The organism is Microbacterium sp. HA-8 (genome assembly GCF_046111165.1).
Taxonomy (GTDB): domain Bacteria; phylum Actinomycetota; class Actinomycetes; order Actinomycetales; family Microbacteriaceae; genus Microbacterium.
In genome coordinates, this window is record NZ_CP162025.1 from 2906667 (window position 1) to 2964101 (window position 57435).

General features: G+C 69.3%; 53 protein-coding genes and 2 tRNA genes (2 of these 55 running past the window's edge). 28 read left to right on the top strand and 27 right to left on the bottom strand.

What is annotated here, in order from left to right; translation table 11 throughout:
• On the top strand, positions 1 to 196 hold the 3' end of the coding sequence (locus AB2L57_RS13825; RefSeq protein ID WP_409047358.1) for a DUF222 domain-containing protein. 1193 nt of this gene lie to the left of the window's left edge; the window shows 196 of its 1389 coding nt (coding positions 1194-1389); the start codon falls outside the window, past its left edge; it ends in the stop codon at positions 194 to 196.
• Positions 197 to 207: 11 nt separating this feature from the next.
• Here the strand turns inward: AB2L57_RS13825 and AB2L57_RS13830 are convergent, their stop codons facing one another.
• Positions 208 to 1593, bottom strand: coding sequence for an aminomethyl transferase family protein (locus AB2L57_RS13830; protein WP_409047359.1), 1386 nt, complete (start codon positions 1591 to 1593; stop codon positions 208 to 210).
• Positions 1594 to 1839: 246 nt separating this feature from the next.
• On the opposite strand from AB2L57_RS13830, the gene AB2L57_RS13835 reads away from it, so the two are divergent.
• Genes AB2L57_RS13835 through AB2L57_RS13855 form a run of 5 tightly spaced genes read left to right on the top strand, consistent with a single transcriptional unit; the run spans position 1840 to position 6529 of the window.
• A complete protein-coding gene (locus AB2L57_RS13835; protein ID WP_409047360.1) occupies positions 1840 to 2622 on the top strand; it encodes an ABC transporter ATP-binding protein in 783 nt (260 codons plus the stop codon).
• Complete coding sequence (locus AB2L57_RS13840; protein WP_409047361.1) at positions 2609 to 3319, top strand: ABC transporter ATP-binding protein; 711 nt, start codon at positions 2609 to 2611, stop codon at positions 3317 to 3319. Before AB2L57_RS13835 ends, AB2L57_RS13840 begins: the two co-directional genes overlap by 14 nt.
• Before the next feature lie 2 nt (positions 3320 to 3321).
• Positions 3322 to 4203, top strand: coding sequence for a branched-chain amino acid ABC transporter permease (locus AB2L57_RS13845; protein ID WP_409047362.1), 882 nt, complete (start codon positions 3322 to 3324; stop codon positions 4201 to 4203).
• Complete coding sequence (locus AB2L57_RS13850) at positions 4203 to 5267, top strand: branched-chain amino acid ABC transporter permease (protein ID WP_409047363.1); 1065 nt, start codon at positions 4203 to 4205, stop codon at positions 5265 to 5267. The genes AB2L57_RS13845 and AB2L57_RS13850 overlap by 1 nt, the downstream gene beginning before the upstream one ends.
• Positions 5264 to 6529, top strand: a complete 1266-nt coding sequence (locus AB2L57_RS13855) for an ABC transporter substrate-binding protein (RefSeq protein ID WP_409047364.1) — start codon at positions 5264 to 5266, stop codon at positions 6527 to 6529. The genes AB2L57_RS13850 and AB2L57_RS13855 overlap by 4 nt, the downstream gene beginning before the upstream one ends.
• Positions 6530 to 6583: 54 nt before the next feature.
• On the opposite strand, the gene AB2L57_RS13860 is transcribed toward AB2L57_RS13855, so the two are convergent.
• Positions 6584 to 7243 (bottom strand): GntR family transcriptional regulator, encoded by a 660-nt coding sequence (locus tag AB2L57_RS13860; protein WP_409047365.1) that lies wholly within the window; start codon positions 7241 to 7243, stop codon positions 6584 to 6586.
• A 184-nt stretch (positions 7244 to 7427) separates the two neighbouring features.
• On the opposite strand from AB2L57_RS13860, the gene AB2L57_RS13865 reads away from it, so the two are divergent.
• Entirely contained in the window at positions 7428 to 9341 is a 1914-nt protein-coding gene (locus AB2L57_RS13865) for an ABC transporter ATP-binding protein (protein ID WP_409048632.1), read from the top strand.
• A 9-nt stretch (positions 9342 to 9350) separates the two neighbouring features.
• Here AB2L57_RS13865 and AB2L57_RS13870 read toward each other — a convergent pair whose 3' ends face one another.
• Complete coding sequence (locus AB2L57_RS13870) at positions 9351 to 11228, bottom strand: phosphoenolpyruvate carboxykinase (GTP) (protein ID WP_409047366.1); 1878 nt, start codon at positions 11226 to 11228, stop codon at positions 9351 to 9353.
• A 104-nt stretch (positions 11229 to 11332) separates the two neighbouring features.
• Between AB2L57_RS13870 and AB2L57_RS13875 the strand changes: the two genes are divergently transcribed.
• Entirely contained in the window at positions 11333 to 12775 is a 1443-nt protein-coding gene (locus AB2L57_RS13875) for a helix-turn-helix transcriptional regulator (protein WP_292815135.1), read from the top strand.
• A gap of 44 nt (positions 12776 to 12819) precedes the next feature.
• Here AB2L57_RS13875 and AB2L57_RS13880 read toward each other — a convergent pair whose 3' ends face one another.
• The 5 genes from AB2L57_RS13880 to AB2L57_RS13900 are packed head-to-tail and all read right to left on the bottom strand — an operon-like array spanning position 12820 to position 16518.
• A complete protein-coding gene (locus AB2L57_RS13880; RefSeq protein ID WP_292815133.1) occupies positions 12820 to 13386 on the bottom strand; it encodes an isochorismatase family protein in 567 nt (188 codons plus the stop codon).
• Positions 13383 to 15662, bottom strand: a complete 2280-nt coding sequence (locus tag AB2L57_RS13885) for an MMPL family transporter (RefSeq protein WP_409047367.1) — start codon at positions 15660 to 15662, stop codon at positions 13383 to 13385. Before AB2L57_RS13885 ends, AB2L57_RS13880 begins: the two co-directional genes overlap by 4 nt.
• Positions 15663 to 15719: 57 nt before the next feature.
• Complete coding sequence (locus AB2L57_RS13890) at positions 15720 to 16115, bottom strand: hypothetical protein (RefSeq protein WP_292815131.1); 396 nt, start codon at positions 16113 to 16115, stop codon at positions 15720 to 15722.
• Positions 16116 to 16118: 3 nt separating this feature from the next.
• On the bottom strand, positions 16119 to 16304 hold the full coding sequence (locus AB2L57_RS13895) for a hypothetical protein (RefSeq protein ID WP_409047368.1): 186 nt from the start codon (positions 16302 to 16304) through the stop codon (positions 16119 to 16121).
• Position 16305: 1 nt separating this feature from the next.
• Positions 16306 to 16518, bottom strand: a complete 213-nt coding sequence (locus tag AB2L57_RS13900; RefSeq protein WP_409047369.1) for a hypothetical protein — start codon at positions 16516 to 16518, stop codon at positions 16306 to 16308.
• On the opposite strand from AB2L57_RS13900, the gene AB2L57_RS13905 reads away from it, so the two are divergent.
• Together AB2L57_RS13905 and AB2L57_RS13910 are read left to right on the top strand one after the other, a co-directional pair.
• Positions 16510 to 17238 carry a sensor histidine kinase gene (locus tag AB2L57_RS13905; RefSeq protein WP_409047370.1) on the top strand — a complete coding sequence of 243 codons (729 nt, stop codon included), beginning with the start codon at positions 16510 to 16512 and terminating at the stop codon, positions 17236 to 17238. The genes AB2L57_RS13900 and AB2L57_RS13905 overlap by 9 nt on opposite strands.
• 88 nt (positions 17239 to 17326) lie before the next feature.
• Entirely contained in the window at positions 17327 to 18712 is a 1386-nt protein-coding gene (locus AB2L57_RS13910; RefSeq protein ID WP_409047371.1) for a DUF222 domain-containing protein, read from the top strand.
• Between the two features lie 21 nt (positions 18713 to 18733).
• Here the strand turns inward: AB2L57_RS13910 and AB2L57_RS13915 are convergent, their stop codons facing one another.
• The gene (locus tag AB2L57_RS13915; protein ID WP_292814199.1) at positions 18734 to 19303 is read right to left on the bottom strand and encodes a helix-turn-helix domain-containing protein; all 570 of its coding nucleotides are present in this window, start codon (positions 19301 to 19303) and stop codon (positions 18734 to 18736) included.
• Between the two features lie 49 nt (positions 19304 to 19352).
• Between AB2L57_RS13915 and AB2L57_RS13920 the strand changes: the two genes are divergently transcribed.
• The 3 genes from AB2L57_RS13920 to AB2L57_RS13930 all read left to right on the top strand — a co-directional run bounded on the left by AB2L57_RS13920 (position 19353) and on the right by AB2L57_RS13930 (position 22854).
• On the top strand, positions 19353 to 20438 hold the full coding sequence (locus AB2L57_RS13920) for an SDR family NAD(P)-dependent oxidoreductase (protein ID WP_292814197.1): 1086 nt from the start codon (positions 19353 to 19355) through the stop codon (positions 20436 to 20438).
• Positions 20439 to 20501: 63 nt separating this feature from the next.
• Positions 20502 to 21446 (top strand): alpha/beta hydrolase, encoded by a 945-nt coding sequence (locus AB2L57_RS13925; protein WP_409047372.1) that lies wholly within the window; start codon positions 20502 to 20504, stop codon positions 21444 to 21446.
• Position 21447: 1 nt separating this feature from the next.
• Positions 21448 to 22854: an NAD(P)/FAD-dependent oxidoreductase gene (locus AB2L57_RS13930; protein WP_409047373.1), complete on the top strand. Its 1407-nt coding sequence runs from the start codon at positions 21448 to 21450 to the stop codon at positions 22852 to 22854.
• 51 nt (positions 22855 to 22905) lie between these two features.
• Here AB2L57_RS13930 and AB2L57_RS13935 read toward each other — a convergent pair whose 3' ends face one another.
• The 3 genes from AB2L57_RS13935 to AB2L57_RS13945 all read right to left on the bottom strand — a co-directional run bounded on the left by AB2L57_RS13935 (position 22906) and on the right by AB2L57_RS13945 (position 26534).
• Positions 22906 to 23934 carry an LLM class flavin-dependent oxidoreductase gene (locus tag AB2L57_RS13935; protein WP_409047374.1) on the bottom strand — a complete coding sequence of 343 codons (1029 nt, stop codon included), beginning with the start codon at positions 23932 to 23934 and terminating at the stop codon, positions 22906 to 22908.
• A gap of 570 nt (positions 23935 to 24504) precedes the next feature.
• Positions 24505 to 25698, bottom strand: a complete 1194-nt coding sequence (locus AB2L57_RS13940; RefSeq protein ID WP_292814185.1) for an MFS transporter — start codon at positions 25696 to 25698, stop codon at positions 24505 to 24507.
• Entirely contained in the window at positions 25695 to 26534 is an 840-nt protein-coding gene (locus AB2L57_RS13945) for a MurR/RpiR family transcriptional regulator (protein ID WP_292814182.1), read from the bottom strand. Before AB2L57_RS13945 ends, AB2L57_RS13940 begins: the two co-directional genes overlap by 4 nt.
• Before the next feature lie 128 nt (positions 26535 to 26662).
• Between AB2L57_RS13945 and AB2L57_RS13950 the strand changes: the two genes are divergently transcribed.
• The 4 genes from AB2L57_RS13950 to AB2L57_RS13965 are packed head-to-tail and all read left to right on the top strand — an operon-like array spanning position 26663 to position 30499.
• The gene (locus tag AB2L57_RS13950; protein WP_292814179.1) at positions 26663 to 27292 is read left to right on the top strand and encodes a tripartite tricarboxylate transporter TctB family protein; all 630 of its coding nucleotides are present in this window, start codon (positions 26663 to 26665) and stop codon (positions 27290 to 27292) included.
• A 2-nt stretch (positions 27293 to 27294) separates the two neighbouring features.
• Positions 27295 to 28845 carry a tripartite tricarboxylate transporter permease gene (locus AB2L57_RS13955; RefSeq protein WP_292814176.1) on the top strand — a complete coding sequence of 517 codons (1551 nt, stop codon included), beginning with the start codon at positions 27295 to 27297 and terminating at the stop codon, positions 28843 to 28845.
• Positions 28842 to 29858 carry a Bug family tripartite tricarboxylate transporter substrate binding protein gene (locus AB2L57_RS13960; RefSeq protein ID WP_409047375.1) on the top strand — a complete coding sequence of 339 codons (1017 nt, stop codon included), beginning with the start codon at positions 28842 to 28844 and terminating at the stop codon, positions 29856 to 29858. The genes AB2L57_RS13955 and AB2L57_RS13960 overlap by 4 nt, the downstream gene beginning before the upstream one ends.
• Before the next feature lie 11 nt (positions 29859 to 29869).
• Positions 29870 to 30499 carry an RraA family protein gene (locus AB2L57_RS13965; RefSeq protein ID WP_292813013.1) on the top strand — a complete coding sequence of 210 codons (630 nt, stop codon included), beginning with the start codon at positions 29870 to 29872 and terminating at the stop codon, positions 30497 to 30499.
• A gap of 288 nt (positions 30500 to 30787) precedes the next feature.
• Here the strand turns inward: AB2L57_RS13965 and AB2L57_RS13970 are convergent.
• Positions 30788 to 30860 (bottom strand) — tRNA-Thr (locus AB2L57_RS13970).
• Between the two features lie 142 nt (positions 30861 to 31002).
• Between AB2L57_RS13970 and AB2L57_RS13975 the strand changes: the two genes are divergently transcribed.
• The 4 genes from AB2L57_RS13975 (at position 31003) to AB2L57_RS13990 (ending at position 34708) form a co-directional block, all read left to right on the top strand.
• Positions 31003 to 32214, top strand: a complete 1212-nt coding sequence (locus AB2L57_RS13975) for an integrase (RefSeq protein WP_409046856.1) — start codon at positions 31003 to 31005, stop codon at positions 32212 to 32214.
• A gap of 251 nt (positions 32215 to 32465) precedes the next feature.
• Positions 32466 to 33590 (top strand): amidohydrolase family protein, encoded by a 1125-nt coding sequence (locus AB2L57_RS13980; protein WP_409047376.1) that lies wholly within the window; start codon positions 32466 to 32468, stop codon positions 33588 to 33590.
• 37 nt (positions 33591 to 33627) lie between these two features.
• Positions 33628 to 34017, top strand: coding sequence for a cupin domain-containing protein (locus AB2L57_RS13985; RefSeq protein ID WP_409047377.1), 390 nt, complete (start codon positions 33628 to 33630; stop codon positions 34015 to 34017).
• A 166-nt stretch (positions 34018 to 34183) separates the two neighbouring features.
• A complete protein-coding gene (locus tag AB2L57_RS13990) occupies positions 34184 to 34708 on the top strand; it encodes a flavin reductase family protein (RefSeq protein WP_409047378.1) in 525 nt (174 codons plus the stop codon).
• A gap of 55 nt (positions 34709 to 34763) precedes the next feature.
• Here AB2L57_RS13990 and AB2L57_RS13995 read toward each other — a convergent pair whose 3' ends face one another.
• Positions 34764 to 36098 carry an MFS transporter gene (locus AB2L57_RS13995; protein WP_409047379.1) on the bottom strand — a complete coding sequence of 445 codons (1335 nt, stop codon included), beginning with the start codon at positions 36096 to 36098 and terminating at the stop codon, positions 34764 to 34766.
• A gap of 207 nt (positions 36099 to 36305) precedes the next feature.
• On the opposite strand from AB2L57_RS13995, the gene AB2L57_RS14000 reads away from it, so the two are divergent.
• Entirely contained in the window at positions 36306 to 37517 is a 1212-nt protein-coding gene (locus AB2L57_RS14000) for an integrase (RefSeq protein WP_409046856.1), read from the top strand.
• 256 nt (positions 37518 to 37773) lie between these two features.
• Positions 37774 to 38895 carry a class I SAM-dependent methyltransferase gene (locus tag AB2L57_RS14005; protein WP_409047380.1) on the top strand — a complete coding sequence of 374 codons (1122 nt, stop codon included), beginning with the start codon at positions 37774 to 37776 and terminating at the stop codon, positions 38893 to 38895.
• A 14-nt stretch (positions 38896 to 38909) separates the two neighbouring features.
• Here the strand turns inward: AB2L57_RS14005 and AB2L57_RS14010 are convergent, their stop codons facing one another.
• From AB2L57_RS14010 to AB2L57_RS14050, 9 genes are all read right to left on the bottom strand, one after another.
• Positions 38910 to 40466 carry an alpha/beta hydrolase gene (locus AB2L57_RS14010; protein ID WP_292813021.1) on the bottom strand — a complete coding sequence of 519 codons (1557 nt, stop codon included), beginning with the start codon at positions 40464 to 40466 and terminating at the stop codon, positions 38910 to 38912.
• Between the two features lie 2 nt (positions 40467 to 40468).
• The gene (locus AB2L57_RS14015; RefSeq protein ID WP_409047381.1) at positions 40469 to 41629 is read right to left on the bottom strand and encodes a DNA polymerase III subunit delta'; all 1161 of its coding nucleotides are present in this window, start codon (positions 41627 to 41629) and stop codon (positions 40469 to 40471) included.
• Positions 41630 to 41893: 264 nt separating this feature from the next.
• A complete protein-coding gene (gene tmk, locus AB2L57_RS14020) occupies positions 41894 to 42535 on the bottom strand; it encodes a dTMP kinase (RefSeq protein ID WP_409047382.1) in 642 nt (213 codons plus the stop codon).
• Complete coding sequence (gene topA, locus AB2L57_RS14025) at positions 42532 to 45237, bottom strand: type I DNA topoisomerase (protein ID WP_292813026.1); 2706 nt, start codon at positions 45235 to 45237, stop codon at positions 42532 to 42534. Before topA ends, tmk begins: the two co-directional genes overlap by 4 nt.
• A gap of 37 nt (positions 45238 to 45274) precedes the next feature.
• On the bottom strand, positions 45275 to 45634 hold the full coding sequence (locus AB2L57_RS14030; RefSeq protein WP_409047383.1) for an Rv3654c family TadE-like protein: 360 nt from the start codon (positions 45632 to 45634) through the stop codon (positions 45275 to 45277).
• Entirely contained in the window at positions 45634 to 46020 is a 387-nt protein-coding gene (locus tag AB2L57_RS14035; RefSeq protein WP_363331353.1) for a TadE family type IV pilus minor pilin, read from the bottom strand. The genes AB2L57_RS14030 and AB2L57_RS14035 overlap by 1 nt, the downstream gene beginning before the upstream one ends.
• Positions 46017 to 46220, bottom strand: a complete 204-nt coding sequence (locus AB2L57_RS14040; protein WP_292813034.1) for a DUF4244 domain-containing protein — start codon at positions 46218 to 46220, stop codon at positions 46017 to 46019. Before AB2L57_RS14040 ends, AB2L57_RS14035 begins: the two co-directional genes overlap by 4 nt.
• A 70-nt stretch (positions 46221 to 46290) precedes the next feature.
• Complete coding sequence (locus tag AB2L57_RS14045; RefSeq protein WP_292813037.1) at positions 46291 to 47268, bottom strand: type II secretion system F family protein; 978 nt, start codon at positions 47266 to 47268, stop codon at positions 46291 to 46293.
• Positions 47256 to 48356, bottom strand: a complete 1101-nt coding sequence (locus AB2L57_RS14050) for a TadA family conjugal transfer-associated ATPase (RefSeq protein WP_292813040.1) — start codon at positions 48354 to 48356, stop codon at positions 47256 to 47258. The genes AB2L57_RS14045 and AB2L57_RS14050 overlap by 13 nt, the downstream gene beginning before the upstream one ends.
• 407 nt (positions 48357 to 48763) lie before the next feature.
• On the opposite strand from AB2L57_RS14050, the gene acs reads away from it, so the two are divergent.
• The gene (acs, locus tag AB2L57_RS14055; RefSeq protein ID WP_292813042.1) at positions 48764 to 50734 is read left to right on the top strand and encodes an acetate--CoA ligase; all 1971 of its coding nucleotides are present in this window, start codon (positions 48764 to 48766) and stop codon (positions 50732 to 50734) included.
• Here acs and AB2L57_RS14060 read toward each other — a convergent pair whose 3' ends face one another.
• A complete protein-coding gene (locus AB2L57_RS14060; RefSeq protein ID WP_409047384.1) occupies positions 50735 to 51202 on the bottom strand; it encodes a RidA family protein in 468 nt (155 codons plus the stop codon). It lies immediately after the preceding gene.
• Positions 51203 to 51204: 2 nt separating this feature from the next.
• The gene (locus tag AB2L57_RS14065; RefSeq protein WP_292813046.1) at positions 51205 to 51423 is read right to left on the bottom strand and encodes a hypothetical protein; all 219 of its coding nucleotides are present in this window, start codon (positions 51421 to 51423) and stop codon (positions 51205 to 51207) included.
• A gap of 84 nt (positions 51424 to 51507) precedes the next feature.
• Between AB2L57_RS14065 and AB2L57_RS14070 the strand changes: the two genes are divergently transcribed.
• The 4 genes from AB2L57_RS14070 (at position 51508) to AB2L57_RS14085 (ending at position 55981) form a co-directional block, all read left to right on the top strand.
• Entirely contained in the window at positions 51508 to 54066 is a 2559-nt protein-coding gene (locus AB2L57_RS14070) for a penicillin-binding protein (protein ID WP_292813048.1), read from the top strand.
• Positions 54063 to 55001, top strand: coding sequence for a metallophosphoesterase (locus tag AB2L57_RS14075; protein ID WP_292813050.1), 939 nt, complete (start codon positions 54063 to 54065; stop codon positions 54999 to 55001). Before AB2L57_RS14070 ends, AB2L57_RS14075 begins: the two co-directional genes overlap by 4 nt.
• Positions 55002 to 55055: 54 nt before the next feature.
• Positions 55056 to 55129, top strand: a tRNA-Pro gene (locus tag AB2L57_RS14080).
• A gap of 75 nt (positions 55130 to 55204) precedes the next feature.
• Positions 55205 to 55981: an HAD-IIB family hydrolase gene (locus AB2L57_RS14085; protein WP_292813052.1), complete on the top strand. Its 777-nt coding sequence runs from the start codon at positions 55205 to 55207 to the stop codon at positions 55979 to 55981.
• A 15-nt stretch (positions 55982 to 55996) separates the two neighbouring features.
• On the opposite strand, the gene AB2L57_RS14090 is transcribed toward AB2L57_RS14085, so the two are convergent.
• Complete coding sequence (locus AB2L57_RS14090) at positions 55997 to 57256, bottom strand: alpha-hydroxy-acid oxidizing protein (RefSeq protein WP_409047385.1); 1260 nt, start codon at positions 57254 to 57256, stop codon at positions 55997 to 55999.
• Positions 57257 to 57295: 39 nt separating this feature from the next.
• Positions 57296 to 57435: the 3' portion of a FadR/GntR family transcriptional regulator gene (locus tag AB2L57_RS14095; RefSeq protein WP_409047386.1), read on the bottom strand. It continues 577 nt past the right edge of the window; 140 of the gene's 717 nt are visible here — the last part of the coding sequence; its start codon lies beyond the right edge, outside the window; its stop codon occupies positions 57296 to 57298.

Sequence of the window (57435 nt, forward strand, 5' to 3'; positions counted from 1 at the left end):
CGGGGCGACTGATCATCGAAACCTCTGCGCGCTCTGTCGACGACACCACACCCTCAAGGGCGAGACACCCTGGCGGGTGACGCACCACCCCGGCGGGGTGATCGAATGGATCTCCCCCGGCGGACTCCACTACACAGACACCCCACCACCCGTCACCATCGGATTCATCCCCGACCCCGACGACGCGCCCTTCTGACAGCGACGCCGTCAGCCGCGCGCTCCACCATCGGCGCGATACACCGTCCGCGCCCACTCGTGGTACGGGGCGGGAGCAACAGTCGCGCGGATGCGCACCTGACGGTGCGTGCGGTCGACCGAGTCCTTGCGCGAGATGGGATCCTCGCCCCACACCACCTCCACCTCCGCGCCGTCGGCGATGTCGACGTCGAGGGTCGCGAGAGACATGTACAGCTGGTCGTAGGAGACGTAGCCGGCGTCGGTGGAGATGCCCGCGGGGCGGTCGTGATGGCGAACCTCGTCCATCTGGAAGAGGCCGTAACGCGCCTTCGGAAAGTCGAGGAACTTCGCGGGCACACCCGGTTCGACCTGCGAGCGCACCACGGCGGCGACATCCTCGGCGTTCCAGAGCAGCGTCACCTTCCGACGCTTCTGATCGGCGGCATGCCGCTCCAGCGCGGCCCGACCGTGGAAGTCGTGGTCGAAGCGCACCGAACGCCCCAGACCGAGGTCGTACGGCGTCATGTAGTAGTCGCGGATGTCGTCGGAGAAGAACGACCCCGCCACCGATCCCGCGCGGACCGCGGGCAGCCACTCACGGTACTCGGCGAAGTCATCACCGAAGATCGCGGGAAAAGGCGTCGGCACCCAACCGGACTCCAGCGGAGTCGCCGAGTAGGCTTTGGCGCCCACACGCCGGATGTCGAATTCGGCGCCGGCGTCGAGGATCGCCTCGAGCACCGCATCCGCGTCCTCCCACGGCCCGAAGAACTCGAAGCCGGGCTGACCCGCCATTCCGTGTCGCAGCGCCTTGACCGCCCGGCCGCCGATCGTGACATCGCCGATATGGAAGAACTTGATCTCGGGCGGGGGCCCACCGAAGAGCTTCGTCATCACCTCGTTCGCCCGCGGCCCCTGCAACTCGTACCGATAGAAGGTCGGCGGACCCTGACGCATGTGCGAGTTCGCCTCGAGCCTGTGATGCACGTCCTTGCCTGCCGCCTGCGCCTTCTCGGCGTTGAAGCGCACCCAATCGATGAGCAGGTGATGGCCGATCAGCACGAGCCCCTCGGGGGCGTCTTCGTTGTAGAAGAGGATGCCGTCGCCGATGAGGTACCCCTCGGCGTTGACGCTGATGAGCTGCTTGGCCACACCGGGACGGAACGTTGCGAACGTGTTCGGTGAGATCGTCTCGAGCAGGGGGATGAGGTCGGCACCGCCGAGGAACAGTTGGGTCATATGGTGCGACTGGTCCATCAGCGCCACCGACTCGTTCCATGCGCGCTGCTCGTCACGCCAGTTCGTGAACTCCGGGGCGACCGGGAACGTGAAGGCCGGCCAGTTCTGGTTGCGCAGCAGCTGCACGGGTGATCCTGCGCGAGCGATCGCGGCGGCGAGGGATTCGGATGTCATCATCGACCTTCCTGTCGGTTGCGCTCCGATCGTACGAACGCGCGCCGCACGGGGCTGCGATGCTTCCGCTCATCGGAATCGCCACACCCGTCTCGTCGCCCCCGCGCGAGCATGGGGATCACGATCCGGACACAGGCGGCAAATCCACACCAAAATCGTTGACAATCTCCGGACGAATCCGTAGCGTCCCAGTCGCAGGGACATGTGCCCCGGTCGACCGCAATGATGCAACGACGAAAGAGGTGAGCGATGGCCGCTCGTTTGACGCTGCACGACGTGAACCTGCGCTTCGGGGGCGTGAAAGTCCTCGAGGACGTCGGCTTCACGGTCGAGCCCGGCCAGATCTTCGGCCTCGTCGGTCCCAACGGCGCCGGCAAGACGTCGCTGTTCAACTGCATCAGCGGGCACTACAAGCCCACGTCGGGATCGATCCGCATCGACGACTCCGAGGTCGCGGGTGTCGCCCCCGCGAGCCTCGCCCGCCACGGCCTTGCCCGCACCTTCCAGCATCCGGCTCTGCAGCTGCGTGCGAGCGTGCTCGAGAACGTGCTCCTCGGCGCGCACACACGGCTGCCGGGAGGCCCCCTCACCTGGTCGCTGCGCCTGCCCGGCACCGGTCGCGCCGAGCGCGCGCGCCGCACCGAAGCGCGCGAGCTGCTCGAGCGCAACGGGCTCGGCTGGGCGGCCGACCTGCCCGCCGACGAACTCTCCCACGGCCTGCACAAAGGCATCGAGCTCTGCCGTGCACTGCTGATGAAGCCGCGGCTGCTGCTGCTGGACGAGCCCGCCGCGGGACTCTCGCACGGCGAGGTCGAGCAGTTCAGCACCACCATCAAGCGTCTGCAGGCGGAGGACGACATCACGGTCGTCATCGTCGAGCATCACATGGGGCTGATCTCCGCCCTCACCGACCGGGTCGTCGTCCTCGACCACGGCAAGAAGCTCATGGAAGGCACGGCCGCCCAGGCGCAGTCCGACACACGGGTCATCGAGGCCTACATCGGGAAGGACGCGGTGGATGACGCTGCTTGAACTCGAGGACGTCACGGCGTTCTACGGCTCGGTCCAGGTGCTGGAGGGCGTCTCACTGAGCGTGCCCGAAGGCGGTGCGGTCGGCATCCTGGGCGCCAACGGCGCGGGCAAGACCACCACGCTGCGCGCGATCAGCGGCACGGTGCGCGCGGGCGGGCGCATCACCTTCGCGGGCGAGAACATCCGCGGCACCCGGCCCGACCGGGTCGCCGGCCTCGGCATCGCCCACGTGCCCGAGGGCCGGGGCACGCTCGGCGGCCTGACAGTGCGCGAGAACCTGCGCGTGGGGGCATACCTGCGCAAGGACCGCCGGTCGATCGCCGCCGACATCGACTACTGCCTCGATCTCTTTCCCCAGCTGAAGGACCGCATCTCGTCGGCGGCGTCGGCGCTCTCCGGTGGCGAGCAGCAGATGCTCGCCGTCGGCCGGGCGTTCATGGCTAAGCCCCGCCTGCTGCTGCTCGACGAAGCCTCGCTCGGGCTCGCGCCCAGCACCGCCCGCAACGTCTACGCGGCGATCCGCCGACTGCGCGAAGAGTCGGGCATCGCGATGCTCATCGTCGAGCAGAACGCGACGCTCGCCTTCAGCCTGGTCGACACCGCCACGGTGCTCGAGACCGGCCGCACCGTCCTCACCGGAACCTCGGACGAGCTCAAGGGCATGGACGAGATCCGCCGCGCGTACCTGGGAGGCTGAGCGTGGGAACCTTCGTCCAACTCGTCATCGACGGCCTGTCGGCCGGATCGATCTACGCCGCCCTGGCCCTCGCCATCGTCCTGGTCAACCAGGCCACCGGCCTGATCAACTTCGCACAGGGCGGGATGGCGGTCCTCTCCGCCTACATCGCGTACACCTTCCTCGGGTGGGGCGTGCCCCTGATCCTCGCGATCATCGCGTCGGTCATCGTCTCTTTCCTCCTCGGCGCGTTCATCGAGCGTTACCTCATCCGGCGGTTCGAGGGCGGCGATCCCGACACGGCGATCGTCGTCACGGTGGGTCTGCTCACCCTGATCACGGGACTGGCCGGATGGATCTGGTCGTACAACAACCTGCCGTTCCCCTCGCTGTTCCCCGTCGCGAGCATCGACGTCCTGGGCGCGGTGGTCAGCGTGCGGTCGCTCGGGACGACCCTCGTGATCATCGCGATCATGGTCGCCCTGCAACTGGTCTTCCTGCGCACCAAGCTGGGCCTGGCGCTGCGTGCCGTCGCCGACAACCCCCAGTCCTCGGCATTCTCGGGCCTGCCCGTCGGTCGACTCCTCATGGTGGGCTGGGGTCTGGCCGCCGCACTCGGCGCCATCGCCGGCGCACTCGTCGCCCCGCAGCTGACGCTCACGCCCGGCATGATGGACACCGCCCTCGTCTACGCACTCGCCGCCGTGATCCTCGGTGGGCTGAGCAGCCCCGTGGGTGTCGTCGTCGCCGCCTGGGCCATCGGCGTGCTCGAGAACCTCGCCGCCGTCTACGTGCCCTTCATCGGTCACGACCTCAAGATCGCGGTGCCCTTCATCCTCATCTTCGTGACCCTGATCATCCGCCCCCAGGGCCTCTTCGGCCGGAAAGTCGTGGTGCGCGTCTGATGTCCTCCCTCTCGAGCATGCTCAAGAACCCGTGGGCGACGCGCGCCCTGGTGCTCCTCGTCGCCGTGCTGCTCGTCGCCGCACCGCTGATGCTGCCCGTCTTCGCCAATCAGACCCTCGTGCGCGTGGGCGTCTTCGCCGTCGCGGTGCTGGGTCTGAACATCGTCATGGGCTACACGGGCGTCGTCTCACTCGGCCAGATCTTCTTCCTGGGCCTGGGCGCCTATGTCACGGCCTACGGGGTGACGAATGACTGGAACATCGTCCTCGTCTTCGCTCTCGCCATCCTCATACCCGGCATTGCGGGCCTTCTCGTCGCCCTCGCCGCGGCTCGCCTCGGGGGCCTCGCGGTCGCGATGGTCACGATCGCGTTGCCCATCGTCGGCGTGCCGCTGGCCAAACGTCTGTCCGATTTCACGGGCGGGTCGCAGGGTGTATCGGCACGGTTCTCCGGCGCGCCCGAGTGGACCGGCCTCGACGACGACCAGTGGCAGTTCTACATCGTGCTCGTCATCGCCGCGGCCGCCTTCGTTCTGGCGCGCAATCTGGTGCGCGGCAAGTTCGGACGCGCTCTGGCGATCGTGCGCGACAACGAGGCGGTCGCCTCCTCGATGGGGATCTCCCCCTACCGGTACAAGGTCATGGCCTTCACGATCGCCTCCATGTTCGGCGGGGTCAGCGGATTCCTCTACCTCGTCGCCGTCCAGTACACCTCTCCCGAGACACTCGCCTTCCACCACTCGATCGAGCTGCTCGCGGCGATGGTGATCGGCGGAGCGGGGAGCATCGTCGGCTCGCTCATCGGCGGCGCCTACTACGTCTTCGTCCCGCAGATCACGAACGTGATCGACGCCAACCTGACCGCCGTCATCCAGGGTGCGATCCTGCTCGTCGTGCTCTTCCTGCTGCCCGGCGGCCTGGTCAGCCTTCCGCGGGTCGTGCGGCGCCTGGTCACCCGCGCGCGCGGCGACCGATCGCACTCGTCGAGCCCACCACCACGGGATCCCTCGCAGGACGACGCCGTGGAGCATCCACAACACACAGAGAGGCAAGGCAACGCATGAACATTCGAAGGAGAAGGGGAGGCATCGTCGGCATCGTCGCCATGACGGGCATCCTCGCCCTCGCCGTGTCGGGCTGCGCGCGAGACGGCGGCGACAGCGGTGGCGACGACGGCGAGACCGCCGCGAGCCCGGGTATCACCGACACCTCGATCACGCTCGGCATCACGACGCCCCTCTCGGGTGCCACGGCCGGACCCGGCACCTGCACGGTCGCGGGTGTCACGGCGTACTTCGGCGCGGTCAACGCCGCGGGTGGCGTCGAGTTCGGCGACGGCGTGACCCGCACGGTCGAGATCGAGGCCTATGACGACGCCTACGACCCGCAGCAGTCTCTCGCGAACTTCCAGCAGATGGTGTCGGACGACGTGTTCGCGGTCACCGCGGGCCTCGGCACGCCGACCAACCGCGCCTTCCGCGACGCGGCGATCGACGAAGAGGTGCCGCAGGTGCTGGTCATGACCGGCGACCCGCTCTTCAGCAACACCGAGGAGAGCCCCTGGCAGCTCGGCTTCGTGCCGATCTACCAGAACGAGGGTGCCGCGTTCGGCGAGCTGCTCGCGTCCTCGAGCGAAGATCTCACGGTGGCGATCCTGTCGCAGAACGACGACTACGGCGAGGGCTACGTGGAAGGCTTCAAGGAGGCCATCGAGGGCGTGGACAACATCGAGATCGTCGGCGAGCTCACCTACGAGGCCACCGACACCTCGGTCGACGCGCAGCTGACCGAGCTCGCCGCGACCGACGCCGACGTGTTCTTCAACGCCATGTCGATCACCCCGCTCGTGATCTCGTCGCTGCTCAAGACACAGGAGATCGGCTGGCTACCCAGCTGGTTCCTGCCCTCGAACACCTCGAGCCCCGTCGCGATCCTCCAGCCGGGCAACGCGACGGCCTTCCCGGGCGTGTACTCGGTGTCCTTCGCCAAGGCGCCGGCATCCCCCGCGTTCGCCGAGGACGAGGATGTCCAGACCTTCCTGTCCGACCTCGCGGAGTACGCCGACTACCCCGACATGCCGGCGTTCCCGCACTGCATGTGGAGCTACATGGTCGGCGCGACGCTCGAGCAGGCGTTCCAGGGCATGACCGAGCCGACGCGCGAGAACTTCCTCGAGTCGCTGCGCAGCATCTCGGACTTCCAGGCGCCGCTCATGCTCGAGGGCACCTATGTCGACACGACGGTCGATGGCCAGCCCGCCGTCTCGACGGTCGTCGTGCAGAAGTACAACGGCACGGGCTACGCGAACGCCGACACGTTCGGGTAGCCGCGAGCACGCGACAGGGCCCGGTCGGATCCGCTCCGGCCGGGCCCTGTCGCGTCAGTCCATCGCGCGCAGGACGTCGACGATGCCCTGCAGGTGCGCGCGAGTAGCCGCCTCCGCCGCGTCGGCATCCCGCGCGAGCACCGCGTCGATGATCGCGATGTGCTCGGGCGCGGACTGCGCCGCACGGCCCGGGTGAAACGCCAGCCGGAACTGATGCCGCGCCGACTGGGCGCGCAGCCGCTCGAGCAGTTGTGTCGCCGTCTCGTGCGCGCTCATCTCGCGCAGCATCCGGTCCATCTCCTGGTTGAGCCGCGAGTACTCCACGAGGTTGCCGGCATCGACGGCACGACGGATGTCGTCGCGCAGCATCCGCAGCTCTTCGGCGTCGTCCGAGGTCAGGTTCTCGGCGGCCTTGCGCGCGCAGAGGGATTCGAGTCCGACGCGCACCTCGACGATCTCGACCGCCTCGTCGACGCTGATCGCACGCACGCGGGCACCCTTGTTGGGCAGCCGCTCGACGAGACCCTCGCCGGCGAGGTTCAGCAGCGCCGTGCGCACCGCCGCCCGCGTCGCACCGAACCTGTCGCTGATGTCGGCCTCGATGAGCCTCTGGTGCGGCGCGAATTCGCCGCCGAGAATGGCGTCGCGGATGAGCGCTGTCAGATCGGGACGCGCCGCGAGGTCGGCGTCGGCGAGGGGCGATGCGGAAACCACGGATACCTCCTGTTGCTCGCGGCGTCGGCGGCGGCACCGCGTGATGCACAGACAGTACCGCAGACGACGATATTGGCGCCGACTTTCACGCCAATCCGACGTCACCCCCGCACCCGCGACGCGTCTCGGGCAAGTACGGTCGAAGGTGGGGCGACCGCGCCCCAGGATCAGGAACCCCATGAGCATGCCCGCACCCGAATCCGCCACCCCTCGCCGCCGCGGCCGCCGCCGCCCGCCCGAGGGCCCGCGCGCGACGTTCCGCCAGCTGCTGCCCTTCCTCCTCGAGCACAAGAGGGTACTCGTGGTCGTGGCGATCCTGAGCGTCCTCGGCGCGGGTGCGACCCTCGTGCAGCCGCTGCTGGTGGGCCAGGTCATCACCCGCGTGCAGGTGGGCCAGTCGCTCGGCGCGCTCATCTGGCTGCTGATCGGCTTCGTCGTCGTGTCCTCGATCATCTCGGGCTATCAGCACTACCTCCTCCAGCGCACCGGCACGGCCGTGGTGTACTCCAGCCGACGCAGACTCATCGCCCGCATCCTGCACCTGCCGATCAGCGAGTTCGACGCACGGCGCACGGGCGACCTCGTCTCGCGCGTGGGTACCGACACGACTCTGCTGTACGCCGTGCTCACGCAGGGACTCGCCGACGCCGTCGGAAACGCGCTGATCCTCGTCGGCGCGCTCATCGCGATGCTCCTGATCGACCCCCTGCTGCTGGGGCTGATCGTGCTCGTCATCGGCGGCTCGGTGGTCGTCGTCACCCTGCTCAGCGGACGCATCCGCACGGCGTCGACCGAGCAGCAGACCAAAGTCGGCGAGCTGGCCTCCGGCGTCGAGCGGGCCGTCGGCTCGATCCGCACCGTGCGCGCCGCCGGTGCCACCGACCGCGAGATCGCCTCGGTGACCGCCATGGCCACCGAGGCGTACGGGGTGGGCGTGCGCATCGCCCGCGTCTCGGCGCTCGTCGTGCCGATCGCGGGCATCGCGATGCAGCTCTCTCTGCTCGTCGTGCTCGGCGTCGGCGGCTTCCGCGTCGCGGCGGGGGCGATCACGATCGCCCAGCTCGTCACCTTCGTCATGTTCCTCTTCCTACTCATCGCGCCCCTCGCGTCCACGTTCGGCGCGATCACGAGCGTCAACCAGGCGCTCGGGGCCCTCGGCCGCATCCAGGAGGTGCTCGACCTGCCCACCGAGGACGCCGAGGACGGCGCCCCGCGGCAGAAGCCGGAGACGGATGCTGTGGCCACAGCATCCGCGCCCGTCCCGGCGATCGTGTTCCGCGACGTGAGGTTCCGCTACCCCGAGGCGGTGGTCGAGGCCCGAGAGAAGGCCGCGGCCGAGGCGCGCGCCGTGCTGGAGCAGGCCCACGTCGAGCGACCCGCCGCCGAGGCCGCGGTGGCGGAGGTCGAACCCGTCGATCGCGAGGTGCTGCGCGGGGTGTCCTTCGATGTGCCCCGCGGTGCGCGCGTCGCCCTCGTGGGACCGAGCGGTGCCGGCAAGAGCACGATCCTCTCGCTCATCGAGCGCTTCTACGATCCCACCGCCGGCGCGATCCTGCTCGACGGGGTGGATGTGCGCGACATCGCACGGACCGATCTGCGCGCGCGATTCGGGTACGTCGAGCAGGATGCGCCGACACTGGCGGGCACGATCGCCGACAATCTGCGTCTGGCCTCACCCGACGCCGATGACGCGGACTGCGAGCGCGTGCTGCGCGAGGTCAACCTCGGCGAAGTGCTCGAGCGCAGCCCGCTCGGCATCGACGCACCCGTCGGCGAGGACGGCGTCATGCTCTCGGGCGGCGAGCGTCAGCGGCTCGCGATCGCGCGCGCACTGCTGGCGGCCCCGCCGATCCTGCTGCTGGATGAGTCCACGTCATCGCTCGACGGCGTCAACGAACAGCGCATGCGCGACGCGATCGATGCCGTCGCCGCCGGGCGCACCCTGCTGGTGATCGCGCACCGCCTGTCGACAGTGGTCGACAGCGACCTCATCGTCGTGCTCGAGCACGGCCGGGTCGTCGGCGCGGGCACGCACTCCGAGCTGGTGGAGTCGACGCCGCTGTACCGCGACCTCGCACGCCACCAGCTGCTGGTGTGAGCCCGCGGGTCAGGAGCTCGCGGCCTGCTTGAGCCGGTACCGCAGTGCGGAGAGCTCGGCCTGCAGAGCCGGGGGCACGCGGCCGCCGAAGGTGCCGTAGAACTCCTCGGTAAGGTCGGCCTCGACACCCCAGGTCTGGGGGTCGATCGCGAAGAGCTCCTGCAGGTCGGCCTCGGGCACATCGATGCCGTCGAGGTTGAGGTCGGAGGTGTGCGGAAGGCGCCCGATCGGGCTCTCCACCGCGCCGACCTCGCCGTGCAGGCGACGCACGACCCACTCGATGACGCGGGCGTTGTCGCCGAAGCCGGGCCACAGGAACCGGCCGTCATCGCCGCGCCGGAACCAGTTGACCTGGAAGATGCGCGGCGCGCGGTCGAAGCGCAGCTTCTGGCCGACCTTCAGCCAGTGCCCGAAGTAGTCGGCCATGTTGTAGCCGCAGAAGGGCAGCATCGCGAACGGATCGCGCCGCAGCTCGCCGACCGTGCCCTCGGCCGCCGCCGTGCGCTCGGACGAGATGTTGGAGCCCATGAAGACGCCGTGGGTCCAGTCGGTGGCTTCGACGACGAGCGGCACGTTCGTCGCGCGGCGCCCGCCGAAGAGGATGGCATCCAACGGCACCCCCTCGGCGGCCTCCCAATCGGAGGCGATCTGCGGGCACTGCCCGGCGCTGACCGTGAAGCGCGAGTTGGGGTGCGCGGCGGGGCGGCCGGAGTCGGGCGTCCACGGGTTGCCCTCCCAGTCGGTCAGGTGTGCCGGCGGCTCGTCGGTCAGGCCCTCCCACCACACGTCGCCGTCGGGACGCAGGGCGACGTTGGTGAAGATCGTGTTGCCCCACAGGGTCTCGACCGCGGTGACGTTGGTCGACTCCCCCGTGCCCGGAGCGACGCCGAAGAATCCGGCCTCGGGGTTGATCGCCCACAGGCGCCCGTCCTCGCCGGGGCGCAGCCAGGCGATATCGTCGCCGAGCGTCTCGACGCGCCAGCCGGGGATCGTCGGGCGCAGCATCGCGAGGTTCGTCTTGCCGCAGGCCGACGGGAACGCCGCCGCGATGTGGTATTTGCGCCCCTGCGGGTCGATGACGCGGATGAGGAGCATGTGCTCGGCGAGCCAGCCCTCGTCGCGACCGATGACGGAGGCGATGCGGAGGGCGAAGCACTTCTTGGCGAGGATCGCGTTGCCGCCGTAGCCCGATCCGTACGACCAGACCTCGAGCGTGTCGGGGAAGTGCACGATGTACTTCTCCTCGTTGCAGGGCCACGCCTCGCTCTTCTCGCCGGGCGCGAGCGGCGCGCCGACCGAGTGCACGGTCTTGACCCACGGCTTGCCCTCCGCGATCTGACGCGTGACGTCGGCGCCGACGCGCGTCATGATGCCGATCGACGCCACCGCGTAGGGGCTGTCGGTCACCTGCACGCCGATGTGCGAGAGGGGTCCGCCGACGGCCCCCATCGAGAACGGCACGACGTACATCGTGCGCCCTCGCATGCTGCCGGCGAAGATCTCGGTCATCGTCGCGTGCATCTGCGCGGGGTCGGCCCAGTTGTTGGTGGGTCCGGCGTCCTCCTCGCGCTCGGAGGCGATGTAGGTGCGGCCCTCGGTGCGAGCCACATCGCTCGGGTGCGAGCGCGCCAGGTACGAGCCGGGACGCCACTCGGGGTTGAGCTTGATCAGGGTGCCGTCGGCGACCATCTGACGCAGGAGGGCGTCGTTCTCGGCCGCGGACCCGTCGACCCAGTGGATGCGGTCGGGCTGCGTCAGCGCGGCGATCTCGTCGACCCAGCGGTGCAGGTCGGCGAGCCCGGGCTCATCGGCGGGCCTGCGACCGTAGTCGGTGACGGGGTGGATGCGGGCGGTGGTGCGGCTGGTGAAAGTCTCGGCGAGTGCCATCTGTCGCTCCATTTCGAAGATTGACCCCATTACATCGCGGCCACACTCCTTCTTGAGGCGAAAATGACTCGAAAGAAATCCACTTCTTTCACTATGCTCAAAACATGCCAGGCACCGCGCTCGAGCTCTCCACACTGGGCCACCGCATCCGACACCACCGCCTCACCGCGGGTCTCACCCTCGACGAGCTGGGGGCCGCCGTCGGCGTCGCCGGCAGCCAGCTCAGCCTGATCGAGAACGGCAAGCGCGAACCCAAGCTCTCCCTGCTGCAGGCGATCGCCGACGCCACGGGCACCGACGTGTCCGACCTCATCTCGGGCGAACCGCCCAACCGGCGCGCGGCCCTCGAGATCGAGCTCGAACGCGCGCAGGCGAGCCCCACGTTCCGGCGCCTGGGCATCGCACCTGTGCGCGTGACGAAGGGGATGTCGGATGAGACGCTCGAGACGATGCTGGGCATGCATCGCGAGCTGCAGCGACGCGAGCGCGAGGCCATCGCGACCCCCGAGGAGGCCCGCCGGGCCAACACCGAGCTGCGGCTGCGGATGCGCGAGATCGACAACTACCTGCCCGAGATCGAGAAGCTCGCCGAGAAGCAATTGCGCCTCGCCGGCCACGTCTCCGGCGCACTCACGCACCGCACGGTGAGCATCATGGCCGAGCGACTCGGATTCGAGCTGATCTATGCGGCGGATCTGCCCTCGTCGACCCGCTCGATCACCGATCTCGAGAACGGACGCATCTATCTGCCCCCGGCATCCATCCCCGGCGGCCACGGCCTCCGATCGATGGCGCTGCAGGCCATGGCCCACCGCCTGCTCGGCCACACCCGCCCCACGGACTACGCCGACTTCTTGCAGCAGCGCCTCGAGATCAACTACTTCGCCGCGTGCTGCCTCATGCCCGAGGGCGCCGCGGTCGCCTTTCTGCAGCAGGCCAAGAAGGACCGCAACCTCGCCGTGGAGGACTTCCGCGACGCGTTCGGCGTGACGCACGAGGCCGCGGGCATGCGCATGACCAACCTCGTCACCCATCACCTGGGCATCTCCCTGCACTTCCTGCGGGTGGGGCACAACGGAGCGTTGCAGCGGGTCTACGAGAACGACGACCTGCCCCTGCCGATGGATGTCACCGGTTCGGTGGAGGGGCAGATCGTCTGCCGCCGATTCTCGGCCCGCGGGGCGTTCTCGCAGCAGAACCGCACGACCGAGCACTACCAGTACACCGACACCCCCGCCGGCACCTTCTGGTGCTCGACGCAGACCGGCACGACGCCCGACGGCGAGTTCTCGATCACGGTGGGCGTGCCCTTCGACGACGCCCGCTGGTTCCGCGGCCGCGAGAGCGCGGCGCGCGCGGTATCGACCTGCCCCGACGAGGCCTGCTGCCGACGCCCCGCGAACGAGGTCGCCGAGCGCTGGGACGGCAGGGCCTGGCCCTCGGCCCGGGTCCACACGCAGATGTTCTCGCCGCTGCCGCGCGGCGCCTTCCCGGGCGTGGACGACTCGGAGGTCTACGCGTTCCTGGATCGGCACGCCGAGGGATGACGGATGCCGGGGCCCGCGCCCCGGCAGGCATCCTCCCGCGGGGGTCAGACGATCTCCGCGCCCGCGTGTCCGAGTTCGGCGAGCGCCCGCGCGCTCGATTCGGGCGCGACGCCGGCGACGAGCGCGGTGAGTACGCGCACGCGCCGGCCGTGCGCGATCGCGTCCAGCGCCGAGGCCCGCACGCAGTGGTCGGTCGCGATGCCGACGACGTCGACCTCGAGCACGTGATGCTCCTCGAGCAGCTCCGCGACGCGGCGGCCGTCATCGGTCGTGCCCTCGTAGAGGGAGTAGGCGGGGACACCCTGCCCCTTCTTGACGTGGTGGGTCACCGCCGCGGTCTCCAGGCCCGGGTCGTACTCGGCGCCCTCCGTACCCGAGACGCAGTGGACCGGCCACGTGTCGATGAAGTCCGGCTCGGGGTGGAAGTGTCCGCCGTTGTCGCCCTCTGCCGCGTGCCAGTCTCGGGAGGCGATGATCAGCTCGTACTCCCCCGCGTGCGCACGCAGGTGCCCGGTGATGGCGGCCGCCACCGCGTCGCCGCCGGCGACGGCGAGCGCTCCGCCCTCGGTGAAGTCGTTCTGCACGTCGACGATGAACAGCGCCTTGCTCATGTCTCGAGCGTACGCCGGGTGGCGGCATCCGTCTGCCCCGCCGCCGCGGTGTGCGGAGCGTCCGGACCCGCGCGCCAGAGCTTGCTCGGCCACCAGATCGCACGCCCGATGTCGTGCGAGAGTGCGGGCACGAGCAGCGAGCGCACGACGAAGGTGTCGAGCAGCACGCCGAACGCGACGATGAACGCGATCTGCGCGAGGAAGAGGATCGGGATGACCCCGAGCGCTGCGAACGTCGCCGCGAGCACGAGACCCGCGGAGGTGATGACACCACCCGTGGCGACGAGGCCGCGCAGGATGCCCTGGCGCGTGCCGTGGCGAAGCGACTCCTCACGCACCCTCGTCATCAGGAAGATGTTGTAGTCGATGCCGAGCGCCACCAGGAAGACGAACCCGTAGAGCGGCACCGCGGGATCGGCCCCCGGGAATCCGAACAGGTGGTTGAACACGAGCGCGCTGATGCCGAGCGCAGCCCCGAACGACACGATCACGGTGGCGATCAGCAGCACGGGGGCGAGCACCGACCGCAGCAGCAGCATCAGGATGGCGAGGATCACGATCAGGACGATCGGGATGATCAGCGTGCGGTCGCGGATCGAGGTCGCGTTGGTGTCGAGCGCCACCGCGGTGACACCTCCGACGAGCGCCGTGCCCGAGCCGAGCTCGGCGTCCAGGTCCGCCCGCAGCTGGGCCACGGTCTCCTCGGCGGCGGCGGAGTCCGCGGGGTCGGCCAGGGTGACCTGCAGCAGGACGTCGCCCTCCGACACCGTGGGCTCCGGGGCGGGGGTCCCCGGCGGGCCCGCCGCCTCGAAGACGACGTCGCCGTCAACGACGCTCACCGAGGCCTGTCCGGTCGGAGAATCCTCCGCGGCCACCGCGACGCCGTCGACGCCGTCGGCGTCCGCGAGCACCGTCGTGGCGGCGGCGATCTCGCCCTCCGGGACGATCACGTAGGCGGGGCTGCCCGACCCGCCCGGGAAGTGCTCTGCGAGCACGGCCTGGCCGTCGCGGGCCTGCGAGGCACCGAGCACGAGATCGCTCGACGAGACGCCGTCGGCCTTGAGCTGCAGCATCCCGACGCTCGCGCCCAGGAGCACGACGGTGCAGATGATCCAGATCGGGCGGGCGCGGCGCGCGACCAGGCGCGCCGTGGCGGGCCACACTCCGCGGCCGTCGCGCACGGGGTCGGATGCCGCGGCCTGACGCTTGGGCACGAACGGCCAGAACGCGACGCGGCCGAACACCGCCAGCAGCGCGGGCAGGAAGGTCAGCGCCGCGAGCATGGCGAAGACGATGCCGATGGAGGCGATGGGCCCCAGGGCGCGGTTGGTGGCGAGGTCGGACAGCAGCAGGCAGAGAAGGCCCGCGATCACCGTGCCGCCCGAGGCGAGGATCGGCTCGAACGACCCGCGCCACGCGGACAGCGTGGCCCGCCACCGCGCCTCTCCGTGCGAGAGCGCCTCTCGGAAACGGGCGACGTAGAGCAGGGCGTAGTCGGTCGCCGCGCCGATCACGAGGATGAAGAGGATGCCCTGTACCTGCCCGTTGAGCACCACGATGCCGGCGTAGGCCAGCCACCACACGGTGAGCAGGGCGACGCACAGCGCGAACAGCGACGACGCCAGTACGAGGATCGGCAGCAGCGGCGAGCGGTAGACGATGATCAGGATGACGAACACGGCGCCGAGGGCGACGAGCAGAAGAAGCCCGTCGATGCCGAGGAAGCCCTCGGAGAGGTCGGCCGTGAAGCCTGCTGGACCCGTGACCCAGCCCTCCAGGCCGTCGGGCAGCTCGGCGACGATGCTGCGCAGCTCGGCGACGACGTCACGGATCTCGCCGTCGGCGTCGATCGGCACGAACAGCTGAACCGCCTCGCCGTCCTCGGAGGGGATCGGCGGTGACACGTCACCCGACACCCCTTCGATCTCGGCGAAGGCGATGGGCAGGTCCGTCGTGATCGTCAGCTGATCGGGCGTGAGCTCGCCGTCGCCCGTGACGACGACGACGGCGGGGATGGATTCGGATCCCACGAAGTCGGGAAGCCTCTCCTGCACCTGCGTCGCGTCGGCACTCTCGGGCAGGAACGAGGACTGGTCGTTGGTGGAGACCTCCTCGACCTTGCCGAAGTACATCCCGCCGACAGAGCCGCCGATCAGCCAGACGAGGATCAGCACGACGGGGATGCCGATCCGCAGCCAACGGCTCGGTCGGCCCGCGCGAGGGTCGGAATCGTCGGGTGCGGCGTCGCGCAGCGAGCGGCGGGTGTCGGGATTCACGATCGCTAGCTTAGCTAGCAATCTATGCTCTTGGCGATCCCGGATGTACGCGCAGGATCATCCTTCGGCGATCAGGGCGATCCATCCCGCCGCGTACGCGGCCAGGGCGACGGCCAGCATCAGCAGCGCGAGGCGCACGAGCGCGCGCACGGCGTGAGAGCCGGCATCCAGGCGCATGCGGTTGTGCCAGCCGTGCCGGTAGTAGATGTCGGCCATGTCGCGCGAGTCGAGCCGGCGAACGTCGTGGTCGGTGAGCGCCGCCTCGTTCACGCCGCCCTCGTCGTCGAACCATCGCACGACCGAACCGTCATCGGTGTGCTCGATGACGCCCCGAGCGGGCAGCCAGGTGCCGTCCGCGATGCGCGCGACGAGGGCCACGAAGAGCAGCGCGAGCCCCGCCCCCACGCCGATCCAGGTGAAGACCTCAGCGATCAGTCCCACCGTGTCGGCCACGCTTCACAGATTAGCGGCGGCCGGCATGGGTCCGACGTCGGCACGACGGGCGCGGTCATCCTGGGCGGAGTGTCCACCGCGGTCATCAACATCATCGACGACAGGATGCAGCACCAGGTCGCGGCGGTCGGGTTCGAGCCGGCGAGCTGCACCCGCGAGGACTCGATGTGCGCGGTCGTGCTCCAGCATCCTACGCGTCGAGCCCCCTCGTGACCCCGGACGGCATCGCGATCGGCACCCTGTGCGTGTTCGACGAGAGCCCCGGCGGGCTGCGCGCCGAGCACAGCGCCGCGCTCGATGTCTGGCCCATCAGGTCGTCGACGTACTGGAGCTGCGTCGCCTCACGCACGAGCTGGCCCGATCCAACGAGCAGCTCGCGTCGTTCGCCGCGCAGGTGAGCCACGATCTGCACAACCCCCTGATGGCGCTCTCGGGGTTTCTCGAGCTCGCCTCCGACAGCCCGGAGATGGCGCACGCACCCCACGCCGCCGCGGCCCTCGGCCGAGCCGAGTCGGCGGCGGAGAGGATGACGGCGCTGGTATCGGACCTGCTCGAATTCGCCCGTATCGGCGGAGCGCAGCCACGGCGGGGCGCCGTCGACATGCAACGGATCTGCGGCGAGTCGCTCGAGGATCTGAGCGCGCTGGTGCGATCGACGCATGCCGTCGTGAGCATCGACGCGCCGATCCGGCCGATCGGCGACCCCACTCTGCTGCGGGCACTCATCCAGAACCTCGTCGCCAACGCGCTGAAGTTCACCGCGGCAGCCGGCACGACGCCGCGGATCGACGTGCGCGGCGATGACCTCGTGGGCGGATGGCGCCTCACCGTCGACGACAACGGCCCCGGAGTGCCCGTCGAGCGCCGCGATCGCATGTTCGAGCTGATGGAGCGGGGCGCGAGCTCGGCCGTGGAGGGGCTGGGCATCGGCCTGGCCACGTGCCGGCGCATCGTGCAGGCGCACGGCGGGCGCATCGGCATCGACGACTCCCCCGCCGGCGGGACGCGCGTGTGGGTGACGCTTCCCGGCGGCGCGGCGCAATACGGGCCCGCGCCCAGAGCCGATGTGCGCGCCCAGAGCCGGTCGAAGGGCGGCACATATACCGGCTCGCGCTCTCGATGAAAGAACTCTCACCAAGTATTTCGCCGTGGGGCGTCGGAAATACATATCTTCGAATCTCGATGTCGGTGGTCCCGCGTAGAGTTCGAATATGAACACATGGTCCGGCGGCGACGCACACGACGACAACGTCGATCGTGTGGATGCTGTCGCGGCGGGGTTGGCGGCGGAGTATGCGGCCGCGGTGGCCGCTATTGCTGCCGCGGAAGCTCAGGCGATGAGCGTGCTGGCGCGGGCGCAGGCGGTGGGGTTGGAGCGAGTGGCGGAGATCCCCCGCAGCGCCGGCCGCGAAGCGGAACTCCCGTTGCGTGCCCTTGCGGCGGAGCTCGGGGCGTGTGCGCGGCAACCGGACCGGTCCGTGCAGCGGCGAATGAACGACGCCCACACCCTCGTGACGCGTTTCGCGGCGTCGTTTGAGGCGCTGGCGGCAGGGGCGGTGTCGGTCGGGCACGTGCGGGCGATCGTCGAACACGGGGTGAAACTCACCGACCCGGACATTCGCGCCGCGTTCGAGATCGAAGCATTGGAGCGGGCCGCGTCCACCACACCCGGGCGGCTCGGGCCGCAGCTCGCACGGCTCGTGGAGCAGGTGCAGCCGACCACTTTTGCGGAGCGGCACAAGGTCGCGCGCAAGAGCGGCGGGGTGTGGGTGCGGGACGTCGAAGACGGGATGACCGAACTTCTGCTGCGGGGCCCGGCGGTGCCGGTGCACGGGATCCACGACATGATCACCCACATCGCCCGCGACGTCCTCAACACCGCACACGCCGCCGAAGCCGCGGACGCGGCGGCTGCGGGCGCAGCTGGGACTGGCGAGCCTGCGGCTGGCGCGGGCGTCGCGGGCGGCAGCATCGTGGATTCTCGGACCCTGGATCAGGTGCGCGCGGACGTGCTCATGGAGATGGTCCTCACGCACCGGATCGACACCGAGACCGGCGAAGGACTCGGCGACGGACACGGCGGACTCGCCTCCATCCGCGCGACCGTCAACGTCACCGTCCCCGCCCTCGCACTCGCCGGCGTGACCGACGACCCCGCAGAACTCGTCGGACGCACCCCCATCGACCTCGACACCGCGAGAATCCTCGCGAAATCCGTCCCCGGATGGGAACGGGTCCTCGCCGACCCCATCACCGGCGGGGTCCTCGCCGTCGACAGATACACACGTTCGGCGGACTTGACCAGGCACTTGAGGGTGAGGGATCCGCACTGCAGATTCCCGGGGTGTCGCATGCCCACCCACCGGTGCGACGTCGACCACGGTGAGGATTTTGCCCTCGGCGGGGCCACCGATCACAGGAATCTCTGCGCCCTCTGCCGACGACATCACACCCTCAAGGGTGAGACGCCCTGGCGGGTGAAACACCACCCCGGCGGAGTCATCGAATGGACCTCACCCGGCGGACTCCACTACGTCGACACCCCACCACCCGTCACCATCGGATTCGTCCCCGACACCGACGACGCACCCTTCTGAGGACGCATGCGTGGGCGCGCATCAGCGCGGCACGAATGCGGCACGAAAGAGCGCACGCGCTCTTGCGGCGACGTCGGTGCGCTGGGTCGGAGAGCACCGCGCAAGCTCGGTCGCCAGCATCCCCGTCGCGAGCATGACGTCCTCAGGTTCGATATGCGAAGCCACATAACCCGCGGACTTCTCACGCTCCAGCAGACGCTCGACCACCCCCCGGTAGCGTTCACCGAGGTGCATCACCCGAGTATCGTCACGGTGCGTCGTCGTCAACTCGATAAATGCCGTCGACACCATCGCCTGCGCCACGACCCGATCCAGAAGATCGTCGAGGGTACGATCTGCAGGCTCCGCGAACCGCTCGAGGTCGTCGAGATTCTCCTCGAAAACGGCCGCCGCCAGCGCGGTGCGATCAGGAAAGTGACGGTAGAGGCTCCCTTGTCCGACCCCGGCTCGACGTGCGACCGCATTGAGCGGGGCCGCGAGCCCGTGTTCGGCGAAGACCTCGCGCGCCGCCGCGATCAGCGCACGCCTGTTCGCGGGCCCCGCTGCCCGTCCCCGATTGGCCTTGGGGAGATCTTCTGCGGCGGACGACACCGGTGTAGCCTATAACCGGACATGGCTGTCCGGTAGAAAGGAACTCCTCATGGGCACCGCAACTTCCGCACTCTCGGGCGACTCATCCATCGCCACCTGGCTCGACGATCCCGTAGGCGGTGCGATCCTGCGCGACCTGCTCGCACAATCGGGCCAGTCGCCGGACGTCTTCCGCCCCGTGAAACGACTGGCGATCAAGCGGCTGGTCAAGATGAGCCGGGGATCGTTCACGCAGGAGATGCTGGACGACCTCGTCCGTCGTGCTGCCGCCGGTGACGTGCCCGCTTCGGCCGCCGGCTCAACGCCGCTTGCCGAGGAATCGCAACGTTCCCCGCACGATGGCGGCGCAGCATCCATGGCCGTTCCGCTGCGGGAATGGACGGAACGCATCGATACCGGCCGGTTCACCGGACAGACCCACATCATCACCGGGGCCGGGTCGGGCATCGGTCGCGCCACGGCCTCGCGCGTCGCTCGCGAAGGCGGGCGCGTCATCGCCGTGGATGTCTCGCAGGAGCGGCTCGACGAGTTCGTCGCCGACCACCCCGGCTCCGACATCGTCGCGCTCGTCGCCGACATCACCGACGATGCCGGCGTCGAGGGCATCATTTCTGCCGCGGGCTCCACGATCGACGGACTCGCGAACATCGCCGGCATCATGGATGACATGACCCCGGTCGGCGAGGTCACCGACGCGGTATGGGAGCGGGTGTTCCGCGTCAACGTCACCGGAACGATGAAGCTCATGCGCGCCGTGATCCCCACGATGCTCGCGCAGGGCGGCGGCTCGATCGTGAACACCGCCTCCGAAGCCGCGCTCCGTGGCTCGGCCGCCGGCGTCGCCTACACGGCCTCGAAGCACGCGGTCGTCGGACTGACGAAGTCGAGCGCATTCATGTACGGCCCCTCCGGCATTCGGGTCAATGCAGTGGCCCCCGGCCCGACCATCACCAACATCGAGGCCAGCTTCGCGTCGGCGCTGGGCGCCGAGCGTGTGCGCGCGGGCATGGCGGTCATGCCGGATGCTGTCGAGTCCGACGCGCTCGCCGCCTCGATCACGTTTCTCCTGAGCGAAGACGGCGTCAACGTCAACGGCGTGATCCTCGCCAGCGACGGTGGGTGGTCCGCAGCCTAGCCCGGCCACACAGGTCTCGGATGCGTGCAGGATGAAGTCGTGGACCCACAACCGCCGCGGAGGATGTCCGCAGACGATCTTCACCCCGATCTGCGTCGCGTCTACCGGTTCATCCCGAACATCCCGATCACCCACGCCTGGCAGCGCGCAATGATCCGCGGGCTGATGTCGCTCGCCCCCACCCCGCGCTCCACCGCTCGGGTCACGTACGAGCGGGTCGATCTCGGTCCGGGCGCGCGGATCCACCTCTTCTGCCCGGCGGGCGAGAGCACGGGAGCGGCGCTGATGTGGATCCACGGCGGTGGCATGGTGATCGGCGCCGCGGCGCAGGATCACCGCCGGAACGTCGCCCTCGTCGAGGAACTCGGGATCACGGTGGCCTCGATCGACTACCGGCTCGCGCCGGAGCACCCGTTCCCGCAGCCGCTGGAGGACTGCCATCGGGCGTGGGAGTGGCTGCAGGCAGAAGCGCCCCGGCACGGAATCGACGCGGAGCGCATCGCGATCGGCGGCCAGAGCGCGGGTGGCGGGATCGCCGCGGGGCTGGTGCAGCGCCTCGTCGACGAGGATGGTGTGCAACCCGCCGCGCAGTGGTTGTTCTGCCCCATGCTCGATGACCGGACGGCCGCGGACCGAGACCTCGACGCCGTGCGGCACTCCGTGTGGGACAACCGCGCCAACAGAGTGGGGTGGCGCGCCTACCTGGGTGTCGAACCCGGCGGCGAGAGCATGCCGCCGTACGCGGTGCCCGCCCGCCGCACCGACCTCGCGGGCCTGCCGCCGACCTGGATCGGCACGGGGACGGCCGAGCTGTTCAACGCGGAGGACATCGCCTATGCCCGTGCGCTGGACGCGGCGGGCGTGGACTGCACTCTCGATGACGTCGCCGGCGCGCCCCACGGATTCGAATCGGCGGGCCCGGCGCTGCCGCTCGCCCGCGCATACCTCGAGCGGGCGCAGGCGTGGCTGCACTCGAGGCTCGCCCCGCCGAGCGAAGAGGAACGATGACATGCACAGCACCGTCTTCGAGCGCCATCGGCCCACGGCATCCGTCGTCTCGAACGCGCTGAGCGACACACGGCACGCCGTGTTCTGGCGCGATGACATCGCACAGCCTGAGCACCCGAGGCTCGCCCGTGACATGCCGGCAGACCTCGTCGTCGTCGGCGCCGGCTACACGGGTCTGTGGACGGCGGTCCGCGCGAAGGAGCGCGACCCCGATCTGCGCGTCGTGGTGCTCGACGCGCGCACGGTCGGGTGGGCGGCGTCGGGGCGCAACGGCGGCTTCTGCGAGACCAGTCTCACGCACGGCGCCGAGAACGGCATCCGTCGCTGGCCCGAGGAGTTCCCACGGCTCGAACGCCTAGGCCGGCAGAATCTCGACGAGATCGAGGCGACGATCGCGCGGTACGGGATGGATGCCGAGTTCGAGCGCACGGGCACACTGTCGGTCGCCGTCGAACCGCACCAGATCGACTGGGTGGCGCAGGACCCGGGGTTCCTGGATGCCGCGCAGACCCGCGCGCTCGTGGACTCCCCCACCTACCTCGCGGGCGCCTGGGAGCGGCGGGACACCGCACTCGTGCACCCCGCCAAGCTCGCCCGCGAGCTCGCGCGGGTCGCGGGTGAGCTCGGGGTCGAGATCTTCGAGCACTCTCGGGTGACGGGGCTGACAGAAGCCGACGCGGGCACGGGCCTCCTGGCGCGCACTGCCGCCGGCGCTGTTCGTGCGGAGCGCGTCGCGCTCGGCACGAACGTGTTCCCCTCGCTCCTGCGCCGCAACCGTCTCATGACCGTTCCCGTCTACGACTACGTGCTCGTCACCGAACCACTCAGCGCGGCGCAGTGGGCGTCCGTCGGCTGGGAGGGCCGTCAGGGCATCGCCGACCTCGCGAATCAGTTCCACTACTACCGGCGCACGGCGGATGGCCGCATCCTGTTCGGCGGATACGACGCCGTATACCACCCGGGCGGCCGGGTGCGCGCGGCGTACGAGGAGCGGCCGTCATCGTTCGAGACGCTCGCGGCTCACTTCTTCACGACTTTTCCGCAGCTCGAGGGACTGCGCTTCTCGCACCGCTGGGCCGGAGCGATCGACTCCTGCTCACGCTTCTGCGCGTTCTACGGCACGGCCCGTCGCGGCCGCGTCGCGTACGCCACGGGGTTCACCGGGCTCGGCGTCGGCGCGTCGCGCTTCGGCGCCGACGTCATGCTCGATCTGCTGTCGGGTGAGCACACCGAGCGCACCGCGCTGCGCATGGTCCGGGAGAAGCCGATCCCCTTTCCACCCGAACCCGCCGCCACGATCGGGGTCGAGCTGGTGCGCTGGTCGATGGACCGCGCCGATCACAACGAGGGCCGCCGCAACGCGCTGCTGAAGACCCTCGATGCGCTCGGCATGGGATTCGACTCCTGAGGAGCCGGACCGGGCCGATCCGCTGAGGCATCGGCTCGGCCCGGTCGCTCGTCAGGCCAGAGCGGGTTCGCTCGTCAGCTGGCTGGTGACCTGCGGGATCACGTTGTCGGCGATGTACTGGATGCGCGCCGACCCGGACTCGACCGTCTCTCCGGGGAACTGCGCCCAGAAGTGATAGTCGCGCACCTGCGGGTAGCGGCGGGCGAGCGAGACCAGCTCGTCGACCGCCTTCGGTGCATCCCACAGCTGATAGATGCCGAAGTCGAGCAGATCGTCGGGCGCGTCGAAGTGATCGGCCACACCCGAACCCTCGAAGGATCCCCACTCGATGTACTTGTTGACCTGGTAGAGCACGTTCTCGCCGATCCGGCTCCACTCCTTCTCGGGGTCCTCGGCCAGCACGACCCACTGGCTGGCGTAGATGTTGCCGTCCTCGAGCGGCCGTCCGTTGGCGACGAGCGCATCGAGGTACGTGTCGAAGCTGGCGTTCGAGAGCGTGATGACTCCGTCGCCGAGCCGGGCCGCGCGCTCGATACCCGCCGGCGCGACGGCGCCGATCGGCATCCGCGGCGTCTTCTCCGCCATCGGGGTCACCTTGACGGGCGGCATCGAGAGGCGTTTGCCCTGGTAGCCCTCGTCGCTGCCGCTCCATGCCGTGCGGATGATGGCGATCGCGTCTTCGAGCAGGCTGGGGCGCTGATTGCGGACGCGCCCGAACGACGTGAACTGGCGTTCGTTGTAACCGAGGCCGACGCCCAGGTCGAAGCGGCCGTCCGTCAGCAGCGAGAGCGCATTGGCGTCCTCGGCGAGGCGGATGGGGTTGTGCAGCGCGGCGACGACGATGTTCGTCGCGATCTGCATCGTCGTCGTGCGCGCCCCGATGGCGGCCGCCACGATCAGCGGAGACGAGGCGTAGTCGTCGGGAGCGAAATGGTGCTCACTCAGCCACACCGATCCGAAGCCGAGCTGCTCAGCCCATACGATCTGATCCAGCGTCTCCCGATAAAGAGGCCCGATCGGCTGCGCATACTGCTGCGGGTTGCGAAAGTCGTACCAGAGACCGAACGTGGGTGCAGACATCGTCGTCCTTTCCTCAAGCTTGTCGAACGTGCTCGACAGTAGGACGGGCGCGAGTGCAAGCTCGGCGGCTGTGCAGATTTAGAACAGAGGGGGCGGGATGCCGGGGCCGGGCCTGCGCGCGGCAGCGGCGCGGGCCGACGCGGATCATCCGCACATCGTGCGCCGCGATTCTCGCGACCGGCCGACCGGATCAGCGTCACGAAGCCGGTTTGGGGGTGGCTCATGGGCACGCGTTGACGTTCGTAGACGTCCCGACGATGGCCGAGCGCGATCACCGCAAAGACGAGAACGTCATCGGCGAGAATCGGAGCCACCTAAGGGAATCGAACCCTCATTCAAGCTGTTTGCGGCGTCGATTTCGATCAGATTCCGCTGAATCGCGCGGGTTCAGAGTCGGGTTGGATCAGCAGACCGAGAGCCAATCTGTGTGACGTGTGGGCAAGACGTGGGCACGGCCGATCTCCCGATATAGATTTTCTTGCTCGTTGGCAGAGAGTGTCGGGGCGAAACCCGTAGTCGGCGGTGCCATCGCTGGCGTCCCCCATGCCACCGGTGATTGCTGCGGACCGTTCATGGGGCCTCGTCACCGCCGGTCGTGCCGCTGGTATGGGATGTGGCGACGATGAGCACTCCACCAGCCAGCACCGCCGCGTTCGCCCAGAAGATTCCGACAAGCCCGATCGGAGCGGCAATGAGTCCGACCAGGAGGGGGATAGCGACTTGCGCGGCGCGGTTGGCGGTAAGACGCAGACCCAGAGCGGCACCATGTGCCCCTGCGGGTGTAATCGCGATGGTCCAGGCCATGGTCAAAGGCTGAGGGAGGCCCAGTCCGATGCCCATCGCGATCATCACAGGGATCGCGGTCCACTGGTCAGCGAACGGAAGCGCGATGAGCCCGATCGCGCCGATCCCCATCGCGCTGAGGAGAAGTGTTCGGCGGCCGAACCTGTCGACGAGCCGGCCGAGGCCGAGACGACTAAGAACGGAGACGGCGGCGCGCAGGGCCAAAAGCAGCCCGACCGTGAGCGGCGTGATGTCGCGCGAGACGGCCCAGAGCGGAACGAACGTATACAGCAGGTCGACCGTGACAAGGACGGCGCCGCTGGCCGTCAACGCACGCCACAGCTCCGGGGCTCTCATCACGTCGGCGAGCGGTGTCCGCCGAGACCCGTTCCGCCGAACTGATTTTCGCCCTACGTCGCTTGACCGCAACAGGAGCACCAGGGGAAGAGCAAGGGCGGTGAACGCCAGGCACACCGAGATGCCGATGCTGATGCGGTGCGGCGTCGACGAGGCCAGGGTCATCGCGAGGGTCACGGCTGGCGGCCCAATCAACTGGCCGAGCGATGCGGCGGCGGTGAGCGTACCGAACCCGCTGTCAGCGGACCCCGTGCGACTCGCGTGCGCGACGAAGGTCTGCTGCCCCACCGTGACGAACAGGTGCCCGAAGCCGATGATCAGCGTAGTGACGATGAGTTGAGGGATCGACTGCGGCACGAAGACCGCGATAGCAGCTCCGATGCACGCGATCACGAGACCCGTGAACGCGATGACGCTTCCGCCGACCCTGTCGCTGAGCCGACCGGCCGGCAGAGCCGCGGCGATGGTCGGCACGGCGAAGGACGCAGCGACGATGGCGAGCAGAAGCGCGCCACCGCCCAGCTCGAGCGCTCGGTAGCCCATCATGATGCGGACACCCACCCACGATGCCTGCGACAGGGCAGCCTGAAGGCTGAGCGCTACCCTCCAGGGCGGCGCGCTCACGGCCGCAGCGGAATCTCGTCCGTCCCACCCAGCATGCGTGTGAGCCCATCGACGTCTTCGCGTACCGCGCGGTAGCGCTCCGCGTCGAGGTGGTAGATCGCCAGCTGCAGGGCGTAGCAGATGGCCATCGGCACCAAGATGGTGCGGTACTCGCTGTCCGCAGTGCGGATCGCGGCGATCGTCTGGTCGGGGGCCGGCCGGAGATGGGCTCCGGGGACGTCCGTAATGAGCAGCGACCGGCCACCGCGGCGCCGGGCCTCGCCCAGCAGCGGCGGCAGCATCCGCGGAGTCTCGCGGAGGGCGAATCCGACAAGCACGCTGGAGGAGTCGAAGGGGACAAAGCGTTCCGCAAGATCCTTCGCCTGTGGGGACAGACTCACCACCACCATGCCGAGTCGCCGGAACCTGCGGGCCAGGAGTTCTTGCAGAGCGCTAGAGTCCGCGTTCGCGAAGACGTAGACGACACTCGCCCTGGAGAGCGTTCGGGCGGCCTCTTCCAGCTCGCCCTGATGTACGTACTCCGCAAGCCGCGCGAGACCGGCCCGTTCGTCTGCGACGAATGCTGCGAGATCAGCCCCCGACTCTGTGCGCATCGGTGCGCCCGGACGGAACGCATCCGACTCATCCGCGCGAAGGTCGCGCCGAAGATCGGGGTAGCCCCGGTATCCCAACTTCTTCGCCAGGCGTACCACGGTCGATTCGTGCGTCCCCGCTTGTGCGGCGACGTCCGCCGCGGTCGTATCGGATGTCGCGGCGCTGAGAAGGACCGTCATCACTTTTTGCTCGTTGGCACTCAGTGCGGCGGTATGGCGCGTTGCCACAGCTCGAAAACTCATGCGCTCTCCTTTGAGGCGTCAGGCGATTGCGTTGACAAGTGTGTCCTATCCTGCAATCCTGTGCAAGCGCGCAATTGAACTTGCGCACGTGTGCAAGAGCTCGCAGATCCGCAGAGAGGCGGTAGACGATGACGTCTGATGTGGCAGCGGTCCCCGGAGGGAACGCCAGGACATACCTGGAGTGGAGCGTCGTCACGCTGGGGATGCTCGGTGGCGGTGCGATCGCCATCGCCGGTCTCGGGTACGGCCTGACGAACACGACCGGCGTGGGCGCCGGGTTCTTCCCGCTCGTCGCCGGCGGTGCGGTTGCACTCGGTTCCTTGATGTGGGCCCTGCAGATTCTCGGCGAGAGGCGCCGACGCCACGCGGGCGCCGACAGCCCCGGCAGGGGCGAGCCGAGCGACAGCTTCGACCGTGTCGATCCGCCGACCGACACCGCCATCGGAGTGCTCGTGGTCGACGGCATCGATGAGGAGGACGATGACAACGACCTCCCCGACAAGACGGGTGTGCGGCGGGTGGCGATCGTCGTGCTCGCTCTCCTCCTCGCCGCCGTGGTGCTCCCCTGGCTCGGCTACCTCGCGACGATGACGCTGATGCTGTTCGCCGTCATGACGCTTGTGAGTGAGCGGCGATGGTGGATCGCCCTGATCGTAGGGCTTGGGGCGGCCATCGCAAGTCGATTCGTCTTTGAGACCCTTCTCGGCACTGCGCTGCCGCACGCGGGTTTCGAGCTGCTCCGAATGGTCGGGTTTTGATCATGGGCTTCGATGCGCTCTTCCAGGGCCTCCTGACGGTCCTCACGCCTGAGAACCTCCTCTTCGCGCTCATGGGGTGCGTACTCGGAATGCTCGTCGGGGTGCTTCCGGGCTTCGGCCCCGCCGCCGCCGTCTCCCTCCTCATCCCGGTGACCTTCACCCTGTCGCCGACGACAGCGATCATCATGCTCGCAGCGATCCTCTACGGCGCGGCGTTCGGGGGGACGATCACCGCCGTGCTCTTGCGCATCCCGGGCGAGGCATCGTCGGTGGCGACCACGCTAGACGGCTACGAACTGGCCAAGCAGGGCCGAGCCGGACCCGCGCTGGTGATCGCCGCCATTGGATCGTTCCTCGGCGGCCTGGTCGGCGTGCTGGGCTTCGTCGCGGTGGCACCCTTCGCCCGTATTGCGCTCGAGTTCGGCGCACCCGAGCTGTTCCTCGTCGCCTTCCTCGGGCTCTCGCTCATCACGAGCTTCGCGGGCAAGAACCCCGCAAAGGCGCTCGTCAGCGCCGGCCTCGGCCTTGCCATCGCCACCGTGGGAATCGACTCCGGCGTGGGCATCGTGCGGTTCGGTTTCGATCTGCCGGAGCTGTTCGACGGGATCTCGCTCGTCGCCATCGTCATGGGCGCCTTCGGTCTTAGCGAAATCCTCGCCCAGGCGCAGCGGGGGCCCCGCGGCATCCCGAAGCCGTTGTCGGTTGGCCGCCTCTTCCCCACCCGTGAGGATTACCGCCGTTCGTGGGGACCGTTCGCCCGAGGTTCGGTGATCGGATTCTTCATGGGGTTGCTTCCCGGTTCTCCCGGAGCGGCCACCTCGCTGGCGTCCTACGCCGCCGAAAAGAGGTTCTCAAAGCATCACCGAGCCCAGTTCGGGCGGGGAGCGATCGAGGGCGTCGCCGGTCCCGAGACCGCGAACAACGCGCTGGCCGTCTCGTCCATGATTCCCCTGTTCACTCTGGGCATCCCCACTTCCGCGACGGTCGCCATCATGGCTGGGGCGTTCACCATCAACGGGCTAATCCCGGGCCCGCTGCTGTTCCGAGACAACCCCGAAGTCGCCTGGGCGATCATCGCGAGCTTTCTGGTCGGAAACGTCATCCTCCTGATCCTCAACGTGCCGCTGGTGCGCGTCTGGGTCGCCGTGCTTCGGCTGCCCTTCGCCTACCTGATGGCAGCGATCCTCGCCTTCATGTTCCTAGGAACTTTCTCGATCGGCGGCAACACATTCGAGATCTACGTCATGGTCACCGCCGGCGTCATCGGCTACGTGTTCCACCTGCTACGCGTTCCGCTGACACCACTGGTACTCGCGATCATCTTGGGGCCGATGCTGGAGGAGAACTTCCAACGCTCCCTCGCGCTCTCGCGTGGCGACTGGGGCATCTTCACCAGCAGCCCCATCGCGATCGGACTACTCGTCGTCTGTGTCGTTGCGCTTCTCCTGGGCGTCTTCCGCCCCCTCCTCGCCACCCTCGTAGGGCGCCGCAGTCCGCGGCGCCCGCGTCCCACCCGCAACACAATCCCCACTGAGAAGGAGACCACAAAGTGAACAGTTACCGTCGACTGACACTCGCCGCCCTCGCCGCCCTCGCCGCGGCATCCCTCGCCGCCTGCTCGAGCACCGCCGAAGCGTCGCCGAGCGCCGAACCCTCTGCAGAGGCATGGCCCGACGCGGGAACCACGATCGAGTGGATCGTGCCCTCCGCAGCCGGCGCGGGCAACGACATCCTCGCCCGCATCGTCTCACCGGTGATGCAGGAAGAGTTGGACGCGACCATCAAGGTTGTGAACGTCGAAGGCGGGAGCCAGGTCATCGGCCTCACGCAGCTGGCGACGTCCGACCCCGACGGCACAACTCTCGGGCCGACGAACCTGCCGTCCATCCTCGGGCGATACCTCGACCCCGCGAAGAACGCCACCTTCGATCGTGAGAGCTTCACCCCCATCGGGGCGTTCGCGACCAACGCCATCGTCATCGCGGTAGGCGCGGACAGCCCCTACGAGACCGTGGAAGACCTCTTCGAAGCAGCGAAGAGCGATCCGGGCACCGTCACCGCAGGCACCGACTCCCGCGCCGGCGACGACCACATCAACCTCCGAATCCTGGAGAACGAAGCGGACCTCGAGTTCAACATCGTCCACTACAACAGCGGCGCCGACAAAGTAGCCGCCGTCCTCTCCGGCGAGATCGACGTCGCCCTCGGGGGCGTGTCGAGCTTCTTCGGCCCCTACAAGGCCGGAGACATCCGTCTGCTTGCGGTGATCAACGACGAGCCCAGCGAGCTGATTCCGGACGTGCCCACCCTCGTGAGCGCCGGCTACGACGTCGCCCCTATGGACAGCCGTTTCGTAATGTCGGTAGCCGCCGGCACACCCGACAACATCGTGGCCTCGCTCGAGGCTGCGCTGCAGGCGGCGGCGGAAGATCCTGAGGTTGTCGAGAAGCTCGCCGGCGCCGCAACCGTCGCGAGCTGGATGTCAGCTGAGGAGGCGGCCGCGACCTGGGAGGACCGCGAAACGGAGATCAAGCCCATCATCGAAGAACTGCTGGCCACCCCGTGAGCGTGCCATCAGTGACTGAGACACCACGCGAGGGTTCCGGCGTCGACCGCGTGCCGCTCACGCCCGAGGAAAAGACCCAGCTGTCGAAGCTGGCGACATCCAGCATCGTGGACTCGATGGATCGCCTGGGTTCGCCTGACGCCGGCATCTCGACCGTCTGGCCAGGGGCACGCCTCGTGGGTACCGCACTCACTGTGCTGACGGCGGCAGGCGACAACCAGATCGTCCATGCGGCGCTGGACGTCGCCAAACCCGGCGAGATCATCGTGATCAACGGCTTCGGCGATCGCACCCGTGCGCTGATCGGGGACCTCATCGCAGAGCGTGCGCTCAGTCTCGGCATAGCGGGGTTCGTCATCGACGGCTGCGTCCGCGACGCCGAGGCGATCGAAGAAGTCGGGATGCCCGTGTTCGCCCGGGGCGTCACGCCCGCTGGCCCCTACAAGAACGGCCCCGGAGAGATCGGTGGCCCCGTCGCCATCGGCGGGGTAGCCGTCACCACTGGGGACGTCGTGATCGGCGACGCCGACGGGATCGCCTTCATTCCCCGATCCCGCCTCGAGGTCGTCGCCGCTCTGGCGGAGCGGAAGCTCGCGGACGAAGCGGCAAAGCGTGCTCAGATTCGGGACGGGGCACGATAGCGCGGAGAAAAAGCGGAGGGGCGGCCGAACTCGGCCGCCCCTCCTTCCATTGACGGTGCCGAAACAGAAGAGGCGGAAGCGGACTGGTGAAGCTCGCGGTCCGTTCGATCGTCCTACTGACCATGGTTGGGAGTGGCGTCTCCATGCAATGGATAGCGAACGCCACAGCCGATGGGCGGGTGACCTCGGAAAGGAGGGCGCGGGCCTCGACCAACTCAATGTGTGGGCAGAATGTGGGCAAACGGCGCCCAAACTCGATATATTACCGCGCTGATCAAGGTTTTATAGAGCCACCTAAGGGAATCGAACCCTTGACCTATTCATTACGAGTGAATCGCTCTGCCGTCTGAGCTAAGGTGGCGCGTGCCCGCTCGCGCGACGCACAAGCAATGATCTTACAGCGTCGCGCCGCACCGTGCGAACGGGCGACGAGACTCAGCTAAAAGGTCCGGGAAGGGCTGCGCGTGCCTCACGTAGGAATGTCCGCGTAGTTCCCTGGGGTGATGAGCAGGGAGTTGTCGATGGCGGCGCGCCGTGAGATCACGAAGAAGTTCGCCCGCGAGTATGCGAAAGCAGGCAAGGAAGAGAAGGGCCGGCTGCTGGACGAGCTTGTGCACGCGACAGGCTGGACGCGTGATCACGCGCGCCGCGCGATCCGTGCCGCGAACGCACGCAAAGGTGCCGCGCGCGATCAGCAGCGTAAGCCGCGTGAGCGGAAGTACTCCTACGATGCGCTCGTGGTGCTGCAAGAAGTCTGGCGGCTGTCCGGGCAGCCGTCGGGAAAGTACTTCGCGGCGATCATGGACGACACCCTCGAACGCCTCGTCCGCTTCCGTGAGCTCGGCAAGGTCGAGCAGCGGGTCACACCGGAGGTGCTGGACGAGTTGCGATCGATGAGCGCCGCGACGATCGACCGGTACCTGAAACCGCACAAGGACGCCGCCTACCCGGTCGCGGTCTCGGGCACGAAGCCGTCCCACATCCTGCGCTCTTCGATCCCGACGCGCACCAGCATGGACGCCCCGCTGACCGTCCCGGGGTTCCTGGAGCTGGACACCGTCGCGCACTGCGGCCACTCCCTCAAAGGCGAGTTCCTGCGCACCCTGACCGGCACCGACCCGGTCGCGGGGTGGACGATGCTGCGCACGATCCGCAACAACGCCTACGTGCACGTGCACGGCGCCCTGGAATGGATGGTGAAGAACGCGCCCGTCCCGGTCGCCGGGCTCGACTTCGACAACGGATCCGAGTTCATGAACTGGGGCGTGATCGCCTGGGCGGACAAGAAGGAGATCCCCGTCACCCGGGGGCGTCCCTACAAGCACAACGACAACGCGCACGTCGAGCAACGCAACGGCGACTGGGTCCGCAAACACGCGTTCCGCTACCGCTACGAGACCGAGGCGGAGATGACCCTGCTCAACGAGCTCTGGGATTTCGTGATGGCCCGCAAGAACCATCTGCTGCCCTGCGTGAAAGCGATCGACTGGACCCACACCGCAGCCGGCCGGAAGAAGCGCGTCTACGACAAGCCACGTACCCCCTACCAGCGGTTGCTCGACGCCGGTGTGCTCGACGAGAAGACCCGCGCCCGACTGGAGCGCGAGCATGCGAAGCTGAACCCGGCACGGATCACCCGACGGATCAACCAGATCCAGCAACAACTCATCGAACTCGCCGCCGCCCGCACCCAGGGCACCCGCCCCGCCGCCTGAGCTACGCGGACATTTCACGTGAGGCAAGCATCACTCACTCCCGGACATCTTGACGTGAGGCAAGACGACCTCCTGCGGCCCTCGGCCGCAAGGTCCGAGGCGGCGATCATGGGTGCTCCGTGCGCATGCCGGGTATTCCGGTCACGCATGGGGGTGCGCCATCAAGTGGCGGCCAGTGCATATATCCTGGCCAGGCGAACGTTCCCGCCTCACCCGAGCACGGCTACGGAGCCGTGAGACAAGGATGTCCCATGACCCGCACCGCAATCACCGGAGTAGGTGTCTTCGATGGCGACAAGATCTCTGAACCGACCACGGTCGTCATCGACGAGGGCGTGATCGTCACGGATGCCGGGGTCGACGGCGCCGAGATCGTCGACGGCGCCGGTGCCACCCTGCTGCCGGGATTCATCGACACGCATGCTCACCCCCGCACCCGGGCGCACCTCGCCGCCGCGGCCCGCGCGGGCATCACGACGATCTTCGACCTCGGCACACCTAGCCTCGAGGGCCTCGCCGAGCTCAAGAGTGCAACCGGAGTTCCCGACGTGAAGAGTGCCGGTCACCCCGCCAGCGGGCCCGGCTCGATGTTCATCGAGAAGGTGGGCATGCCCGCCTCCACCGGAGTGACGGGGCCCGGCGATGCCGCGCGCTTCGTCGCGGACCGCAAGGCCGACGGATCGGACGTCATCAAGATCATCATCGAAGACCCCAAGTTTCCCGGCGCGAAGCCGATCGACACCGCCACGGTCGCGGCGATCGTGACGGCGGCGCACGAGGCGGGCTACCTCACCGTCGCCCATGTGGTCAGCGCCTACACGCTGCGCTCCGCGCTGGACGCCGGTGTCGATGTCGTCACTCATGCGGCGCTCGGCGCCGAGCTCGACGCCGAGACCCGTGCGCTCATCGCGCGCAACGGCACCGTGATCATCCCCACGCTCGGCATGATGCACGGCATCGTCGAGAAGGTCGACGGCAAGCTCATGATGAAGATCGTCGGCGCCCTGGTGCCCGCGGCGCGCATGAAGTACGGCTTCGCCGAGGCGACCGTGCGCACGTTCCGCGACGCCGGCAGCACCGTGCTCGTCGGCACCGACTCGAACGACAACCCCGATGTGCCGCACCAGGTGCCGTTCGGCGAATCGCTCCACGACGAGCTCGAGCGGTTGGTCGCCGCCGGACTGACTCCGACCGAGGCGCTGCAGGGGGCAACCTCGCAGGCGGCGCAGGTGTTCTCACTCGAGGATCGCGGACGCATCGCACCCGGTCTGCGTGCTGATCTGGTGCTCGTCGAGGGCGATCCCACGGCTGATGTCGCGGCATCCCGTCGCGTCAGGGGAGTGTGGATCGGCGGCGAGCGCATCGTCGCGAGCTAGGATCGCACCGGTTCGGCGCTCGACGAGGAGGTCTCCCATGCGCATCATCGACTACGACGACGTTCCCGAGGAATGGGTCAAGCGCACAGACATGGAGGTCGGTCAGTGGTCGCGGCATCTCGTCGGTGCCGCGATCACCGCGACGCCGGCGCTCGCTATCGACTTCGCGCGCTTCCCTCCCGGCTTCGAGCACCATCTGCACCGGCACCCGCATGCCGATCAGTTGATCGTCGCGCTCGACGGCGTCGCGATCATGACCGGTCCCGACGGCGAGGCGCGCGAGCTGCGGCCGGGGCAGGTCGCGCTGCTCCCGCGCAACGAATGGCACGGTGCACGAAACGAGTCCGATACCGACGTCACGTGCCTCGTGCTCTTTCCGGGCGTGGGGTCCGTCGCCGATGCCGGTTACGAGGAGAGCGTTCTCTGAACACGGCGCGGCACCATCGCGAGCACTACGCTGCGGCGTCGAATGGGTGTTGACTCAAGGCAGCCCCTTCGATGGCGCCAGGGAGGCTCTTGTGGAGAACCGCGAACCGGATCGGATACGTCTCACGGATTCCGCGCACTATCGAACGCCTCGCTCCGGGCGGACCGTGATCGAACCGCGCGAGATGCGCGACAGCATGGGCCACTACGCCTCCGGCATCACGATCATCACCGGTTATGACCATCTCGGGCCGATCGGGTTCACGTGCCAATCGTTCTACAGCGTGTCGCTCGAACCGCCGCTGATCTCGTTCAGCGTGATGACGCTCTCGGGCAGCTACCCCCGGATCCGCGCCACCGGCAGGTTCTGCGTCAACGTGCTCGCACAGGATCAGTCCGAACTGTCGAACAGGTTCGCCCGGCGGGGCAGCGATAAGTGGGCGGGTGTGGAGTGGGGGCCCACCGCCGCCGGAAACCCCGTGCTCGACCACACACTGCTCTGGGTGGACTGCGAGACCGTCGCGGAGTACGAGGCGGGCGACCACTACATCGTCGTCGGCGCTGTAAGGGAACTCAGCCCGCTGGGTTGGCACAGCGGCGACCCGCTCGTGTTCTTCAAGGGCAACTACCGGCATCTGCGGTCGCACGAACGGCCGGTGCGAGCCTGGATCGTCGACGAAGAAGGCTACTGATCCGACAACGGACGTGACGGGGTGACGGATGCCGCGGCATCCGTCACCCCGTCGCTCACCGCTCGTCCACCGCCGTCGCGACGTTCTCTTGCGCCACCGGGTCGGCGCCGGCCGCGGCGACGGGAGAGGCCTCGGCCTCCTTCGGCAGCCGGATGAGGGCGATGGCGCCCGCACCCAGGAGGAGCGGGACGGCGAAGAACAGGTACAGCCCCGACGCAGTCCACCCGCCGTCCAGAAGGACGCCCGTCATGATCGGACCGAGGATGGCTCCCACGCGGCCGATCGCAACGACCCACCCCACTGCGGTCGTGCGCACCGCGGCGGGGTAAGAGGCGGGTGCGAGCGCGTACAGGCCCGACGCAATTGCGTTGAGCAGTGCTCCGACGATCGTGGCCACCACGAGCGCGCCGGCGGACCCCCCGAGCGTCACGCTCATGGCGACCAGGGAGAGAGCCGCACAGGCGACGGTAACGGCGGCGAGCCAGCGGAGCCGGAACTTCAGCGCGAGCAGGCCGAACAGCAGCGTGCCCGCCGCGCCGCCGAGGTTCAGCAGCGTCCCGCCCGTGATTCCCTGCTGCGCGGACTGGCTGGTCTGCTCGAGGAGCCGCGGGGTCCAGCTCGTGGCGAAGTAGAACCCTGCCGAGAAGACGAAGAAGACGTATCCGAGGAGAGCGGAGCGGATCCCGTTGCGCCCCGTGAAGATCGCTCCCTTGACCGTGTCGTCCTTACGGTGCTCCACCGCGGGCAGCTCGGCGATCGGCGCGATACGCATCCATTGCAGAGTCTTGTTGACGCGGGCGAGCGCGTTCTTCGGGCGTCGCACGAGCAGGTAATCGATCGACTCGGGCATCGCAAAGAGCACGACGAGGAAGATGACGAACGTGATGCCGGCGCCGACGGTGAAGCTCGCGCGCCAGCCGTAGGCGGCGAGGGCGCCGGCGATGAGCCCGCCGATCACGCCGCCCAGCGGGAGCCCGCTCGTGTAGATCGCGATCATCGTGGTGCGACGTCGTTGCGGCGAGAACTCCGCGACGATCACGGGCAGGCTCGCCGCGAGCCCGCCGATGCCGAGACCGGTGAGCACACGCCAGATGCCGAGTTGCACGAAGCTCGTGGAGAACGACGCGAGCAGCATCGCGATCGCCACGAGAAGGAGGCACCCCAGGGTCTGCATACGGCGCCCGATTCGGTCGGCGAGCGGTGCGAGGAACGCCGCTCCGAATGCCATACCGAACAGGGCGGCGCTCAGCAAAATCCCGACCTCGGAGCCGGTGAGCGACCACTCCTGAGCGACGCCGGACGCGCTGAACGCCATGATGAGGAGGTCGAAGCCCTCGGCCAGGATGATGGCGAGGCAGATGACGACGACCATGACTTGATAGGCGCTCATAGGCGCGCGGTCGATTGATTCCCGTACGGATGTCACGGATTTCCTCCTGGGGGGTTGCGCGTGTCGCCTCTGCATCGAAGCGACAGTCGTCCGCATCGTTGCGGATCAAGCATTCATCATAATCATCATGCGACGAGACTCAGCTAAAAGGTCCGGGAAGGGCTGCGCGTGCCTCACGTAGGAATGTCCGCGTAGTTCCCTGGGGTGATGAGCAGGGAGTTGTCGATGGCGGCGCGCCGTGAGATCACGAAGAAGTTCGCCCGCGAGTATGCGAAAGCAGGCAAGGAAGAGAAGGGCCGGCTGCTGGACGAGCTTGTGCACGCGACAGGCTGGACGCGTGATCACGCGCGCCGCGCGATCCGTGCCGCGAACGCACGCAAAGGTGCCGCGCGCGATCAGCAGCGTAAGCCGCGTGAGCGGAAGTACTCCTACGATGCGCTCGTGGTGCTGCAAGAAGTCTGGCGGCTGTCCGGGCAGCCGTCGGGAAAGTACTTCGCGGCGATCATGGACGACACCCTCGAACGCCTCGTCCGCTTCCGTGAGCTCGGCAAGGTCGAGCAGCGGGTCACACCGGAGGTGCTGGACGAGTTGCGATCGATGAGCGCCGCGACGATCGACCGGTACCTGAAACCGCACAAGGACGCCGCCTACCCGGTCGCGGTCTCGGGCACGAAGCCGTCCCACATCCTGCGCTCTTCGATCCCGACGCGCACCAGCATGGACGCCCCGCTGACCGTCCCGGGGTTCCTGGAGCTGGACACCGTCGCGCACTGCGGCCACTCCCTCAAAGGCGAGTTCCTGCGCACCCTGACCGGCACCGACCCGGTCGCGGGGTGGACGATGCTGCGCACGATCCGCAACAACGCCTACGTGCACGTGCACGGCGCCCTGGAATGGATGGTGAAGAACGCGCCCGTCCCGGTCGCCGGGCTCGACTTCGACAACGGATCCGAGTTCATGAACTGGGGCGTGATCGCCTGGGCGGACAAGAAGGAGATCCCCGTCACCCGGGGGCGTCCCTACAAGCACAACGACAACGCGCACGTCGAGCAACGCAACGGCGACTGGGTCCGCAAACACGCGTTCCGCTACCGCTACGAGACCGAGGCGGAGATGACCCTGCTCAACGAGCTCTGGGATTTCGTGATGGCCCGCAAGAACCATCTGCTGCCCTGCGTGAAAGCGATCGACTGGACCCACACCGCAGCCGGCCGGAAGAAGCGCGTCTACGACAAGCCACGTACCCCCTACCAGCGGTTGCTCGACGCCGGTGTGCTCGACGAGAAGACCCGCGCCCGACTGGAGCGCGAGCATGCGAAGCTGAACCCGGCACGGATCACCCGACGGATCAACCAGATCCAGCAACAACTCATCGAACTCGCCGCCGCCCGCACCCAGGGCACCCGCCCCGCCGCCTGAGCTACGCGGACATTTCACGTGAGGCAAGCATCACTCACTCCCGGACATCTTGACGTGAGGCAAGACGACGGGCGAAGCATCCGGGCTGCGCCCCTCGACGGCCGACCCCATGGCGGTGGGACGCGCGGCCCTGCATGATCTGATGCAGGGCCCTCTCCCGAGAGATGCACCATCGAACCGATGCGCTCCCGCATCCGCACTACCTACGCTCTGCGAAGAGGTCGACCCTCTTCCTCACGATGCGAAGGAGCAGACGATGCCGCACAACGAAGAAACCCTCGCCGAGCACTCGCGGGACTCCGCCGCCAAGACCGACGAACGCACCGCGGACGAGGTCGCCGAGCAGGTGCTGGCCGCCGGCCTCGGCTGGGTGCAGACCATGGCCATCTACCTCGGCGACCGGCTGGGCTGGTATCGCAGCCTCGCCGCCGAGGGACCCGCCTCCCCCGCCGAGCTCGCGCACCGCACGGGCACGGCCGAGCGATACGCGCGCGAGTGGCTCGAGCAGCAGGCGACGAGCGGGATGCTGCAGGCCGAGCTCAACGATCCGCCCGAGCCGCACCGATACGCACTCTCGCCGGCCGCGGCCGAGGCGCTGACCGACGAGCGCAGCACCGCCTACCTGGCACCGCTCGCGCGCATGTGCGCGTCCGCGGCGGTTCAGCTGCCCGCTCTCGTCGACGCCTACCGGACGGGCGACGGCGTGTCGTGGGAACAGCTCGGAGCGGACGCCCGCGAGTCGCAGGCCGACATGAACCGCCCCTGGTTCGACCTGCTGCCCGAGGTCTTCTCGGCGCAGCCCTCCCTCCATGAGGTGCTCGCCCGGCCCGGCGCGCGTGTCGCGGACGTCGGGTGCGGGGGCGGGTGGGCATCGATCGCGCTCGCCGACGCCTACCCCGACCTTCGGGTCGAGGGTTTCGACGTCGACGAAGAATCGATCGCACTCGCGACCGACAACGCGCGCGACGCCGGGCTCGAGGATCGCGTGAGTTTCGACCGGGTGGACGGCGCCACGCTCGCCGCACACGGCCCGTTCGATGCGGCGTTCGCCTTCGAATGCATCCACGACATGCCCCAGCCCGTCGAGGTGCTCGCCGCGATGCGCGAGGCCGTGCCCGCTGGCCCCGTCGTGATCATGGACGAGGCCGTCGCCGAACGGTTCGACCCGCCCGGCGACGCGCTCGAGCAGATGATGTACGGCTTCAGCCTGTTCATCTGCCTGCCCGACGGCCTCTCGCACGCCCCGAGCGTCGGTACCGGCACCGTCATGCGCCCCGGCATCCTCGCCGACTACGCCCGCGCGGCGGGATTCGCGGACGCGCAGATCATGCCCACCGGCGAGTTCGGCTTCTGGCGCTTCTACGAACTCACCCGCTGACGGTCAGCACTCGGTCACCCGCAGAGATCGTCGGCGGGCACGATGCCCTCGATCAGGTAGGCCTCCACGGCGTCGTCGACGCACGCGTTGCCCTTGTTGTACCCCGTGTGCCCCTCCCCGACATTCGTCAGCAGCACGCCCGAGGCGAGCTGATCGGCGAGCGCCACCGACCACTCGTAGGGCGTCGCGGGATCCCCGGTGGTGCCGACGACGAGGATCGGGGCCGCACCCTCCGCGGCGATGGGTTCCCGCACGCCCGTGGGCTCATGCGGCCATACGTCGCACGGATCGGGACCCGACCAGTAAGGAGCGATCGTGGGAGCCTCGGCGGCGATCCGCTCGTCCGCGGCGGTCTGCTCGGCAGCATCCACCACGGGGTAGTCCATGCAGTTGTAGGCGCGGAAGGCCTCGGTCGAATTGTCGAGGTAGACCCCGCCCTCCCGGCCGTTGTAGAAGTCCGCGAGCAGGAACGCGACCTCGGGATCGCCCTGCAGCGCGTTGGCCAGCGCCGCCGTGAGGATCGACCAGTTCTCCTGCGAGTACAGCGCCGCGATGATCGCCGTCATCAGGCTGTCGGCCCCCAGCATCCGTCCGTCTGGTGCCGGCAACGGTGAGCGATCGACCGACGCGAGGAGTGCGCCGAGATCGGCCATCGCCTGATCGACCGTGCCACGGAACGGGCATTCCTGGGTGGAGAGGCAGTTCTGCATATAGGCACGAAGGGCCTGCTCGAAACCGACGGCCTGCGTCGTTCCGACCTCGAGTCCCGAGACCGCGGGGTCGATCGCGCCGTCGAGCACGAGGCGCCCCACGCGTTCGGGGTAGAGCTTGGCGTACGTCGCCCCGAGGAACGTGCCGTAGGAGTAGCCGAGGTAGTGCAGCTGGTCATCGCCCAGCACCGAGCGCAGCAGATCCATGTCGCGCGCGGAATTCTCCGTCGTGATGTGCTCGAGCACGCCCGCGCTGTTCGCCTCGCAGGCCTCGGCGAAGGCGCGGTTGCGCTCGGTGAGCTCGGTCTCCCACTCGGCGCTGCCGCGCGGCGCGGCCGGGATCTCGTACAGGTACGCGTCCATCGCGGCCGCGTCCAGGCACGTCACCGCGGTCGACTCCCCCACGCCCCGCGGGTCGAAGCCGATGACGTCGTACGACTCCTGCAGCGCCTCCCCGACGGCGAAGTCGAGCGAATCGCGGATGAGGCCTACCCCGCTCGCGCCCGGTCCGCCCGGGTTGGTCAGCAGCGACCCGATCGGCTCGGTTCCCGTCGCAGGCGCGCGGATCACCGATAGCTCGACGACGCCGAGCGACGCGTCGTCCCAGTCCAGCGGCGCGAGCACCGTGGCGCAGTCGAACCCGCCGCACTGGTACCACGCGGGCTCCTGCGCGTAGAAGCCCTCGAGATCCGCGGGCACGTCGGCGGGATCGACGGGAGCGGGTGCGCCCGTCGTGACATCGTCGGGGATGGCCTGGTAGAGGCATCCACTCAGCACGAGCGCGGCCCCCACCAGGGCGGCGAACGCCCCGAGGGCGCGCCGCGCGCGAGCGGGTCGGGTGCCGGTGAATCGTCGGGCCATCGTCACGGGGTCCTTCCACTGATGACCGTCACGAGCATGCTCTCGAGCGCGAGCACGGGTGCGGCATTCTGTTCGAGATTGCGTCGGGTGTTCTGCAGCTGATCGAGCACCGCGAGCGTGCGCTGCGGCGGCCACGCCTGTGCCAGAGCGCGCAGATCGGTGTCGAGCTCGCTGTTGACCAGGTCGTCGCCGCGGCCGAACTGCAGCATCACGACATCACGGAACATCGACTGCAGGTCTGTCAGCACCCGGTCGATGCCGTCACGCAGGCTGCGTGTCGCACGGCGCTTCTGATCCTCTTCGAGGGCGTTGAGCTGGGCGCGCACGGCGGGCGGCGGCGCCTGCCCCTCGGCAACCCCGATCGTGCGCAACAGCGACGTGCGCTCGTCGGCGTCGCGCTCGGCGGTGAGCGCCTTCGCATCGTCGGTGGCCAGCTCGACGATGCGGCCCGCGACCTCGACGGCGTCGCCGACGCTGCGCACCCGCAGCACAGCCCGCAGGGTCTCGTCGCGCCGCGCGCGCGCCGCCGGGTCGGTGGCAAGGCGCTGTGCCATGCCGATGTGCCGTTGCGCGTGGCGCGCCGCCTGTGCGGCGATGTCCGACGTCGCGCCCGTGCGCTCGGCGATGAGGCGCGCGACGTCGTCGACATCCGGCTCGCGCAGCCGCAGCGAACGCACCCGAGAGCGGATCGTGGGCAGCAGGTCGGCCTCGCTCGGCGCGCAGAGCACCCACACGGTGCGCTCGGGCGGCTCCTCGAGCGACTTGAGAAGTACGTTCGAGGTGCGCTCGGTCATGCGGTCGGCGTCCTCGACGACGATCACGCGGTACCGCCCGAGCGAGGGGGCGAAGGCCGAGCGCTCGACCAGCCGGCGTGCTTCGTCGATCGTGATGATGACGCGCTCGGTACGCAGGGCGGTGAGATCGGGATGCGTGCCGGCGATCACCTGCCGCATCGTCGCGAGATCGTCCGGGCCCTCGGCGATCAGGGCGGCAGCGAACGCGTAGGCGAGCGTCGAGCGACCCGACCCGGGCGGGCCCGTGATCAGCCACGCGTGCGTCATGTTCGCGGGGTCGGATGCCGCGTGCTGCAGCGTGCGGACCGCAGCGTCCTGCCCCCAGACGGCGCCCCAAGGCAGGGCGGGCGCGGCGGTTGCGGGAGGCATCGCCTCAGCCTAACCGGCGCCTGTGACACGGCCGCACGCAGGCCCCGAGAGCGCCGGGCAGGCGCCGCAAACGGTCAACATTCCGGATCGATGGGGTCTGCAACGCCTTGGCGGCCGTGCCGTGGGCCGCGGAGCGCCGTTCTTCCGGAATGTTGACCTCGCGGCGCCTGTGACACGGCCGCGCGCACGGGCGACCCCACCACGCATGTCCCAGAATCCGTCGCCCGCATCCGCCCCAGCCAACAGAATTCGGGACACGGATGCTCAGGCCAGGAGCGGCTGCACTCGCGCGCACACCGCGGCGGCCAGATCGGCGGCGGGGGCCGTCGCGTCGAGCACCAGGAACCGGTCGGGTTCGGCGGCGGCGAGCTGCAGGAACGCTGCACGCACCCGGGCGTGGAAGTCCTCGCGTTCGGCCTCGAGCCGGTCGAACGGCTTGTCGTCGGCATCCAGCCGTGCCCGCGCCGCGGAGGGATCGAGGTCGAGCAGCACCGTCAGGTGCGGCAGCGCCCCCTCGGTCGCCCACAGCGACAGGTCGCGGATCTCGCCCGCATCGAGCACACGCCCCGCGCCTTGATAGGCGACCGAGGAGTCGAGGTATCGATCCTGCACGACGACGGCGCCGCGCTCGAGAGCCGGGCGGACCAGCGTCGCGACGTGCTGGGCACGGTCGGCCGCGTAGAGCAGCGCCTCGGCACGGGGCGCCACCTCACCGCGGTGGTGCAGAACGATGTCGCGCACGAGCGTCCCCACCTCTGTGCCGCCGGGCTCGCGGGTGCGGACGACCTCGCGACCCCGCTCGCGCAGCCACGTCTCGAGCAGGCCCGCCTGGGTCGTCTTGCCCGCGCCGTCGCCCCCCTCGAGAGTGATCCACACGCCGCGCGAGGGCGCAGCATCCCCCGTCACTTCTTGGCCGGCGCCTTGCGCGTGGTCGTGCGCTTGGCGGTGCGCTTGGGCGCCGGACCCTTCGCGCGCTTGTCGGCGAGCAGCTGGACGGCGCGTTCGAAGTCGACGTCGTCGACGGTCTCGCCGCGCGGGATGGTCGCGTTGGTCTCGCCGTCGGTCACGTAGGCCCCGAAACGGCCGTCGCGGATGCGGATCGGCTTGCCGCTGACCGGGTCCGCCTCGAACTCCTTGAGCGCGCTCGATGCGCGGCGCGCGCCGTACTTGGGCAGGGCGTAGACCGCGAGCGCGGCCTCGAGGTCGATGTCGAAGATCTGCTGCTCGCTCTCGAGCGAGCGCGAGTCGGTGCCCTTCTTCAGATAGGGGCCGTACCGCCCGTTCTGCGCCGTGATCGGCTCGCCCGACTCGGGGTCGGTGCCGACCGTGCGCGGAAGCGACAGCAGCTGCAGCGCGACATCGAGGTCGATGGTGTCGACCGACATGCTCTTGAACAGCGACGCCGTCCGCGGCTTGGGCGCCGCCTCCTTCTTGGCTCCGCGCTTCTTGGGCGCTTCGATCACCTCGCCGGTGGCCTCGTCGACCGCCTGCGGCTCCTCGGGTTCGAGCTCCTGCACGTAGGGTCCGAACCGGCCGTCCTTGACGACGATCAGCTTGCCGTTCTCGGGGTTCTCACCGAGCACGCGGTCGCCGGCCACGGGAGCGTCGATCAGCTCCTGCGCCTTGGCGGGCGTGAGCTCGTCGGGCGCGAGGTCTTCGGGGATGTTGACGCGCCGCGGTTCGGCCTCGGGATTCTCGGCGTCGGCGACCTCGAGGTAGGGGCCGTACTTGCCGATGCGCAGGGTCACTCCGGCCGAGACGGGCCGGGAGTTCAGCTCGCGGGCATCGATCTCGCCGAGGTTGTCGACGATGTTTCGCAGGCCGACGTGCCCCTCGGAGCCGAAGTAGAACTCCCGGAGCCAGTCCACGCGCTTCTGGTCGCCTCGGGCGATCGCGTCGAGGTCGTCCTCGAGCGCGGCGGTGAAGTCGTAGTCGACGAGGTCGGGGAAGTTCTCCTCGAGCAGCCGGACGACACTGAAGGCGATCCAGCTCGGCACGAGAGCCTGGCCGCGCTTGGTCACGTAGCCGCGGTCGAGGATCGTGTCGATGATGCTCGCGAACGTCGAGGGCCGCCCGATCCCCTTCTCCTCGAGGGCCTTGACGAGCGAGGCCTCGGTGTAGCGGGGCTTCGGGGTCGTCTGGTGGCCCTTCGGCTCGACGTCGGCGATGGCGAGCGATTCGCCCACCGCGACGGCGGGCAGCGACTGCTCGTCGGCCTTGTCGGCATCGCCGCGCTTCTCGTCGCGGCCTTCCTCGTACGCCTCGAGGAAGCCCTTGAACGTGTAGACGGTGCCGGATGCGGTGAACTCGGCGCGTCGTCCGGCGGCGTCGACCTCGAGGGTCACGGTCGTCGTCTCGTACTTCGCGTCGGCCATCTGGCTCGCGACCGTACGTTTCCAGATCAGGTCGTAGAGGCGCAGCTCGTCGCGGTCGAGGCCGCTCGCCACCGACGAGGGGGTGCGGAAGTGCTCCCCCGAGGGACGGATCGCCTCGTGGGCCTCCTGGGCGTTCTTGCTCTTGCTCTTGTAGACGCGGGGCTGCAGGGGAACCGCCTTCGCACCGTACAGCTCGACCGCCTGCTCGCGCGCGGCCTGGATGGCCTGCGTCGACAGCGACTGCGAGTCGGTGCGCATATAGGTGATGTAGCCCTTCTCGTAGAGACGCTGGGCGACGCTCATGGCGTGCTTGGCGCTCATCGAGAGTTTGCGGCCGGCCTCCTGCTGCATCGTCGAGGTCGTGAAGGGCGCGTACGGGCTGCGCGTGCCGGGCTTCGCCTCGACCTTGGTGACGGATGCTGTCGCCACTGCCGCGACCGCGTCGGCGAGGTCGCGGGCCGCTTGCTCGTCGAGCACGACGACGGCCTTCTTCAGCTGGCCCTGCTCGTCGAAGTCCGCTCCGCGGGCGATTGCGGCGCCATCCAGCCGCACGAGCTTGACACGGAAGGACGCGGCGTCCTTGGCCGCGTCGGCCTCGATGTCCCAGTACCCCGCCGAGACGAAGGCGATGCGTTCGCGTTCGCGGTCGACGACGAGCCGGGTCGCGGCGGACTGCACGCGCCCGGCCGACAGTGCGGCGCCGTCGCGGCCGGTGCCGATCTTGCGCCAGAGCACAGGCGAGACATCCCAGCCGTAGAGGCGGTCGAGGATGCGGCGGGTCTCCTGAGCGTCGACGAGGTCGTGGTCGAGATCGCGGGTCTTCTCGACGGCGGCTCGGATGGCGTCCTTCGTGATCTCGTGGAACACCATGCGCTTGACGGGCACCTTGGGCTTGAGCGTCTCGAGCAGGTGCCAGGCGATCGCTTCGCCCTCGCGGTCTTCATCGGTGGCGAGCAGGAGTTCGTCGGCCTGCTTGAGCGCACGCTTGAGTTCGGCGACGGTCTTCTTGCCGCGCTCCGACTCGACGTAGAAGGGGGCGAAGCCGTTTTCGATGTCGATCGAATACTTGCCCACCGACGTCTTCTTCAGGTCGGCGGGGATGTCCTTCTTATCGGCGAGGTCGCGGATGTGCCCCACGGAGGAGAGCACCTCGTAGTCGTCGCCGAGGTAGGACTGGATCGACTTCATCTTCGTCGGGGACTCGACGATGACGAGCTTCTTGCTGGTGGCCAAGGGTGTGCCTTTCGTCGATGCACACCATACACACCGCTCACTGTGTGTCGGCTCCCGCGCGTCCCGGGACGTCTTGCGAGGCCTGCGGCGGACCCGCACGCGCACGGGCCGTGGCGGGCAGGCCCAGGAGGCCGCCCGTCACCGTCACCGTGACCTCCGCTCCGCTGATCGTGCACGCCGCCACCTCGAGTCCGAACGTCGCGGCCACCTCCGCCGCTCTCGCACACGGCTGCCCGGTCGCCGCCCCCGAAAGGGCGTCCGCCGCGGCGACGGCGGCATTGTCGGCGGCGCCGGCCGCCCGCTGCGAGACGACGGAGGCCTGGCCCACCACGGCGAGCCCGACGGCGAGGGTGGATGCTGTCAGCACGGCGCCGACGGCGAGCACAGCCCCCGCCATCAGAGCCCGCCGTCGAGGGCACAGGCCGAGCCGGTGGCGCGGAGACCCCCGGCCGGGATGCCGACCAGCCGGACGGGCTCGGAGACGCTCACGCACACGAGGTCGTCGCGCCGCGACACCTGCACGGCCGCAGCGCTGCCTCCCCCGCCGCGCGCGGCACGCTCCACCGCGCCGGACGACTCGCCGCGCGCCGCGAGGCGAGCGGCGTCGGCCGCGGCATCCTGCAGGCGGACGCTCTGCGCGCCCGCCGCGAGCGCCGAGATGCCGAGCGCGAGCACCAGGAGGACGGCGGGCAGGGTCACCGCGAACTCGGCGGCGACCGCGCCGGAATCATCCGGCGGCGGCGCGCCTTCCGCTCGGCGCCGCCGCCGCGTCCGCGCGCTCACCCGACCGTGAGCGCGCGCCGCACAAGATCGGTGAGGATCCCGCGCACTTCGTCGCTGCGCATGATGACCACGAGCAGGCCTGCGAAGGCGACAGCGGCCATGGTCGCGATGGCGTACTCGGCGGTCGCGGCGCCGCTGTCATCGCCGAGCAGCCGACGACGCGCGGCGCGCACGGCGCGGGGGGTGAAGGGATCGGTCATTGTCGTACCTCTTTCTTTGTGCATGGCTCGTGGGTGGCTGATCGGACGGAAGGGTCAGGCGAGGGAGAAGTCAGACGAGGGGAAGGGCCGTGGAGCCGAGCACCGACAGCACGAGCGGCACGACGGCGAGGAGGAGGAACGAGGGCAGGGTGCAGGCGCCCAGCGGAAGCAGCAGCCGGGTCGACAGACGGGCGGCACGCGCGCGGCCTTCGATGCGCGCACGGTGGCGCTCGCCGGCCGCCTCGGCGCGCAGGAGTTCGACGGCGGGGACGCCGGCGGCGCGCGAGAGATCGAGCGCCGCGGCGACGGCGCCGGGGAGGGCGGGCACGGCGGGTGACGCCGGCGGCGCCCGGCCCGGGCCGAGCGCGCGCTCCACGCACGCGGCGGCACGATCGATCGACACCCCGCCGCTGAGGGCGACGGCGAAGAGCTCGGCATCGATCCCGGGCAACCGCGGCGGCGGTTGGGCCGTGCGCACGAGGCGTGCCGTCCATGCGCGGCCCGCCGCGACCAGCGCGAGCCCCAGGCCGAGACAGACGAGCCCGCGGACATCGGAGAGCAGCATCCGGAGCGGGTCGAGCCCGAGGGCGACACCGAGCGCGAGCCCCGCGACGGGCAGCCAGAGCATGAGCCGAGCGGTGCCGGCGGGCTCGGCGAGCGCGACACCGATGTCGTCGCGCGCCTCGGCGGCATCGGCGAGCGCCGTCGAGAAGGCGCGCAGGGCGTCGGCGAGCGCCGCTCCCACCTCCGTAGCGATCGCCCAGGCGGCGGCGAGATCCCGCCAGGGTCCGCCGCCGCCGCGCAGCGCATCGACGATCGAGCCGCCCGTCGCCGCGACGCGCGAGATCTCAGCCACCGTGGCCGCGACCGTCCTCCCCGCGGACGGAGCGGCGGCATCCGCTCCCGCCCGAGCGTCGGCCGATGCCAGGTGTCCCCACGCGGCGCGCGGTGCGATCCCGGCCTGAAGCAGCACCGCGAGCCGACGGGCGACCTCGGCGACGGCGGCGGATTCGGCCTCCGGGCGTCGCCGGCGCCTCAGGAGAGCCACGGTGCACACTCCTCGACGCTCAGACGACCGGCGTCCAGTCGCAGTCGACCGGCGCGGGAGAGCATCCGGGCGCCATCGCCGTGCCGCTCGATGTGCAGCACCATCCCGATCGCGCTCGTCGCCTGCCGTGCCAGCGCGATGTCGTCGAGGCCCGCGAGCGAGCCCAGTGCCTCGAGACGCGCCGGCACTTCGTGCAGGCCGCTCGCGTGCACCGTTCCCGCTCCGCCGTCGTGCCCGGTGTTCAGCGCCGCGAGCAGGTCGCGCACCTCCTCGCCGCGGCACTCGCCGAGAACGAGGCGATCCGGCCGCATGCGCAGGGCCTCGCGCACGAGGCGGGCAAGACCCACACCGCCGGCGCCCTCGAGGTTCGGCTGGCGCGCCTCGAGGGCCACGTGATGCGGATGATCGATCTGCAGCTCGGCGACGTCCTCGATCGTGACGATGCGCTCCCGCGCAGGGACCGCCGCGAGCATGGCTGCGAGGAGCGTCGTCTTGCCCGTGCCCGCGGCCCCCGTCACGAGCACGTTGGTGCGCGTGGCGACGAGCGTGCGCACCCACTCCGCCGCCGCGGGGGTGAGCATTCCGTGACCCGTGAGCGCGTCGAGGGTCGGGCGGGCCACACGCGGGATGCGCAGCGACAGCACCGTGCCGCACGTCGATATCGGGGGCAGGACGGCGTGCACCCGGATGCCGGAGGCCAGTCGCACATCCACCGCCGGGCTGGCTTCGTCCAGATGCCGGCCGCCGAGACCGATGAGGTCGACAGCGAGCGCCCGCACGTCCTCTTCATCCGCGCTCCACAGCGCCTCGCGCTCGGCCCCGGAGCCGCGATCGCACCAGAGCCCCTCGGCGCCGTTGATGAAGAGGTCGGTCACGGCGGGGTCGTCGAGGAACACCGCGAGTGGCTCGAGCGCCGACTCCCGCGCTCGCGAGCGCTCGGGAGCGGGCCCACTCCACTCCGGCGCGGTCGGGGTGATCGACAGCGGCGCGACCGACGCGGTCGGCGGCGGCACTGACGCAGACAACGACACGGCCGCCGGGAACAGCGGCGCGAGCGGCGCGGCCGGGGGCTCGGGGACGAAGGGCATGCCCGCGAGGCTAGGACCGCGCACGCGCCCCGGCCTCGCCGTGCGGGCCGGGCGGGGGACGCGGATGGCCGGCGCTGCGCTGGGGAGGGATCAGCACCGCCACAAGAAGAGGGCGGCATCCCATGGGGGGAATGGGATGCCGCCTCGCGACACCCGGTCAGGGGGGTGGCCGGGATGTCGCTCTGCCAGAATCGAATGTTCGGCCGCGAAGAAGCATACGCACTTGAATGGACCCGGCCAAACATATCGGCACCGCTCCCATGCGGTATATCGGGCGGGGCGCATGAGCACCCCCGACTTTCGGCGGTAGCCGCCCCTTTCGCGCGCGGGTAGATTCGCCGCAGGCCGGGACCGGGCGTCGATCGCTCGGCATCCCCGACGCAGGACGCACAAAGGAGCGCGCACCGATGACCACCCAGATCGACCACCTGCTGAACGAGTCGCGGCACTTCGCCCCGCCCGCGGAGTTCGCCGCGGACGCCGTCGCCACTCGCGAGCTCTACACGCGGGCGGAGGCCGATCGCGAGGCGTTCTGGGCCGAGCAGTCCCGCGAGCTTCTGCACTGGCAGACCCCGTTCACCCGCGTGCTCGACTGGTCCAACCCACCCTTCGCGACGTGGTTCGAGGACGGCGAGCTCAACGTCGCGGAGAACTGTCTCGACCGGCACGTCGAGGCGGGGCACGGCGATCGTGTGGCGCTGCTGTGGGAGGGCGAGCCCGGCGACTCCCGCGCGGTCACCTACGCCGAGCTCACCGACGAGGTCAAGCGCCTCGCGAACGTGCTCGAGGGCCTGGGCATCGGCGCCGGGGATCGTGTGGCCATCTACCTGCCGATGATCCCCGAGGCGATCGCCGCGATGCTCGCCGTCGCCCGCATCGGCGCGATCCACTCCGTCGTGTTCGGCGGCTTCTCGGCCGACAGCCTGCGCTCGCGCATCGACGACGCCGGGGCAAAGCTCGTCATCACCGCCGACGGCGGGTACCGCAAGGGCAAGGTGTCGCCGCTCAAACCCGCCGTCGACATGGCCCTCGCCGACCGCGGCGGACAGGGCCCGCAGGCCAGCGTCGAGCACGTGCTCGTCGTGCGCCGCGGGGGCAACGAGGTCGAATGGCAGGAGGGACGCGACCTGTGGTGGCACGATGTCGTGCCGACAGCATCCGCCGATCACGTCGCCCGCGCGTTCCCCGCCGAGAACCCCCTCTTCATCCTCTACACCTCGGGCACGACCGGAAAACCCAAGGGCATCCTGCACACCTCGGGCGGGTACCTCACGCAGGCGGCGTACACCCACCGCAACGTGTTCGACCTTCACCCCGAGACCGACGTCTACTGGTGCACGGCCGACATCGGCTGGATCACCGGCCACTCCTACGTCGCGTACGGTCCGCTGGCCAACGGGTCCACGCAGGTGCTCTACGAGGGCACGCCCGACACTCCGCACCCCGGACGGTGGTGGGAGATCATCGAGAAGTACGAAGTGACGATCTTCTACACCGCCCCGACCGCGATCCGCTCGTTCATGAAGATCGGCCGGCAGGTGCCGGCGGAGTTCGACCTGTCGAGCCTGCGCCTGCTCGGGTCGGTGGGCGAGCCCATCAATCCTGAGGCGTGGATGTGGTATCGCACCGTCATCGGGGCGGGCACCACGCCCATCGTCGACACGTGGTGGCAGACCGAGACGGGCGCGATCATGATCTCTGCGCTGCCGGGGGTCACCGAGACCAAGCCCGGAAGCGCCCAGGTGCCGGTGCCGGGAATCGTGGTGGATGTCGTCGACGAGGCCGGCGCGCACGTCGGCAATGATGCGGGTGGCCTGCTTGTCGTGACCGAGCCCTGGCCGAGCATGCTGCGCGGGATCTGGGGCGATCCCGACCGCTTCGTCGAGACGTACTGGGAGAAGTTCGCCGACAGGGGGTTCTACTTCGCGGGCGACGGCGCGCGTCGCGACGAGGACGGCGACATCTGGCTGCTCGGTCGGGTCGACGATGTCATGAACGTCTCGGGGCATCGCCTCTCGACCGCCGAGATCGAGTCGGCGCTCGTCGCCCACGAGGCCACGGCCGAGGCCGCCGTCGTCGGCGCCTCCGACGAGACGACGGGCCAGGCGGTCGTCGCCTTCGTCATCATCAAGCAGAGCTACCTCGACAGGCACTCCCCCGACGGTCTCGCGCAGGCGCTGCGGTCATGGGTCGGCGAGCAGATCGGCCCGATCGCACGGCCCCGCGACGTCTACATCGTGGGCGAGCTGCCCAAGACGCGGTCCGGCAAGATCATGCGGCGTCTGCTGCGCGACGTCGCCGAGGGCCGCGAGGTGGGCGACACGACGACACTCGCCGACACGGCGGTGATGAGCGTGATCAGCGCGCAGGTGCGGTGATCACTCCCAGGTGAAGACGACCTCGACCTCGACGGGAGAGTCCAGCGGCAGCACGGGCACGCCCACGGCCGAGCGCGCGTGGCGGCCGGCGTCACCGAACACCTCGCCGAGCAGCTCGCTCGCGCCGTTGATCACGGCGGGCTGGCCGGTGAACTCGGGCACCGACGCGACGAAGCCCGTCACCTTGAGCACACCCGTCAGGCGGTCCGCTCCCCCGACGGCCGCGGCCGCCGCCGCGATCGCGTTCAGGGCGCACCGGCGTGCATATCCCGCGGCGTCCGCGGCGGGCACGAGCCCGTCGCCCTCGCCGACCTTGCCGGATGTGGGCAGCCGGCCCTCGACGAAGGGCAATTGCCCGGCGGTGTAGACGAGGTCGCCGTGCACCTTGGCCGGGACGTACGCAGCCACCGGTGGAACGACATCCGGCAGCTCGATGCCCAGTTCGGCGAGTCGTGCGCTGCTACCCACGGTCACTGCCCCTCGAACTGGCGCGCCGCCTCGGCCGCGGCGGCCAGGCCGGCGTTGCCCGACGACTCGCCCCCGGTCGGCCTCTTGAAGTAGGCCACGAGACCACCTTCGGGGCCGGTGACGACCTGCACGAGCTCCCAGCCCTGCTTGCCGAAGTTGTTCAGGATCGCCGCTGTGTTGTGGATCATCAGCGGAGTCGTCAGGTACTCCCAGGTGGTCATCGCTCTCCCGCGTTCGTGGCCGGCAGGGCAGCACCCGGGCCGCGTTTCGGGCATCGCTCAGGTAACTCCCTTAGCATTCACCCTATGCCTGATAAGAAACGGACGGCTACGGGCGTGCTCGGCGGTATCGCCGGCCTCGTAGGCCTCAGCGCAGTCGCCGGTCTTCTTGTGACCGCCACCGTCACGCCGGCCATCGCCGTATCGGGCGCCGCGGCCTCCAGCGCCATCTCGATGTTCGACAACATGCCGAGCTATCTCGACATCGACGAGCTCATGCAGCCGACCGAGATCTACGCCACGCAGAACGATGGCAGCGAGGTGATGCTGGCCCGCTTCTACGACCAGAACCGCGTGCCGGTCACCTACGACCAGATCAATCAGGTCGTCTTCGACGCGATCCTCTCCAGCGAAGATCCGCGCTACTACGACCACGGCGGCGTCGACCTGATCGGCACGACCCGCGCCGTCATCAGCAACGCCCAGGGCGGGGCCACCCAGGGCGGCTCGTCGATCTCGCAGCAGTACGTCAAGAACGTGCTCGTGCAGCGCTGCGAGCGCGACGCGCCCTCGCAGGAGGAGCTCGCCAACTGCTGGGTCGAGGCGACGACGGCCTCCGGCATGGAGGGCATCGAGCGCAAGCTGCAGGAGATGCGCTATGCGATCGCCCTCGAGCAGAGATATTCCAAGAACGACATCCTTCTCGGGTACCTCAACATCGCCAACTTCGGCGGCACCACCTACGGCATCGAAGCCGCCGCCCAGCGCTATTTCGGCACGTCGGCGATGAACCTGTCGCTGTCGCAGGCGGCGACCCTGGCCGGCATGGTGCAGAACCCCAACACGTTCCGCATCGACCAACGCGACCGCGAATCCAACGGCGAAGCGAACGGCTACGCCCTCACCCTCGACCGCCGCAACTACGTGCTCGGCCGCATGCTCGATGAGGGAAAGATCACGCAGGAGCAGCACGACGCCGCCCACGCGGAGCCGATCACCCCCAACATCGTCGAGTCGACGCAGGGCTGTCAGACCGCGGGCGGCTCGGCGTACTACTGCGACTACGTGCGCACGATCGTGGAGAACGACGAGGCCTTCGGCGCCACCCCCGAGGAGCGGGAGCGCACCCTGCGCCGTGGTGGCCTGAAGATCTACACCTCGCTCGACCTCGATCTGCAGAACGCGGCCGAGCAGGCGATCTCGATCGTTCCGGCGACGCACCCGAACATCGACCTCGGCTCGACGGGGATCCAGCTCGAGGTCTCGACGGGCCGCGTGCTGTCGATGGTGCAGAACCGCCAGTACACGCAGGATGCCGATCTCGCGAATTCGGATCCCGCGTACACCTCGGTCAACTACAACACGCGACACGTCAACGGCGGGTCCAACGGCTTCCTGCCGGGCTCCACCTACAAGGTCTTCACGCTGATCAACTGGCTCGAGCACGGGCACTCCGTCAACGAGGTCATCAACGGCCGGCAGCGCTCGTTCAACGTGCTGACCGACTGCGACGGCGGCACGCAGCGCATCGCCTCGAACCAGATCAAGAACTTCCAGGGCGTCGGCGGATACAACGGCAGCCCGATGCGGTTCACGGCGGACTCGCTCAACACCGGCTTCCTCGCGATGAGCGAGCAGGTCAGCGTCTGCGACACCAACCGCCTCGCCGAGCGCATGGGCGTCGAGCTCGCCAGCGGCGGCTCTGTGACCGACACCAACTACGTCTACGACATCCTCGGCTCGAAGAACATCGCCCCGATCGACATGGCCGCCGCGTACGCGACGATCGCGAACAACGGCGTGTACTGCGAGCCCAAGGCCATCGATCGTGTGACCGACGCCGACGGCAACGACATGCCCGAGCTCGTTCCCGAGACCACCTGCAACCGCGTCATCGACGAGTCCGTCGCCGCGACCACCGCCTACGCGCTCGAGGGCGTCATCAACGGCGGCTCGGCCGGCTCCTCACGCGTCGGCGACGGCGTGCCGGTGTTCGGCAAGACGGGTATCCACGAGCAGATCCACACCTGGATGGACGGCGCCAGCTCGAAGGTCGCCACGGTCGTCTGGGTCGGCAACGTCACGGGCGAGGCGCGCCTCGACCGCAACTCGGCGAACGGCCGCGCCCTGTGGACGATCCGGCACTCGATCTGGCCCGACATGATGGGCGCCGCGAACGCCAAGTACGGCGGCGACGACTTCCCCACTCCCGACCCCAACCTCACCCGTCAGGTGCTCATCGACCTGCCGAACGTGATCGGGCAGTCGGTCGACCAGGCTCGCAGCACGCTCGAGGCCGCCGGCTTCACGGTCAACGTGGGCGACCCGATCGACAGCGCGCAGCCCGAGGGCACGATCGCGAGCCAGAACCCGGGTGCGGGTCGCGTGTCCGGCGCCACGACGGTGACGATCTCGCCGAGCAACGGCCAAGGCACGACGGTCCCGTCGGGTCTGGTCGGCCAGAACCCGGATGCCGCGGCAGGCGCCGTCCGTTCGGCGGGCTTCAGCAACGTGCAGGAGCAGTGCACCGAGAGCGAGGACGCGCCCGAGCAGGGCACGGTGACCTCCGTGTCGCCCGGCGAGGGCTCCGACGTGAATCGCGGGACGACCGTGACGCTGAGCACCGAACGACGCGACTGCTCGTGACGCGCGCATCGCGCCTCGGGGCGGGCGCGTTCGCGGTCGCCGGCATCGCGGGGGCAACGGCCCTCGTGTGGGGCACGGCGATCGAGCGGTACGTCTACACGCTGCGCCGCGCCGAGCTGGCGATCCTGCCGGCCGGTGCGGCACCCGTGCGGGTGCTGCACCTCTCCGACATCCACATGGCGCCCTGGCAGCGCCGCAAGCAGCGGTGGATCGCCTCCCTCGTAGGCCTTCGACCCGACCTGATCATCAACACCGGCGACAACCTCGGACACGCCGAGGGCCTGGCGGGGGTGCGTGCGGCGCTCGAGCCCTTCGCCGGCACGCCGGGCGTCTTCGTCCACGGCTCCAACGACATGCTCGGCCCCGCTCCGCGAAACCCCTTCCGATACTTCCTGGGTCCCTCGGGGCGTCGCCCGCAGGCCGAGAAGCTCGATACGGCAGCGATGGAGCGCTTCTTCGTCGACGAGCTCGGCTGGCACGATCTGAACAACCGGGTCGCGCATCTTCGGGTCGGCGGCGCGACGATCCGAGCCATCGGCACCGGCGACGCGCATCACAAGCACGACGACCTCGACGCCCTCGACGCCGTGGCGGCGCAGGCGCGCGACTCGGGGGATGCCGCATCCTCCGCGCTCACGATCGGCGTGACGCACGCGCCCTATCGCCGCATCCTGGATGCCCTGCTCGCCCGCGACGCCGATGCACTGTTCGCCGGCCACACCCACGGCGGTCAGGTGCGCGTGCCCGGGTACGGCGCACTCGTGGCCAATTGCGACATCCCGCTGCGGCAGGCACGGGGGCTTTCGACGTGGACCTCCGGCGATCGCTCCGTGCCGCTGAACGTCAGCGCCGGCATCGGGCACTCCATCTACGCGCCCGTGCGCTTCGCCTGCCCGCCCGAAGCCACGCTGATCACCCTCACCGCGCGAGCCTGATGCGGGCGCGGTTCGGGGGCGGGCTGGAGTTCGGGTAGACTCGGAGGGTTGCCACGGGGTGTGGCGCAGCTTGGTAGCGCGCGTCGTTCGGGACGACGAGGCCGCAGGTTCAAATCCTGTCACCCCGACAGTGCAGAATGGGTCGACCACCGGTCGGCCCATTCTCGTCCCCGGGCCCGCCCGACCCCCGACGCTGGAGAGACATGACCGCCGCCCCTGCGCCCAAGCTCGTCGCCTTCGACCTCGACGACACGCTCGCTCCCTCGAAGAGCCCCATCCCCGACCGCATCGGCGAGCAGCTGATAGCCCTCGCCGAACGGGTCGAGGTCGCCGTCATCTCGGGCGGGCAGATCGTGCAGTTCCAGACGCAGGTGGTGGACCGTCTGCCCGAGGCACCGGCATCCACCCTCGTGCATGTGCACCTGATGCCCACGTGCGGCACGCAGTACTACCGGTTCGCGCAGGGTGGCGAGCTCGAGACCGTCTACGCGCACGCGCTCACCGACGACGAGAAGACCCGTGCGCTCACCGCCGTCGAGGAGGAGGCGCGACGTCTGGGTCTCTGGGAGAGCGAGACGTGGGGTGAGATCCTCGAGGATCGCGGCTCGCAGATCACCTTCTCCGCCCTCGGCCAGCGAGCCCCGCTGGAGGCGAAGGTGGCATGGGATCCGACGGGTGCGAAGAAGACGGCGCTGCGCGACGCGGTGGCCGCCCGCATCCCGGACCTCGAGGTACGCTCCGGCGGATCGACGTCGGTCGACATCACGCATCGCGGCATCGACAAGGCGTACGGCATGACCAAGCTGGCCGAGCAGACGGGCATCGCCCTCGGCGACATGCTGTTCGTCGGCGACCGCCTCGACGAGGCGGGCAACGACTACCCCGTGCTCGCGCTCGGCGTGCCCTGCCAGGCCGTCGAGGGCTGGGAGCAGACCGTCGTCTTTCTCGACGCGCTGATCCCGACCTTGCCGGCGCGCTGAAGCCGACCGCCTCACTCAGCCCGCGGCGACCCCGGCCACCTCGGGCGAGACCGGCACGAGGCGGGTGAGCTGGGTCACGTGCTGCGGGCCGAGCTCGTCGAGCGTGGCGACGCCCAGCAGCCGCATCGTGCGTTCGATCTCACTGCGCAGGATCGCGATGGTGCGGTCGACACCCTCGCGGCCGCCCGCCATGAGCCCGTAGAGGTAGGCCCGGCCGACGAGGGTGAACTTCGCTCCCAGTGCGATCGATGCGACGATGTCGGCGCCGTTCATGATCCCCGTATCGATCATGATCGTCGCGTCCTTGCCGACTTCGCGCACGACGTGCGGCAGCAGATGGAACGGGATCGGGGCGCGATCGAGCTGACGGCCGCCGTGGTTCGAGAGGACGATGCCGTCCACGCCGAGATCGACCAGGCGCGCGGCGTCCTCGACGTTCTGCACGCCCTTGATGACGATGGTGCCGGGCCAGATGTCGCGGATGACGGCCAGGTCGTCGTAGCTGATCGTCGGATCCATCGCGGCGTCGAGCAGCTCGCCCACCGTGCCTCCGGTGGAGGACAGCGAGGCGAACTCCAGCTTGGGTGTGGTGAGGAAGTCGAACCACCACCACGGCCGCGGGATCGCGTTGAGGATCGTCCCGATCGTCAGCTGGGGCGGGATCGAGAAGCCGTTGCGCTTGTCGCGCAGCCGCGCGCCGGCCACGGGCGTGTCCACCGTGAACATCAGCGTGTCGAAGCCGGCCGCCGCGGCCCGCCTCGCCAGCGCATACGAGACCTCGCGATCGCGCATGACGTACAGCTGGAACCAGTTGCGTCCGTCCGGATTCGCCGCCTTCACGTCCTCGATCGAGGTGGTGCCCAGCGTCGAGAGCGTGAACGGGATGCCGGCGGCCGCCGCCGCGGACGCTCCGGCCACCTCCCCCTCGGTCTGCATGAGCCGGGTGAAGCCGGTCGGTGCGATGCCGAACGGCAAGGCGCTCGGCCCGCCCAGGATGCTGGTGCTGGTGTCGACGTGCTCCGCGGGCCGGAGGATCGAGGGATGCAGCTCGATGTCCTCGAACGCGAGCCGGGCACGATTGAGCGAGAGCTCGCCCTCCGCGGCGCCGTCGGTGTAATCGAACGCCGCCTTCGGGGTGCGGCGCTTCGCGATCGCGCGCAGATCCGCGATCGTGAGCGCGGCATCCAGTCGGCGCTTGCGCCCGTTCAGTTCGGGCGCCTTGAACTTCATCAGCTCGAAGAGCTCGGCGGGGTTCGGGAGCTGGCGCGTGACCATGGTGGTTCCTCTCGGGGCGGCGTTCAGGATGCGGGGTGCTCAGCTGCGGGCCAACGCCGCGCCCGCGTAGTAGCCCGTGATGTGGTCGGAGATGCGACGGCGGGCGGTGGCGGCGTCTCCGCTCGCGACGGCGTCGAGGATGCCGCGGTGCTCGGCGCGCAGACGGGCGGCGGCGGCAT

Coding starts and splice junctions, on each gene's coding strand:
- AB2L57_RS13830 (WP_409047359.1), bottom strand. CDS start 1,593: ATGATGACATCCGAATCCCTCGCCGCCGCGATCGCTCGCGCAGGATCA.
- AB2L57_RS13835 (WP_409047360.1), top strand. CDS start 1,840: ATGGCCGCTCGTTTGACGCTGCACGACGTGAACCTGCGCTTCGGGGGC.
- AB2L57_RS13840 (WP_409047361.1), top strand. CDS start 2,609: ATGACGCTGCTTGAACTCGAGGACGTCACGGCGTTCTACGGCTCGGTC.
- AB2L57_RS13850 (WP_409047363.1), top strand. CDS start 4,203: ATGTCCTCCCTCTCGAGCATGCTCAAGAACCCGTGGGCGACGCGCGCC.
- AB2L57_RS13855 (WP_409047364.1), top strand. CDS start 5,264: ATGAACATTCGAAGGAGAAGGGGAGGCATCGTCGGCATCGTCGCCATG.
- AB2L57_RS13865 (WP_409048632.1), top strand. CDS start 7,428: ATGCCCGCACCCGAATCCGCCACCCCTCGCCGCCGCGGCCGCCGCCGC.
- AB2L57_RS13870 (WP_409047366.1), bottom strand. CDS start 11,228: ATGGCACTCGCCGAGACTTTCACCAGCCGCACCACCGCCCGCATCCAC.
- AB2L57_RS13875 (WP_292815135.1), top strand. CDS start 11,333: ATGCCAGGCACCGCGCTCGAGCTCTCCACACTGGGCCACCGCATCCGA.
- AB2L57_RS13880 (WP_292815133.1), bottom strand. CDS start 13,386: ATGAGCAAGGCGCTGTTCATCGTCGACGTGCAGAACGACTTCACCGAG.
- AB2L57_RS13895 (WP_409047368.1), bottom strand. CDS start 16,304: ATGCTGGAGCACGACCGCGCACATCGAGTCCTCGCGGGTGCAGCTCGC.
- AB2L57_RS13910 (WP_409047371.1), top strand. CDS start 17,327: ATGAACACATGGTCCGGCGGCGACGCACACGACGACAACGTCGATCGT.
- AB2L57_RS13920 (WP_292814197.1), top strand. CDS start 19,353: ATGGGCACCGCAACTTCCGCACTCTCGGGCGACTCATCCATCGCCACC.
- AB2L57_RS13925 (WP_409047372.1), top strand. CDS start 20,502: ATGTCCGCAGACGATCTTCACCCCGATCTGCGTCGCGTCTACCGGTTC.
- AB2L57_RS13930 (WP_409047373.1), top strand. CDS start 21,448: ATGCACAGCACCGTCTTCGAGCGCCATCGGCCCACGGCATCCGTCGTC.
- AB2L57_RS13935 (WP_409047374.1), bottom strand. CDS start 23,934: ATGTCTGCACCCACGTTCGGTCTCTGGTACGACTTTCGCAACCCGCAG.
- AB2L57_RS13945 (WP_292814182.1), bottom strand. CDS start 26,534: ATGAGTTTTCGAGCTGTGGCAACGCGCCATACCGCCGCACTGAGTGCC.
- AB2L57_RS13950 (WP_292814179.1), top strand. CDS start 26,663: ATGACGTCTGATGTGGCAGCGGTCCCCGGAGGGAACGCCAGGACATAC.
- AB2L57_RS13955 (WP_292814176.1), top strand. CDS start 27,295: ATGGGCTTCGATGCGCTCTTCCAGGGCCTCCTGACGGTCCTCACGCCT.
- AB2L57_RS13975 (WP_409046856.1), top strand. CDS start 31,003: ATGAGCAGGGAGTTGTCGATGGCGGCGCGCCGTGAGATCACGAAGAAG.
- AB2L57_RS13980 (WP_409047376.1), top strand. CDS start 32,466: ATGACCCGCACCGCAATCACCGGAGTAGGTGTCTTCGATGGCGACAAG.
- AB2L57_RS13985 (WP_409047377.1), top strand. CDS start 33,628: ATGCGCATCATCGACTACGACGACGTTCCCGAGGAATGGGTCAAGCGC.
- AB2L57_RS13995 (WP_409047379.1), bottom strand. CDS start 36,098: ATGAGCGCCTATCAAGTCATGGTCGTCGTCATCTGCCTCGCCATCATC.
- AB2L57_RS14000 (WP_409046856.1), top strand. CDS start 36,306: ATGAGCAGGGAGTTGTCGATGGCGGCGCGCCGTGAGATCACGAAGAAG.
- AB2L57_RS14005 (WP_409047380.1), top strand. CDS start 37,774: ATGCCGCACAACGAAGAAACCCTCGCCGAGCACTCGCGGGACTCCGCC.
- AB2L57_RS14010 (WP_292813021.1), bottom strand. CDS start 40,466: ATGGCCCGACGATTCACCGGCACCCGACCCGCTCGCGCGCGGCGCGCC.
- AB2L57_RS14015 (WP_409047381.1), bottom strand. CDS start 41,629: ATGCCTCCCGCAACCGCCGCGCCCGCCCTGCCTTGGGGCGCCGTCTGG.
- AB2L57_RS14030 (WP_409047383.1), bottom strand. CDS start 45,634: ATGGCGGGGGCTGTGCTCGCCGTCGGCGCCGTGCTGACAGCATCCACC.
- AB2L57_RS14040 (WP_292813034.1), bottom strand. CDS start 46,220: ATGACCGATCCCTTCACCCCCCGCGCCGTGCGCGCCGCGCGTCGTCGG.
- AB2L57_RS14050 (WP_292813040.1), bottom strand. CDS start 48,356: ATGCCCTTCGTCCCCGAGCCCCCGGCCGCGCCGCTCGCGCCGCTGTTC.
- acs (WP_292813042.1), top strand. CDS start 48,764: ATGACCACCCAGATCGACCACCTGCTGAACGAGTCGCGGCACTTCGCC.
- AB2L57_RS14065 (WP_292813046.1), bottom strand. CDS start 51,423: ATGACCACCTGGGAGTACCTGACGACTCCGCTGATGATCCACAACACA.
- AB2L57_RS14070 (WP_292813048.1), top strand. CDS start 51,508: ATGCCTGATAAGAAACGGACGGCTACGGGCGTGCTCGGCGGTATCGCC.
- AB2L57_RS14085 (WP_292813052.1), top strand. CDS start 55,205: ATGACCGCCGCCCCTGCGCCCAAGCTCGTCGCCTTCGACCTCGACGAC.
- AB2L57_RS14090 (WP_409047385.1), bottom strand. CDS start 57,256: ATGGTCACGCGCCAGCTCCCGAACCCCGCCGAGCTCTTCGAGCTGATG.